We start from the raw sequence: 55,807 nt of genomic DNA, 5'->3' as shown, positions 1-55,807 counted from the left end.
CGGCGGGTTGTTCGACGATATGGGCGGACCGATAGACGAGATCGACGGTCCCGGTTCCGAGGAGACCGCGTCGACCGGCGATTCGATGGCCTCTCATCGACCGGACACCTCCGGATTCGACTCGATGTTCCCGGAAGACGATCTCGATTCGATCTTCGATCCGGAATCGGGCGGGGAGTCGGATGGGAACGGGTTCAGTGAGCAACTCGCTGACGAGGACGAGTCAGCATCGGAGACGACCGACGAGGCATCGACGACAGAGACGCCGACCGATTCGACGATGGACTCGAACGCCAAGAACGAATCCGACGGGTCGGAGCCGGCCACCGTTGAGTCGACGACTCCCGATGACACGAATACGGAGGACTCGAGCGACGAGCGGGAACCGCCGACGATCGAAATCGACGACGGGACCGCGGACGCGGACCCGCCGGACGGGTCCGACGACGATGACGAACCGATAGCCAAGGCCGAACCGGAATCGGAACCGGACTCGAACCCGGGTTCGGCCGAGTCAGTCGACGACGAGCCGACAGCCGACGAATCGCAATCGCGCGACGCCGGCGACGATGGCAAGGGCGACTCGATATTCGGCGGCGGCTCGGAGTCCATTTTCACCGACGACGCGGACGAGGCCGACGATGACGGCTCGCTGTTCGACGACGGAGACGGTGACTCGAGCGATGACGAGTCGATTTTCAAAGGTGACGCCGACGATGAGTCGACGGAGAACAACGGCGGTATCTTCGGCGCTGCGGACAGCGACGAGGACGACTCATGAGCCTCCAGACCGACGACAGCGGCGGTTCGGGCATGTCGGCCAGCTCCGACGGGCTCGGTGATTGGTTCTACCCCCTCTACGATCGGCTGTTCGATGAGGACAGCGAGTTCGTCAGCGACGTCGAGACGAAACTGGCACAGGCCCGGATGACGGATACGGTCGAACTCTACCTCTCTCGGGCGCTCGGAATCGGTTTCATCAGCGGGCTCAGCCTCTGGCTGATCGGCCTGCTTCTCGGTTACGGCATCTTTGCCATCGGTCTCCTCTCGAACGAGGCGCTCATCGGTATCCCGGTCGGCCACGGACTGCTCCTCGATATCATCGAGATGATTCGCGTTCCGGCCGTCGTCTTCGTTACCGGACTGCTATTCGGATCGATCGGCTTCGCGGTCGGCTTCGGATCGATGGTCGCGATCCCCTACTCGCGCGCCTCGGCCCGCAAGCGCGAGATTAACATGCTCCTGACCGACTCGGTCTCGTTCATGTATGCCCTGTCGGTCGGCGGGCTGAACCAACTCGAGATCATCGAGGCGATGGCCCAGGCCGACGACACCTACGGCGAGGTGGCAAACGAGTTCCAGAGCATCGTCAAGGAGACCGAATACTTCGATATCGACTACCGAACGGCGATCCGAAAACAAGCGCTCGAGACGCCGAGCGACGACCTCTCGCAGTTCCTGACCGACATGCTCTCAATCGTCAACAGCGGTGGCGACATGGAGAGCTTCCTGCAGGATAAGAAAGAAAAGCACATGCGCACCGCAAAGCAGGAACAAGAACTCACCCTCGAGACCCTCGAGTTGTTCGGCGAGATGTACATGACGCTGTCCCTGTTCCCGCTGCTTCTGATCATCATCATGGTCGTCATGAAGATGATCCCGGACGCGACCGTGACGGACAACATGCTCTATATGGTCGTCTACGGACTTATCCCGATGATCGGCGTCGGCTTCATCGTCCTCGTCTCGACGGTTAAACACGACGACCCCGGCGACGGCTACCTCTCGATGGGGAACACCGATCAGCGGACCGAAACGGGACAGGGCGACGGATTGCTGAGCCTCGGACTCGTCGAGCAGTTCACCGGCGAACACAGCGTCTTCGACCGGATCAAGAACCGCGAGGGGACCTACGAGACGATGGAGGTCCTGCGAAACCCCCACTTCTTCTTCCGCGACCATCCGCTGGTCACTCTCGCGATAACCGTTCCCCTGACACTGGTCATCGTCGTCACGGCCGTTGTCAACGGCGCAGCGCCGCTGTCGTGGGCGGAACTCCTCGACAGACCGATCTGGGGGACGTTCCTCTACATCTACCTGCCGCTGTATATCACCGCGATCCCCCTCGCGATCTTCCGCGAGTGGAACGTTCGGCACAGAAACTCTGTCGTCAACAAACTCTCCGAGGACCTCCGCAAACTCTCGAGTTCGAACGACACCGGACTGACGCTACTCGAGTCGCTCAAGGCCGTCTCCGACACCACGAACGGCAAGCTGGCCCGCGAGTTCGAGATGATGCACACGAAGGTCAACTACGGGATGAGCCTCAAGGAGGCGTTCATCGAGTTCAACAACAAGTACCACATCCCGCGACTCGCCCGGACGACGCGGCTGATCACCGAAGCCCAAGAGGCGTCGAACCAGATTTCGGACGTCCTTCGGACGGCCGCGACCGCGAGCGAGAACCACGACGACATCGAACGCGAGCGAAAGTCCCGAACGCGGATGCAGATCGTGATCATCATCATGACGTTCATGACGGTGCTCGCGGTGATCGCGATCCTCAAAACCCAGTTTATCGATACGATGGCCGGCCTCAACGCCGGCGGGAGCGGTGCCGAGACAGGCGGATCCGGTGCCGGAGGCGGGGGCGCGACGAGCGGCGCGAACCTCAGCGAGAACATCGACGTCGATATGCTCTCGGTGTTGTTCTTCCACGCGGTGACCCTCCAAGCGATCATTTCCGGGTTCATCTGTGGCTACATCCGGGACGCCGACCTGCTGAGCGGGTTGAAATACGCGATCGGACTCTCCTCGATCGCACTTATCGGCTGGGTGCTGGTGGCCTAATATGAGACGCAACCAAACACATCAACGGCGAGGGAACTCCCAGCGACCACGGACGATCTCGATCTCGCTGAATCGGCGGGGCCAGACGACGCAGGATTTCGCCATCGGTATCGGCGTCTTCCTGCTAGCGATCGCCTTCGTCTTCTCGTTTCTCCCGTCGGTCGTGACGCCCTTCGACTCGACGGTCGGCGGCGCGGAGACGGCACAGGCTGACCGAATTGCGGACCGAATCGTCCACAACACGTCGACGGGATCGGGCAACGAAATTAATTCGACGGCATTCAACGATAGATATGTCGACGGAGATTCTGAGGATCTGACCGAGGAACTCGGTCTTCGGGCGACCAATGATACTCGAATTGATCGGGTAAACGTCAGTATCGAGAATCTCAGTAACGATTCCACGATCGGAGATTCTGGGAATTGGACAACCGGTGACGTGTACGATGAACAGGCAGCGGCTAGTTCGGCTCGGATCGTTACGGTCGTAAACGAGAATGGTAACGGGAACAATAGTAGTGCTCGCTGTAACCCAGCATGTAGACTTGTCGTGAGGGTGTGGTGAAATGATGTTCGACACAGAGCAAAGTGATGTTGATCGCGGACAAGCGTATACCCTCGAGGGATTCATCAGCGCGATGGTCGTGTTGATGGCCGTGCTGTTCGCGCTGCAGTCGGCTGTGATCACACCGACGACGGGCGGCTTATCCGACCGGACGGTACAGGCCCAGATCCAACAGGAAGCACAAGATGCGCTGCTGGTTTCCGCTGTTGACGAGGACAAAAACCTCTCATATATGGTCCGCTACTGGGGAGAAGACGGTTTCGAAGGTACAGAACCCCCGACTGCACCAAATGGTGATAAGACGTACAATACGAGTGATTTCAAGAGCAAATTCACGCTCGGAAAGATTATGGAAAGACGGTTCGCTGAAAACGGCTGGAGTTACAATGTCCACCTTTATCCACAAGGGACAAACAACGCATCTACCCTCGTCTATCAAGGGAGCCCTCCGTCCAGTGCGTTGACTGCAAGCTACACTGTCACGCTATACGATAATCAGACTGTGACCGCTTCGAGCGACGAAAATCTTCAGGAGGTTGAAAATCCACCATTTGAGAGCCCATATAGCAACGAAACACCGCTCTACGATGTCGTAGAGGTACGGGTGGTCATATGGTGAGCAACGATCACAACCGTGCACAGGTGATCCTCATCGGAGCGGTCTCGCTTGCGTTCATTATTCTGGGAATCGTCGTCGTCTTCAACGGTGTCCTCTATACGGAGACGCTGTCCTCCGGTGGAACCAGTCAAAGTGCGGGCAATGCTGACGTGATTGAGCAGGAGGTCAATCAGAGTGTCGGTTGTCTGCTTGTACAGGTGAAAAACCAATCAGATACAAATAACAACGATAATTTAAAGCATCTAGCAGAGGACAACATTTCGGCGTTCAATACTGCCTATCAAAACACGACGGCACATTCGACACCGACGGCCGTAAATCTCAGCAACGTCAACGCCACCGCTGACGGGGGATCCTTGCAGAATGTTACTATGACCGTGGCGTACGACTCGAATTCACTCAGTTACAGACAGAAACTGAATATCACACCGGAGTGTCCCTAAAATGCCCACAACCGGCCGATACGATGAGCGGGATCGCGCCGTCTCGATCACGATCACACACGTCCTCACGATCGGTATCACGACGATTCTCATCGCCATGCTGTTGACAGCGTCCGGAACCATGCTCGAGTCGGAGACAGAGCGCAGCGCTGATTCCTCGCTCGAGACGGTCGGCGAACGGATCGCCGACGAAATCGGCAACGTCGATCAGATCGCGAACGAAACCGATGACACCGTGACTCTCACGACTGAGCATCCACGGACAGTCGCGAGTTCTCGGTACACCGTCGAGCTGCAGGCGGACTGCAATAACGCCCCGCTGCTTGAAGAGAACACTGCCTGCGTGAAACTGACTGCACAGGACACTGACGCCGTTGCTCACGTACCGATCAAGACTGACAACGATATCAACGAAACGTCGTCAGCAACTGGCGGAACGATCGAAATCATCTATGAAAGTGATAAGATACGAATTAGGAGCTGGAATCAATGAGACGAAGGCAATCTGTGTCAGGACAACGGGATTCCCGTGCGGTATCCGACGTGCTCGCGTTCATCCTCGTGTTCGCGATCATCCTCAGTTCCGTCACGCTGTTGTCGATGACTGGGTTTCAGGCTATGCAGGACTATCAGGAGGCCGAACAACTGCAAAACGCCGACCGGGCGATGGAGGCACTTGCCGTGAACTTCAACGACGTCATCCGATACGATGGAATCGAGCAACGCTATGGCGAACTCGCGCTGCGGGAAGGGACGGTTAGCACCGGCGATAGCGGAACGACACTGAACATCTCGATCGACGGGGACCGAATAAACGAAACTGACCCCGATCTGTTCGCCGATTACGGAGGTGATGCCAATGCCACCGTCAACCTCGGTGAATTCATGTATACCTCTGAGGGTGATCGAATCGCGTACGAGGGTGGTGGTCTTATGCGGGGACACGAGTCGGAGTCGTGGAGCCTCGTCAGCAAACGACCCCAATTGCGATGCGGCGACGAGACGGCAGTTATCTCGCTCGTCAGGGTCTCAGCGGATGACCGGTCGATCCAGAGCAGCGAGGGACTCGGCTTTACGATGTCCGTCGAAAACCGCAGTAGCAAGGTCTACAACAACACAGACAAGGTGAATATCTCCGTCGAAGAGAGCGCTTACGACGACGCGTGGAAGTCGACGCTCGAGAGCGGAGACTGGGGCGAATCCGATACGGGTGTGTGCGCTGTCGGTGATGGCAGTGGGTCTGGACGGGTCGTCGTGACGCTGGTTGAGGTCGACGTCGAGTACTAATAGCCGACTTCCGATTACGTTTCTTCCCAATCGCCAGTCAACATTACCCGAAAGCCGGCTCGAGCGGCCAACGCCTCGACTCGAGCAGCCCGATCGTCGATGTCGCCCGCAGTCGCGAGATAGAGACCGTTCGAGAGCTGTGCCGATTCGGCCATCGGTGAGCCATCAGCGTGAGTGGGCTGGGCATTCAGGACGGTGCCGTCGGCGTCGTCGGGGCTCCACGGGACGTGGACCCCGGAGAGGCCACGTTCGAAGAGGTATTCGGCGGTTTCGACGAGCGCTCCGTCCGCAGTGGAGTGACCGATCGCCCCGATCGAACCGCGGTCGTTGAAGAATCGGACGACGTATTCGCCGTCAGTCTCCGCAGTGGTTCCGTCGTCACCGTTTCTGCTGTCGCCACCTCGGTTGGCGTCGGGCTCAGCGTCGGCAGCAGACGATTGCTCCAGTCCGTCATCTCGAGCGGCAGACGGTGCTTCGCCATTTCCTTCGGGCCCGGCCAGGTCGTCCGCGTCCGCATCGGATCCGGACCCAGCGTCCGTGCTCGAGCCCGCAGCGTGCTCTCGGTCAGTCGGTGCGGCGTCTCTGTCAGGTACGGTGGTACCGCCGGTACTGGGCGGGGACCCGTTCGATCCGGACCGTGGGACGGCATCGTTTCCGGCGGCCGTCGGTGGTCCGTCGTCGGTGAGCGCCGACTCGCTGAACCGAACCGAGACGTCCGACGCGGGCTCCTGTCGTTCCGGGTCGTCTTCGGCGAACGCGACGACCAGCCGATCGAGGAAGCGATCGGCCGCGGACTCGAACTCGTCGGCGTAGACGTCGCCCTGAACGGTGGCCGCTGCGAGCCGATCCGCGATCGCATCGACGAGTTGCGGTCGCTCGACGGCGAGTTGTCGGGCGACGTGGGTCCGCGAGTGCTGTTCGAGTCCGCGGCCGAGGGTCTCCCTCGAGTAGTCAGCGAGCGTCACTTCGCTGTCGGTGAGTTCGGACAGTCTGAGCGCGCGGTACTCGATGTCGGTCGTGCCCGCAAGCAGCAGGTACTGGCGACCGTTGGTGTAGATCGCGCGGTCGACGCCGGTCCACGCCATCGCTTTTCGAAGCGCGTTCGCTCGAGCTTCTTCGAGTGAGTCGTCGTAGGCCTCGACGGCGACGAACAGCGCCGGAACGGAATCGATCGACGGCACGTACTCGAGTCGGGTGCCATCGACGGACCGGTCCGTGATACACGAGTCGGCACGGCAGTCCCAGCCGAGCGTCTCGAGGAAGGGTTCGACGAGCAAGGTCCGGGTCTCCCGGCGGGTGGTTGGCGGTGAGGCGTCGACCAGTGCCCCGACACGGGTGACGAACGGGTGGAGGTCGGGCGAAGGCATCCACCGGGGATATTCGGCGGACCGTCATGTAACGAGTGGTTGTCTTCCAGTGTGCGAACAGGACAGCACGCCGGTTCAGGAACTGAGACCCATGTCGGAACGGCTCGCCGCCCTCACCGCTCGCGCTGGTAGATCCGCAAGCGAGCCTCGCGGACGGCAAAGGACGACTGGAGGGTCGGCGGGATCGTCTCGGCTTTGCCGATAACGAGATAGCCGTCGGTTCGAAGCGACCGGGCGATCGTCTCGAGCATCGGCCGTTTATACTCGTTGTCGATGTAGATGAACAAATTGCGACAGATGACGAGGTCGAAGCCCGATTTCGGCTCGTCGTTGATCAGGTCGTGGCGTCGAAAGCGGACGTTCCGCTTTACGTCGTCGGTGATCCGATAGGTTCGACCGTCGACATCGACGTACTGCCGGTACTCGCCCAGAAAGGAGAGTTGCTCGTCCAGATCGACGGTCCGTGATTCCTCGTAGACGCCCGCTTGCGCCGTCTCGAGTGCGGGCGTGCTAATGTCGGTCCCGAGGACGTAGACGTTGGAGCCGTCGATCTCCGGGTCGTCCCGAGCGAGCATCGCGATCGAGTACGGCTCTCGACCGTCCGCACACGCGGCGCTCCAGATTCGAACGGGAGGCCCGTTTTTCGACAGTGTCCGGAGGACCGAGCGAATCCCCGACCAGACATCGGGGTTCCGAAAGAAGCCGGTGACGTTGATGCTCAACGCCTCGAGCAACGCCTCCTGCTCGGCCGGCTCGGTTCGCAGTTTCTCGAAGTACGCGCCGTAGGTCTCACACTGCGTGCGGCGCATTCGCGAGGAGACGCGTCGGTCGAGGTAGCTGTTGTTGTAGTGGCTCGTCGCGAACGCCAGTTCGTCCTCGACGAACGCGAGGAGGTCGGCGAAGACCTCGTCGTCGCCGCCGACTGTCTCGGTCTCGTCAGCGACGATGTGGCCGTCGGGATCAATGCCGGTGTCACCGGCACCGTCGCCGATCACAGTTCCGTCACTCCGTTGTCCCCGTCGGACGTCTTGACGGTGAGGACCCCCGTTCCGGGCGTGAACTCGACGGTTCGCCCGTATTCGCCGCCGACGTCTTCCGCCTCGAGGGGCACACCGAGTTTCTCGAGTTCCGCTTTCGCGGCGACGATGTTTCGCTGCCCGACGCCGTCGCCGAAGCTCTCGAACTCGAACATGTCGCTGCCGCCGGCGATTTTCGCTTCGACGGCGGTGTAGTTTGCTCCCTGCTCGACCATCCGTCGGAGCAGCGCGCGGATCGCCGTGTCGGCGTACTTGCCGGGCTTGCGGTCGCTGTTGTCCGCGGTGTCTCCGTCGGGTAACATGACGTGTGCGAGGCCGCCGATCCCGGTGTTCGGATCGTACAGTGCGATGGCGAGACACGAGCCGAGCCCGTAGGATTTGAGCGTGTCGTCGCCATCGCTGACGACCAGTTCCGAGATGCCGACTTGGACCGGCGTCGGTGCGCCCGGTTCGGTGCCGTAGGTTTTCATGCGTTATCGACTTCCTGGAACTCCGCCGTCGTCTTGGCGTCTTCGATCCGATCGACGTCTAAGTTGTTCAGCGCCCGCTCGAGGTCGGATTCGTCGGGGATCGCGTACACTTCACAGTCGAACTCGCGGCCGTCGGCCATGACGACCGTGTCGAAGACGAAGGCAAAGTCCTGGTTTTCGCCGAGCTGGATGATCACCGGGTCGACGGCGGCCGCGCCGATGTCGTGGATGAACTCCGGCGTCGAGTGGTCGATCGTCGTATCGAGGACGTTCGCCCAGCCGTCGAGGAACCCGCTGGCCATGATGTTGCCGAGTTCTTTGATCGCGCTGGTCCCCATCTCGCCGAAGCCGTCCTCGTCGACCTCCATGGGAACCATCGCGTCGACGATCTCGTGGGCGGACTCCTCGTCGAACAGGAAGAGGAGATAGCCACTCGGCATCCCGTCGAATTCGAAGGCGACGCCGACGAGTTTCTCGTCTGCGACCTGCTCCGGAATCGCCTCGAGCGAGACGAAATTCAGCCGGCGGATGTCGATGCTGGTGTCGATGCCGGTCAGCGTCGTCGCCGTCTTGGCGACCTCCTCGGCACCGCGTTCGGCCATCCGGTCGAAGCCGTCGAGTTTGTCGTACTCGATGCCCTCGCTCGTGCGCAGTCGCTCCAGGAGCTTCGACATCGACTCGCGTTTCGGGAAGAGGTAGTGGCTGAAGCCGACTTCGGTACCGACGGTTTCGATCCGGCTCTGGAAGAGCAAGGCGAGGTCGTCGTCGGCCGGGGCCTCGTCGATATCACCGAAGAAGGGCTCGGCGGTCTGGCCCTCGACGAACTCCGGCGTCGAGACGTCGATGACGGTCTCTAAGACGTCGGCCCAGCCGTCGATGAACCCGCTGTTCATGATGTGGCCGACTTCGGTCGCGGCGCTCTCGGTCATCTCGTCGAAGGCGTCGACCTCGCCCAGCTCGGTATCGCCCTCCGAGTCCGAGTCCGCTTCGGCGAGTAAGGTTTGGACGATCCGGAGTGCGTTCTCGCGGTCGAACACGACGACCGAGTAGCCCTCGATCCCGCCGGTTAACTTGACGCGAACGCCGACTTTCTCCGTCGAATCCTCGAAATCACGCTCGATCTCCTGGCCGCGCATGAAGTTAAGTTTCGTCACGCCGACCTGTGTCTCGACGCCCAGCATATGGGTGAGTCGGCCCGCCGCCAAGCCGGCACCCTCTCGAGCCATCCGGTAGAACGTGCCGAGTGCGTTGACGTCGAGTTTCATGCGGGTTGGACGTCGATGCCGTTGACCATTTCCACGAACTCTTCCAAGTCGGGGAATGCGTATATTTCGGCTTCGATCTGGTAGCTGGGGACGGATAGGTCCGAATCGAAGAACAGGGCGAGGTCGTCGCCGCCGAGGCTGGCCGTCCGGGTGACGATGTCCTCCGTCGGCGCGTAGACGAGTTGCGGTGCGGCGATGTCGATCGCGCGACCGAGCACGTCGGCCCAGCCGTCGATGAAGCCGCTGGCCATCATGTTGCCCATCTCCTCGACGGCGCTGCGGGCCATCTTTCCGGAGACGTCGCCCATGTCGTCGACGACGTCGCGCAGCATGATCGCGGTGATCTTCTTCGCGCTGGCCTCGGGGAAGAGAATGAGGATGTGTCCGTGCGGCGGGTCGAGCAGCCGGACGCGGACGCCGACCCGTTTCCCGCTGTCGAGTTGGGACTCGATGTCCTCGACGTCGATGAAGTTGGTCTTTGTCACCTCCATCTGGGCGTCCTCGCCGGTCAGTTTGCTCATGTTGTCGGCGACGCCGTTCGTCCCGACCTTCGCCATCTCGTTTATGAAGCTCAGCTTTCGAATATCGACCATCATCGTCATAGGTTTCTCCGTGGGTGTCGGTGTTTGCGTTCGTTCATAGTGTCGTCACATCCAGTATGTTGACTACTTCCCCTCGTCCCCGCACCGTCGCACCGCTGATCCCCGGAATGCCGCTCATAACGCCCTCGAAGGGCTTGACGACGACTTCCTGCTGTCCGTGGACGTGATCGCAGTGCAGCGCCACTTCCCGGACCTCGTCGCGAATGCGGACGACCATGCCGTCGCCGTTGCCACCGGGCATCGGCGTCTCGAGGACATCGGCCAGCGAGAGAACGGGATAGTCGCCGTCCTCTCCGGGGAGGATGGAATCGCCATCGATCGTCTCGATCGCGGTCGCCGTTTCGATATCCTTCACGGCCTTGGTCGGGACGCCGAACTCCTCGCCGCCACTCTCGACGAAGAGGATCTCGTCGATCGCGACTGTCACCGGGAGCCGCATCGTGACGGTCGTTCCGTCGCCCTCATCGCTGTCGATCGAGACCGTGCCGTCGAACTCCTCGACCGTCCGCTTGACGACGTCCATCCCGACGCCGCGGCCGCTGACGTCGGTCACCTCGTCGGCCGTCGAGAGCCCGGGATGGAAGATCAGATCGTAGGCCTCCTCGTCGGGGAGAGAGTCCGCCTCGGACGCCTCGAGGATACCGGCCTCGACGGCCTCGGAGCGGAGCCGATCGGGGTCGAGCCCGCTCCCGTCGTCCTCGACAGTGATGGTAACGCGGTCGCGCGAGCGGTCGGCGTGGACCTCGACGGTCCCGTCGCGTGGTTTGCCGACTTCCTCGCGGCGCTCGGGGGGCTCGATCCCGTGGTCGACGGCGTTGCGAACCAGGTGGATCAGCGGGTCGCCGATCCGATCGAGAATACTCCGGTCGAGTTCGACGTCTTCGCCGGTCATCTCGAAGGCGACCTCCTTGTCCTGATCGCGGGCGATGTCGCGGACGACCCGCGGCAAGCGGTTCGTCACCGACTCGAGCGGCACCAGCCGGATGTCCATCACCGTCTCTTGGAGGTCCGTCGTCAGGTCCGACAGCGCGTCGAGTTCCGTCTCGAGCGCCGAGTTGCCGTCGTTTTCCTCGGCCGCGTGCCGGAGTCGAACGCGACTCGTCACCAGTCCCTCGACGAGGGTCAGCAGCGAGTCGATCTGCTCGACATCGACCCGGACCGACTGAATCTCGTCGGTCTCGGCGTCGGCGTCCGGCCGGTCGGTCGTCTCGGGCAGGGAGATATCCGGAATCTCCAGCTCCGGCTCGTCGACGATCCGCACCACGTCATCGTCGTCGCCGTCGTCGTCCGAGGCGGTCGAATCGTCGCCGAACGAGGCGGCCGAGGGCAGACTCGAGTCGTCGGCCTCGGCGTCTGACTCCGGCGAGTCGAAGCCGGCATCAGCCGTGTCGAATTCGGCGGTGTCGGCGAACGCCTCGTCGGATCCCTCGTCGAACTCGACCTCGAAGTCGTCGTCGGACGCCGGTTCGGATTCGATCAGGTCGGCCGAGAGGTCGTCGAACGAGTCGTCATCGACCCCGAAGTCCTCGTCGCCGAAGGGATCCGTGTCGTCGCTTGCGGCTTCGAAATCGTCGTCGAAGGCCGCCGTCGGCTCGAAGTCGTCCGCGGCGGACTCGCCGAACGAGTCGGTCGCCGGTTCGTCGTCCGCTCCGTCCTCCGCGGCCGTCACAACGTCGTCCGATTCCGCGGCCGTTGCAGTATCGTCGGCTGCCTCGGCTGTCGCGATATCGGCGCCCTCGAGGCCAGCCGTCCCGCCAGCGTCTGGGGATTCGGTACCGGTCTCGACCGCTTCGGGGGCGGCATCGTCGATCGAATCGACGGCGTCGTCGTCATCGGCTCGAGAAGTGGCCTCGGCCGACTCGACCGCATCGGCAGCGCGCGCGCCCGCTGGCTCGTCGGTCGCCGTGTCGGCTCCGTCCCCATCGTCGATTTCGCCCGTCGGCGACGCCTCGAGCGGGTCGTCGTCGGACGCTGCGTCGTCGACGTCCGTCGCTGCCGTCATATCGTCTTCGTCAACCGCTGCCGACGCGTCGTCCGAGTCGAACTCGAGGGCGTCAACGGCGTCGTCGAGGTCGTCATCGGTCGATCCGACCGCCTCGGTCGTGTCGCCGTCAGCGGTCGCCTCGTCAGCGACCGATTCGTCGTCGCCGTCACCATCGGACGGGTCCGCGTCGACGAGCATTTCGTCGATCGCATCCTCGGATGGCTCCGTTCCTTCGTCCGGTTCCGCGCCGACCAGGATGTCGTCGACCTCGCTCTCGGACGGCTCGGCATCGTCGAGGAACGAGTCGTCGTCGGCGTCCTCGCCGAGGAGTTCGTCCATGTCGACTTCCTCCTCGTCGTCGAACTCGTCGAACTCGAGCTCCTCGAGTTCGTCCTGTAACTCGTCGAAGCCGACCATCTCGACCTCGTCTTTGAGTTCGTCGAAGACTGCACCGGCGTCGTCGACCTCGTCGTCCGTGTCGGCGTCCGTCGCCGCCTCGGCTTCGGCGGTGTCGGAGGCAGTCGCGTCGTCTTCCTCAAGGGAGTCGGCCGGCGGTTCGCCGGGTTCGGCCTCGAGTTCGGCGACGTCATCCTCGTCGAGTAAGTCGTCGAACGAGCCGGCTTCGCCCATGTCCTCGAAGGCGTCGAGTTCCTCGTCCTCGACGTCTTCGACCATCTCGTCTAAGTTGTCGAACTCGTTGAACTCGTCGAGCAGGTCGTCGACCTCGAGGTCTTGGGCTTCGTCGGACGAAATGTCGTCGCCGGGTTCCGCATCGGCGGCGGGCTGGTCTGTATCGGCGGCCTCGTCGCCGTCGAACTGATCGCTGACGTCGACGATTTCGAAGTCGTCGACCTCTTCGACCGGCTCGAGGCCGGAGGAAATCGCGGCTTCGCCGACCGCGGTCCCGAAGACCGCGTCGAAGGCGGTGCCGTAGTCCGCGGCCTCGATCGCCTCGCGGGGCGGGTCGGTGCCGATCAGATCGAACGCGTCGATTAGGGCGTCGACGACCAGTTCGCCGTTGTTGACACCCTCGCGCTGTGTGATCGCGAGCCGCGCGAGGTAAACGTTGTGCGCGTCGTCGGCCGGCGGCTCAAACCGGGAACAGACGTCGTCGATCTCGCTTGCCGTGGGCGTCCGGATTCGAGCCCCCGCGACATCCGTGTCCGCGAGGTGGTCGCGAAGCGCCTCGATCGTCGCCGACGGATCGGTCTCGATCTCGCCGGTCTCGGCGACCTCGTCGACCATCGTCTCGAGTTCGTCGACGGCGTCGAAGACGACGTCCATCAGGTCCGCCGTCACTTCGAGGTCGTCGCGGCGGACGGCATCGAGCAGATCCTCGATCGCGTGGGCGAGGTCGCTGGCCGATTCCAGCCCCATCGCCCCGCAGTTCCCCTTGAGGGTGTGTGCGATCCGGAAGATGTTCTCCATCGCCGCCTCGTCGTCGGGCTCGCGCTCGAGCGTGAGCAAGGCGTTGTTCAGTTCCGTAATCCGTTCTTCGCTCTCCTGAACGAAGTCCGTCAGATAGTCACTCATCATTCTCACCGTCCGTCGTGAACGCGTCGACGATCGCGCCGACGATATCGCCGGCTGGCGCGACCCGTTCGACGCAACCCGTTTCGATTGCCTGACAGGGGATACCAAAGACCGGGCTCGTCGCCTCGTCCTGTGCGATCGTGTGACCGCCGGCGGCCGCGATCGCTTCGATCCCGGCCGCGCCGTCGCGGCCCATTCCGGTCAGGACGACGCCGCAGAGCCCGTCAGAGACCCGTTCGGCGGCGCTTTCCATCGTCACGTCGATCGCCGGCCGCACGCCGTGGACCCGGTCGCCATCGCGGTCGAGTCGCAGCCTGAGCGCGTCGCCGACGTTGCTCGCCACCTCGAGGTGGGCGTTTCCCGGCGCAACCGCAGCCTCGCCGGGACGGAGTCGATCGCCGTCCGCGGCTTCGCTGACGTCGTACGCGCTGTGGGAGTCGAGTCGATCCGCGAACCGTTCGGTAAAGCCCGGCGGCATATGCTGGACGACCAGCACCGTCGCCTCGAGATCGGCCGGGAGTTGCTCGAACAGTCGTTCGACGATCTTCGGGCCGCCGGTCGACGCGCCGATGACGATCGTCGGCGCGGTCGTGCGCTCACCGTCGACGGCGACCGGGGTCGTCTCCTCGTCGGGTTCGGAGCCGGTCCCGATGCCGGGCGTGGCGTTCGGCCCGTTCGTGCCGTGGTCGGACAAGAGCCGGGTATCCGAGCCGCCCCCCACGACGGCGTTTCCGGTCGCGGTTCCCCGCGCCGGGCTGTCGGTCCCTCTCGTTCGGGTCGCGTGGGCCGTCGCGGCCGCTCGCGCGAGGGCGATCGACGACACGTCGGCCTCGGCGAGTTCGTCGACTTTCGCGACGACCTCGTCCGTGAGGTGGGCGACGTTGCGCGAATCCGACCCGTCGGGTTTGTGGAGGAAATCCACGGCCCCGCGTTCTAGGGCGTCGAGTGTCGCCTCCGTGCCGCGTTCGGTGTGAACGCTGAGCATGAGGATCGCGGTCGGATTCGACGTCATGATTTGCTCGACGGCGTCGATACCGCCCATCTCGGGCATCTCGACGTCCATCGTGACGACGTCCGGATCGAACGCGTCGACGCTCTCGACCGCCTGTGAGCCGTTCGCTGCCGTTTCGACGTCGTAATCCGCCGCCTCGAGCGCGTTGCCGATGACTGTCCGCATAAACTTCGAGTCGTCGACAACGAGTACTCGCGTCATGCAGCGACGACGTCCGAAAGGGCCTTTCTGACGCTGGGTTCTTCGAACGGTTTCGTGACGTAGCCGTCCGCGCCAGCCTTCACGGCGAGTTTCATTTTCTCACGCTGTCCGACGCTCGTACACATGATGACGCGGGCGTCCGGGTCGATCTTCTTGATCGCCGCGGTCGCCTTGATGCCGTTGCATTTGGGCATCACGATGTCCATCATGACGATGTCGGGGTCGTGTTCTTTGTACAATTTGACGGCTTCAGCGCCGTTGGACGCCTCTCCGAGAATGCGGTAATCTTGTTCCAAGATCTGACGCAAGAGGTTCCGCATAAAATGAGAGTCGTCCACGATGAGCACCCCTGTCGACATTCAGTAGTACACCAAATTCTCGTAGAGATACAACTACCATAAATGCTGTCTCCCGATTATCAGTCGTGATAAGGTCCGAATACGACCCGGAGACACCGCTGAAACGCTAGATCGAGAACGGCCCGTCGACGGCGATTACTCGGACTGGCTCGACGCCTGTAGCAGCCGATCGATATCGATCAGTGCGGTTGCCTCGACGACGACTTCCCGCGTCGATTCGCCGTCTTCGTCCCCGTCGTCCGACGCCGCGGCGTCGTCCTCCGTCGGTTCGATTTCGAACGCCTCGCCGACCGACTCGCCGATCTCGGCGCTCGCCGCTCGAGCCGACGAGAGCGCCGTGGAACTACCCGCACCGTCGAGTCCATCGATCCCGAGCTCGGTCGTCGTCCCGGCGTCGTCGGCCGGCGTATCGGTCACCGCACTCCCGGTATCGGCACGCGACTCCCGTTCCTGCGTGATGAGCGCGACAATCAGGGGATGTTCGAGCGCGTCCCCGGAGAGATCGCTGTCCGCGATCGCGTCGGCGTCGATGACGTTGCTTTCGGGGACCGTCTCCACGCCGATGACGTCGTCGACCCGGATCGCGATCGACTGCTGGTCGCTCGCGCGCTCGAGGACGAGCAGTCGCTCGCGGTCCGACCGGGAATCGGTGGCGGGAAAGTGAACGCGGGGATCGATGACCGCGGTGATCTCGCCGCGGAGGTCCATCAGTCCCTCGATCGCTGGCGACGACCGCGGGACACGTGTCAGCTCCGTCGGCGGTTCCGTCAGCGTCCTGACGGCGTCGACCGGGAGTGCGAGTCGGTGTTCGCCGATGCCGACGAAAACGAACTGGACGAGTTGCTCCTGTTCGCCGTCGTCGCCGTCGGTGTCGCCGGTCCGGTCGGCGTCGTCGCTATCGATTCCGAGCCGCGTGTCCGAGAGATCCGGGGCCATGGTCTTGTTCGTGTATCAGAGCCCACCAATAAAACGTTGACTCCGCCGTGACAGTATCGCGAGGCGAACCGTACCGCGGGTTCCGGTTCGCTCGAGTGGGGTTCGAACGGGAGTTCCGACGCCTGTACCGCCGACTATCGCCGCGCCGTACAGTGCATCGGAACGCTTATTTTTCGAACGGTCATCGGTCAGGAAGAATGGGATCGGCATCGAACGACGGCGGGACCGACGAACCCATCACAGTACTGACGTTCGACCTCGAGGAGACGCGGTATTGCGTTCGGGCCGAATCGGTCGCGTCCGTCCTCAGCGTCACGGACGACGACCCGCTCGCGGCCGCCGACGATCCGTGGGACGCGGGGACGCTTTCCGCCGCCGGCGAACGGGTCAGAGTCGTCGACCTGCCGCGGGTGTTCGGATCGTCGTTCCGCACGGCGGCCCGGGTCGACGATCCGAAGCTCCTCGTCTTTTCGGTCACCGACGACGACGGCCGCTACTACGGCTGGCTCGTCGACGACGTCGACGTGACCCGACGCGTCCGCGCCGCGTCGCTCGAGGTACCGGCCATGACCACGACACACGTCAAGGGACGACTCGAGATCGACGGCGACGACGTGGTCTGGCTCGACGAGCGGACGATCCACTCCTGACTGTCGTTCCGGCTTCGACGGCGACGGCACGGTAGGAACGGACGGCCAAAAGCCGGCGACTGACTACTCGTCGTCAGTACCGACGTCGAGGCCGAACTCCTCTCGCTGTTCTTGGAGCTGTTTGACCTGTCGGTAGTAGTAGCCGATACCGAGACCGCCGAGCAGGACGGCCGCGCCGACGAGACCGAGGAACAGCGGGATATCGCGCGTGAGATAGTAGCGCAGCGAAATCGTGCTGTCGAGTTCGTCCCAGGAGAGTTGTTCCCGGTCGTCGACGGTCTCGCGCTCGTACCCGTTGGGCGAAACGTCTCCGAACAGGAAGTTCGTCGTCCGGTGGCCCTCGGGAAGCGTCACCTCGTAGGAGCCCTCGACGTAGGCCGGCAGCTGGAACGTCTTTCGTCCGGCATCGCCCGAGAACGCGAGCGTGCCGTTTTCGTCGGGCACCTGCACGGTGGTCTCCGAGCGGCTCTGCTCTATCTCGAGTTCCGAGCCGGTCAGTTCGGTCCCGTTGGGAGCCCAATAGCGGACGCTATTGATCTCCAGTGGCTCGTCGCTGAAGAGGGCCGACCGATACAGCGACAGTTCATCGGTTCCGTTGAGGTCGTAGACCGCCCGGAACTCGCCGCTCTCGATGACGCTCCCGTCTTCGACATCGATGGCGACGTCGGCGTCGCTGTCGCGCAGATCGCTGTAGTCTTGCTCCTGATCGAGTTGCTCGTCCGAGATGCCGCCGAAAATCGCCGAACAGCCGGCTACCGTCATGAGCAACGCGACCGCAATCGTCGCGAAAACGAGCCGTCGATTCATACTAGGGGACGACACAGCGGAGTTCCGCCGGGAGGTATTCGCCGACGCTTGCGAGCAGCCCCGGCGGATCGGTGGTTTCCGTACAGATGACGCTCTGCTCGAGCAGGCCGAGTCGTTCGACGGTCACGTAGTCCTGTGCGTGGCCGGCGCGGTTGAGCGTCGCTCGGACCTCGGCTCGGGTCGCGCTGTTGACGTTGAGCCGGCCGTCGCCGCGGGTCCACTCGTAGAGTCGATCCTGCTCCGCCTCGGCGAGTCGCGACGGCTCCTCGCCGTCGTCGCCGCCGTAGACGAACCGCAGGGGCAGGTGTTGGACCAGCCCGTAGCGCTCGCGGATCTGTGTCGCCGACCCCGGACCGAGCCCGAGTTCGTCGGCCGGGATCCGCACGCCGTCACCCTGTCCCGCGTCGAGGACGAATCCGTCCTCGTCCCACGACTCGAGCGTGCCGACGTAGGTCTCGCCGGGCTCGAGGTCGGGGACGATCTCGCCGAACTCCTCGCCGAGGACGTTTCGCGCGACGGTCGCATCGTCGCCCTCGATCGTCACCGACGGGAAGTCGTCGTGGCGGATGCCGATCTCGAACTCGACGTCGAGTTCGCCGATTTCGTTTGCCACCAGCGAGCGCAGCGAATCCAGCGAGCGCTCTCGAGCGTCGCCCTCGACGTACAGCTTGGTTGCGAGTACGACCATCAGGCGTCCGCGTCGATGTTGAGTTCGTCCTCGAGGGCGTCGAGGCGGTCGTCCATCGCAGTGACCAGTCGGTTGTTATCCATCGATTCCAGCGGCGAGCCGCACTCGGGACACTCGAAGTTGAAGTCCATCGCCTCGCCGAACTCGAAGCGAATCGAGCAGATCTCACAGAGGTAGAACTCGTGGTTGCGCTCGTACTCCCGGCGCTCGTCGAGCGCCTCGTGGAGCCGGTACATCTCCTCCTCGAGGTTTTCCGGGATGTTGTCGTACTCGAAGGTCCAGAGGTAGGTCAGCCACCCCGAGTCCTCGTCGCGCAGTCGCCGGTACGTGGCGAGATCGTTCTCGTAGAGAATGAACAGCGCGCGCCGCACGTCGTTCAACTCGAGGTCGAGCTCCTCGGCGAGCTCCTCGTCGGTCACTTCCCCGTCCGGGGGTGCCGCCGCGACGGGCATCCCCTTGGGACCGACCAGCTCGTGCAAATATTTCTGGATCACCGGGTCCTCGAGCAGGTCCTCAAAAGCCATTACCTACGTGTAACGGCATGAGGCCATTAAGTCTTATCAAGTACCCCGCCCGCGGTAACACGGGGCTGCGTACGCCGCGCGAACGGAGACGTGACTGATTGCGACGCCGACGGTGGGACGGACGCGACGCTTATGGTGCTGGCTGGCACGTTTGGAGACAATGACTACCGATGCGTCGTGCGGTGCCGTTCGGGCCGACTCCGATCTCTCGTGCATTCGTCGCCTCGAGTTCGACGTTCCGTGGCCGCCGAAACACGTCGCCGCCTACCTGCTCGAGGGACCCGAACCGATCCTGATCGACGCGGGCGCGCCCGGCGAGGACGGCGAGTCGGAACTGCGGGACGGACTCGCCGAGTTCGGCTACGAACCGGCCGATATCGACCACGTCCTCGTGACTCACGTCCACAGCGATCATATCGGTCAACTCCCGGCGCTCCGGGACGCTGGCGCGACGGTACACGTCTCGCAGGCGGCGATCTCGCGACTCGAGCGCGATCTCGAGACGGTCCGCGCCGTACTCCGTGAGACGGCGAAATCGGCGGGGTATCGCGGTGAAGACCGCGACGACATCCTCGAGGAGGAACTCGAGTCGCGCCGGCGGGACCGGCGATTAATCGATGCCGAAACCGTCCAGCCGTTCGATCCGACGGAGCCGGTTTCCGTCGATGGCCGCGAGTTCGAAGTCTTCGAGACGCCCGGCCACGAGATCGATCACTGTTGCTACGAGACGACTGTGAACGGAACGACGGTCCTGTTCGCGGGCGATACGCTCATCGAACCGTTCCGCGCCGGGGCCTTTCAGGTCGGGTTCGACCGCGGGGCCTACGAGGGGATCGAGGCCTACTACGAGGCCATGGACCGGCTGGCCGAGACGACCGCGACCCACGTCTTCCCCGGCCACGGCCCCGCGTTCGAGGACCCTCAGCGAGTCATTCAGACGACGCGTGAACGGCTGGATACGCTCCTCGAGGAGACGCGGGCGGCGCTCGAGGAAATCGAACCCGCGACGCCGCTTTCGATCGCCGAAGAGCGGGTCGGGAACGTCCGCTATCACGCACCGGTTCTGGACACGCTCGGCGCGGTAGGAACGCTCGAGCGCCGGGGCTCGGTCTCGTACGAGACAGAAGACGGCATCCGCTACTACGAAACGCAGTGAAAACGCCGGTCCCGACCGGCCCCGAGAGAATCGCGGTTACTCCTCGCCCTCCTCGAGTTTGTACTTCTGAATCTTCCCGCTGGTCGTCCGCGGGAGTTCCTCGATGAACTCGATCTCGCGCGGGTGTTTGTAGCTGGCTACTTTCTCGAGACAGAACTCCGTGAGTTCCTCGGCCGTCACGTCGCTGCCGGGGGCGACGCCCTCGGCGGGGACGAGGAACGCCTTCGGGACCTCGTTGCGTCGGTCGTCCGGAATCCCGACGACCGCGACGTCTGCGACGGCCTCGTGCTCCAAGAGGAGGTTCTCGAGTTCGCTGGGATAGACGTTGTAGCCGGCGGTGTTGATCATGTGCTTCTTGCGGTCGACGATCTCGTAGTAGTTGTTCCCGTCCCGGCGGGCGATGTCGCCGGTCCGGAAGTAGCCGTTCTCGGTGAACGCTGCGTCGGTCGCCTCGGGCATGTTGAGATACCCCGACATGACCTGCGGCCCGCGGACGACGAGTTCCCCCTCCTCGCCGGGCGGGACTTCGTCGCCCGATTCGTCGACGATCTTGCAGTCGGTCATCCGGAGCGGTTGTCCGATCGTGCCGTGTTTCAGGCCGAAGGTCGAGCCGCTCTGCGTGTGGGTCGCGCCGTGGGTCTCGGTGAGGCCGTACCCCTCCGAAATGTCGACGCCTGCGGTCTCTTCGAACCGCTCTTGGACTGCCGTCGAGAGCTTCGCGCCGCCCTCGGAGGCCGACTCGAGGCTGGTGAGATCGTACTCGCCGAAATCCTCGGCCTCGACCATGTCCGCGTACATGGTCGTCACGCCGACGTAGTGCGTGATGCCCTCCTCTTCGATGAGTTGCAGACACTCCTGGGCGTCCCACTCGAGCGCGCTGCGGAAGTAGAGCCGCCCGCCGCCGACCAGCGGCTGAAGGGCGGTGTGGGTGAAGCCGGTGATGTGATACAGCGGGAGCCAGGTCAGACTGCGAACCTCTTCGGGGTCGACGTCAACGTTCGAGGCGGTCAGCGGCCACAGGAGCTGTGCCCGCGTGTTGCCGTGGGTGAGCTTGACCCCCTTCGGATCGCCGGTCGTCCCGGACGTGTAGGGGAGCAGCGCGACGTCGTCGTCGGCGCGGTCGACCAGCGTCGGCTCGCCGCGCAGGTCCTCGAACGCGTGGTCGTCGGGGTTCCGTGGCCAGTCCTCGCTCCGAATTGTGATGATCTCGGGCTCCATCCCGACATCCGCGATCGCCTCGTCGACCACCTCGCGCAGCGCCGGGTGGGTGACGATCGCCGACGCCGCCGTGTCCTCGAGCTGGTAGGCCACCTCGCGACGCTTGTACTGGGGATTGACCGGCGAAATCTCGACGCCGGCCTTGAACGCGCCGAGGGAGGCGACGAGGTACTGCGGGCAGTTCGGCAGGAAGACCAGCATCCGGTCGCCGGGCTCGAGGCCGAGGTCGTGGAGGCCGCCGGCGAGTTCGGCAGTCCAGTCTCGGACCTCGTCGTGGGTCCAACGGCGGCCGTGGTGCTCCATCGCTTGGCTCTCCCCGTGGTGTGCTGCGGTCTGGTCGAACAGCTTCGCGACGTTCCCCGTTCGCGCGGACTGATCGACCGTGTCAAGATCCATGATTTGTGGTACCGAGGGCCGTGCTTAAAATTGTATCCCTCATATTACCCAGCTGGAGCGGTCGATCGGCCCGATAGACCGCTCAAGGGAGCGAAACGCTTACCACTGTTATTGTGTTCAGTCCAACAAATGGTCTCCGAGTCCGGGACGCAACTCCGCGATCGGGTCGACATCTCCGCCATCGTCACGATAGGCGGTTTCAGCGGCATCCTCTTCGTTCTCGGCGTCGACGCATCCATCATCGGGATGGTCCTCGCGGCCGCCGTCGTCGCGCCGCTCGGCGAAGCCGCGATCGACAGGTTCGGTATCGATCCGGCGCTCTCCTGGATCGGCTTCGGTTCGGTCGCCGTCATTGCCGGTGTCGTCCAGCTTCGGGAAGGAGGGCTCTGGTTCGGCGGCGTCCTCCTCGCGGCGGGCTGTTGGATCTGTCTCGATGGCCTCTCTGCACGTCACAGCGGCGGAGCGACCACCGATAGTGAACCAGACACGACTGCAGAGGAAATCACGAAAGACGAGGTCGCACTCGTGGGCCAGCACAACCGATGGCTGCTCGAGGCGCTTCGCGAGGCCGACCGCCCGCTCACCGGCGACGAAATCCGTGACCGAACCGGCCTACTGGACGCGGACCTCGAGCGTCTACTGGAGATGCACGGCGAACCGGGGCCGATCGAACGGGTCGGAAACGGGTATACGATCGACGAGAACGAGATGGGTGCCGGCCCGTTCGTCCGAAATCTCGTGGGGTCGATCAGTAGCCGGCTCGCCCGGCCGTTCCGGCTGTTTCGACCGGGCAACTGATCTGACAGCTGACCCTCGAGACCACGGGACCGGTCGCTTTGTGCGTCGCTAATCCCGCTCCGCGTCGGCGTCCGGCTCTGCCGACTCGACGCGCTTGCCCGTCTCCATCGGGATCACTTCCCGATCGGCACCGCTCCACTCCTGCTCGAGTTCCTGCCCCTCGAACAATCTATCGAGGAAAACCGCGAGGCCGGCCACTTCGGAGTGGGGCTGGTTGGTGACGCCGACGTTCCAGTCGGCTTCCTCGTAGACGTCGAACGGCACCTTTTCGGAGCCGACGACCAGCAGGAGTGGCTCGCCCTCGCCCGCGTGGGCCGCTCGGATGTCGGCTTCGACGTCTTGGACGCGCTCGCCGTACATCGTGAGGTGGACGACCCGCCCCTCCCAGTTCCGGATGACGGCTTGGGGCGACTCCGTGAGTTCGGCCTCGAAGGGGCCGCCGAACCGATCGGTGATGTCCGCGACGGTCTCGAGTGACTGACCGGCGTTGTCGGGAAAGAGCACGCGGTCGGCACCCAGCGCCCGCGCGGTCAGTCCGACGTGAGTCGTCATCCGGTCGTCCCGGCCGGGGCGGTGGCCGAGTCGGAGGACGACGACCTCGCTATCATCGTGCATGTGCGAACTCACTCTCGGACGGGGTTAGGGGGTTTCGTTTTCCCACCGAACTTTTTGTGCCTCGGGTTCGCTCGTGGTTCGAGAGACCGGAGGTCTCTCGTCATCACGAAAGACGCGAAGCGTCTTTCGAACGACTCTGCTCGCTCACCGCTCGGCACAAAAACTTCGATGAAAAAGGCCGAGCGCGCCCTCGGCGCGCTCGGTGAACCGCTCGCGAAGCGAGCGGATGCTGCGCTGCACCCACCGATCGGTTCGTTCCCCTCTCGTGCCCCGATCAGTCGTGACCTGACACGATTCGGGTCTCGAGAACGCTTATACTGTTGTGCCTGTCAATAACAGGCTATGGAGAAGGTTAACGAATCGACGCTTGACTGGAAGGAGTACGACCATGGGGAGACCGCGTTCCGCCGAAAGGAACTCTCGAACGCCGTCGACGCCGATGACCTGGGCTGTAGTCTCTACGAACTCCCGCCGGGCGAGCGGTCCTGGCCCTACCACTACCACACCGCGAACGAGGAGGCGATTTACGTGCTGGCGGGCGACGGGAAACTTCAGACGCCCGCGGGCCTCGAGCCCCTCGAAGCCGGCGACTACGCGACGTTCCCGGCCGACGAGTCTGGCGGGCACAGGGTCGTCAACGACGGATCGGAACCGCTGCGATATCTGGCTCTCTCGACGATGAACGAGCCCGATATCACCGTCTATCCCGAGATGGAGAAATTCGGGATCTACGTCGGCTCGCCGCCCGGCGGCCGCGACGAACGGTCGCTCGAGGGCTACTATGACCTCGCGGACGAGGTCGAGTACTGGGAGGAGTGACCGGACGTCGATAGGCTTTTTCCGCGACCCTGCGAACTGGCCACACGATGAACGGATCCGACCGTCGGGTGAGCGGCCGATGACGGGGGCCGGCGAGTGGCTGCGGACCGCCCGCGAGGAACGGTGGGGCATCCTGACCGACCTCGCGTTCGCGGTCGTCTGGGTGACGCTGGTCGAGATCGTCGCCTACTTCCTCGAGCCGCCGACCTGGGTGTACTACATGCTCATGCTCGCGGGGATCGTCGCCTACTTCGGGTTCATATGGAACGCCGAACTGGCGGTCAGCCAGCAGGACCGGTAGCCCCGCGAGCGATAGCGGAGACGGCCCTCCGGGGTCGCTCGCCCCCTTTTCTCGCAGCGACGGAAGCGGTATCGCCGCCGCTGGTCGACGGAGCGTCGAAAAAACGAGCCACGAGCCGCGTTAGTCGTTGTCGCTGTCGATGACGAGGACGGGCGCGCGGGTCGACCGCAGCGTCCGCTCGGTCACGCTGCCGAGCAGCGCCCGGCGGACGCCGGTGCGCCCGTGCGAGCCCATGACGACGAGGTCGATGTCGTTGTCGGCGACGTAGTTGCCGATCATGTCGTGGGGTCGGCCCGCCGAGACGTGTTCGACGGTCTCGAGTCCCAGTTCGCGGGCACGGTCGGCCACGTAGCCCGTGGCGCTCTCGGCACGCTCGCGTACCTCGCCCATCTCGCCGTAGTTGCCCTGCTCGATGCGATCGAGCTGTTCGGCACCCAGGCTGAGACTCATCGCGTTGGTATCGACCACGTACAGGGCGTGTACCGCGGCCCCGTACTGTTCGGCGAGATCGAGCGCGTGCTCGACCGCCTTCTCGGCCGTGTCGCTACCGTCGGTCGGAACGAGTATTCGATCGTACATGGGTTCAGTCATCCGCGGGGGTCTCGCCCCCGTCGGTCACGACGTCTTCGGCGCTCTGCTGCTGGCCCATCGGTTCGGGACTGTGACACTGCCGGACGATCCGCTTGGTCTCCATGTCCGGCTCCTCGGTCGCCAGCGAGACGGCGATAGTGACGATGAAGACCACCGGCAGGGTGATCAGCGCCGAGCCGATCGCCGGGTACCACTGTGCCAGTCCAGCCGATAGCGGGGCCTCGAGACCACCGAGGTACGTCGGGACGATCTGGTTGATCATCGGAATGGACCAGCCGACCAGCCCGGTGATCATGCCGGCGAGAGCGCCCTGACGGTTGGCGTTCTCCCACCACATGCCGAGGAAGAACATCGGGAACAGCACGGAGCCGGCAAGCGAGAACGCGTAGCCGACGAGTGCGGCGATCGACGACGCGGGGTCGAGCGCGGCCAGCGTGGTCAGCGCACCGAGCGCGACGATCGACAGTCTGCCGACGAGGACCTGCTGGCGCTGGGTGGCGTCCTCGTTGATGAGGTTCGTGTAAATGTCGTGGCTGATCGCCGACGAACCGGCGATGAACAGGCCAGCGATCGTCGCGATCGCCGCGGCGATACCGCCGGCGGCGACGATGCCGACGAACCAGTCCGGCAGCGCGGACAGCTGCACTGCCAGCACGACGATGACCTCACTGGCTGCGCTCGTCATGCCGGGATCGCCGTACGTCGGGGCGACGTTCTGCGTGTAGAGGTCCGTCCCGAACGCCGCGAACGCGGGGGCGCTCCAGTACAGGATGCAGATGAAGAACAGCCCCCAGACGGTCGACCAGCGGGCCGTTCGTTCGCTCTCGACCGTGTAGAACCGCACCAGCACGTGGGGCAGTCCGCAGGTCCCGACGATCAGCGAGAACGTCGTCGCGACCCAGAGGTAGTAACTCGAGGTCGCGAAGGGTTCACTGAACTCGCTCCCGAGGTCGTCGATCAGCATGCCGTACTCGAGCTGGGGCAACACGGTCGAGTAGCCGTTCGTGTAGCCGACGACGAACAGGCCGACCACGAACGCCAGAATGAGGATGACGTACTGGACCGCCTGCCCCTTCGTCGCGCCCATCATGCCGGACAGCGTCAGGTACGCGACGGTAATGATCATCATGGCGACGACCATCACCTGATAGCCGTCGAGGCCGGGGATGAGGCCGCCGTAGTCGCCGAAGATGTACAGACCGACGAGCGCCATCCCCTTCGCCTGCCCGATGGCGTAGACGAACCCGATGAGGAACGTCGTGATGGCTGCGATGGCGCGTGCGCTGTCGGAGTTAAAGCGGTCACCGACGAAGTCGGGTGCCGTGTACTTCCCGAACCGGCGCAGTTGCGCCGCCATGAAGATCAGGAGGATGAAGTACCCCGTCGTCCAGCCAACGACGTACACCAGCCCGTAGAAGCCGGCCAGTGCGATCGAGGCTGCCATCCCGAGATAGGACGCCGCCGACATCCAGTTGGCACCGATCGCCATCCCGTTCTCCAAGTTCCCGATGGAACGGCCGGCGACCCACATGTTCTCGGTGTCGGCCACGCGGAAGACGAACCCGATAGCGAGGAACAGACCCAGCATCCCGAGCACGAGGAGGGCCGGGAGAATCTTGAACGAGATGTCCATCGCCTCCGGGAGGAGACTCTCCTGCAACGGAACGACCGGAACGCCGGTCATTCGTCGACACCTCCATCAGCAGCAGCGGCCTCGCCGCCGCGGCTGGTTCCGTCGGCGGTCGCGTGATCGATACCGTACTTCTCGTCTAACGCGTCGCGCTTGCGCGAGTACCAGAACGACAGGATCAACGCGCTGGTCGGTGCGCCGAAGGCGACGAGGAAGTAGTGCAGCGGGAAGCCGAGCACCGGCATCTCGACCGTCATCGCATCGGTCGCGAGGTACGTCGCCGTCACCGGGCCCCAGACCGCGAGGACCCAAATGACGAAGCCGGTCCAGACGATGCGCAGGTGATCGCGCATGAACGGCGTACTCGGATTCAGCAGGTTCACCTCCGAGCCGAGGTAGTCGGTGTTTCGGTGGGCTTGGCCGGCCTGTCCGGCCACGCCACCGTCCGTCGCGGTTCGGTTGTCGGTCGAGTCGTGAGTGTTATTATCTGGCATATGTATACGAACCGTGTGAGTGTGTCGGTGTTGAATCTCGAAAATCGAACGGCGGTCGGTTAGTCGGTTGCTACCTGGTCTGCGATGTCGTCGACGACGTCGGGGTTACGCAGCGTCGAGGTGTTCCCGAGTTCGTTGCCGCTCGCGATGTCCTCGAGCAGGCGACGCATGATCTTGCCCGAGCGCGTCTTGGGCAGTTCGTGCGTGAAGACGACCTCCTCGGGCTTGGCGATCGGCCCGATGGAGTCGAGGACGGCCTCGACGGCCCGCTCCTCGAGTTCCGCGTTGCCCTCGTAGCCGTCTTCGGGGATGGCGTAGACGTAGACCGCCTCGCCTTTGACCTCGTGGTCGCCGCCGACGACAGCGGCCTCGGCGATCCCTTCGACGCCGACGACGGCCGACTCGATCTCCATCGTGCCCAGACGGTGGCCGGAGACGTTGATCACGTCGTCGACCCGGCCGAGGATGGTGATGTAGCCGTCGTCGTCGATCTTCGCGCCGTCCTCGGGGAAGTAGACCCACTCGTCCGTGTCTTCGTCGGAGTACTCCTGCCAGTACTCCTCGATGAACCGCTCGTCGTTGTTATACAGGGTCCGGAGCATGCCGGGCCACGGGTTGTCGACCGTGACGTAGCCGGCCTGTCCGGCGTCTACTTCCTCGCCTTCGGCGTCGACGACGCGGGCGTCGATCCCCGGCAGCGGCGGCCCGGCGGAGCCGGGTTTCATGGTGTTGACTCCCGGCAACGTCGTGATCATCATGCCCCCGGTTTCGGTCTGCCACCAGGTGTCGACGATCGGGCACTCCTCGTTGCCGATGTGCTTGTAGTACCACTTCCACGCCCGCGGGTTGATCGGCTCGCCGACGGTGCCGAGCAGCCGCAGCGAGGAGAGGTCGTGGTTCTGCGTGTACTCCTCGCCCCACTTCATGAACGCCCGAATCGCCGTCGGTGCGGTGTAGAAGATGTCGACGCCGTTCTTCTCGACGATCTCCCACAGCCGGTCCTTGTCGGGGTAGTCCGGCGTGCCCTCGTACATCACGCTCGTCGTCCCCAGCGCGAGGGGGCCGTAGACGATGTACGAATGACCGGTGATCCAGCCGATGTCGGCCGAGCACCAGTAGGTGTCGTCGGCCTCGATGTCGAGTACTGCGTGGCTGGTCCACGCGGAGTACGCCAAGTACCCGCCGGTGGTGTGCTTGACTCCCTTCGGCTGGCCGGTGGTCCCCGAGGTATACATCAGGAACAGCATGTCCTCGGCGTCCCGCTGGACCGGCTCGACCGTCGACCCCTCGTGTTCGGCGACGAGTTCGTCGTAGTCGTGCTGGTTGTCCGCGAGCTCGTGGTCTAAGTCGTCGCCCAGTCGGTCGACGACCACGACATCGGACACCTCGTGGTCGACGCCCTCAAGGCCCTCGTTGGTCTTCGAGATGTGATCGAGCGCGTCGCCGCGGCGGTAGTAGCCGTCGCAGGTGACCAAATACTCGCTGTCGGCCGAGTTCATCCGGGTCGCCAGCGCGTCGGCCGAGAAGCCGGCGAAGACCACGCTGTGGGGTGCGCCGATGCGGGCACACGCCAGCATGGCGATGGGTAGCTCCGGTACCATCGGCATGTACAGCGTGACGATGTCGTCTTCCTCGACGCCGAGGTCTCGCAGCGTCGCCGCGAAGTCCTCGACCTCGTCCAACAGTTCGTCGTAGGTGAAGGTGCGCGTTTCGCCGAGTTCGCCTTCCCACTCGATCGCGACGCTGTCGCCGCGACCCTCCGCTACGTGCCGATCGAGACAGTTGTACGACGCGTTGAGTTTCCCGTCGGTGAACCACTCGTAGAACGGCGCGTTGTCGTCCTCGAGAACCGAATCATACTCCTCGTCCCACGAGAGGAGGTCGGCCGCACGCTCCCAACACTCCGGCCAGTTCTCCTCGAACTCCTCGTAGATCCCCGGATCAGAGACGTTTGCCTGCTCGACGAACGACTCGGGGGGCTCGAACGCCTCCTGCTCCGCGAGTCGTGCCTCGAGGTTGGCATTGTCCTGTGACATGGTACACCCACTCAATCGAGTACAGACATAGTAAAGGCGGCCTCTAGTTGTGCAAAATCGACCCGATACTCGGAGGGGAACCTAGCATATATTGACTATATTAGGTCCTGATAGCCGTCCGTCGCCCCCAAAAATTCGCGTTTTCGCCGGCGCGACGAGATTTTTGGGCGAGATTTCGTGACAACAACCGTGATTGTCGAGCCGAATTCGTTCGGATCGACGCGGCTCTCTAGAGACTTAGTCTCACCGGCCAGCGGAGACTTCGCCCTAGCCGTCCGGGTCCTCGAGGAACGTGCGAAGCAACTCGTGTTGGCCCTTCCGGAGGTGGTTGTGCAGCGTCGGGGAGGAGACCCCCATCGCGTCGGCGACTTCTTCGGCCGTGCTCTCCCGAGGCCAGTCGTAGTAGCCGCCGAAGTAGGCCGCCCGGAGCGCGGCTTCCTGTCGATCGGTCAGCCGGTCCTCGAGGCCCTCCCTGAACTCGCGGGCGGTCTGGACGGTCCGTTCGGCCTCGCGTTTCCCGAGCAGTTCGGAGTCGGGAAACGCCGAGCGGAGGCCGTCGAGGATCGTCCGGAGGTCGGCGTCGGCCGCACAATCGCCGGTCAACGTCGCTGCACCGGCCTCGAAAATCGCCTCGTGGACGGTGACGCCGTACTCGGTCAGCGTGACGATCGGACAGGAGCCCTCGATGACGAATTCGACGCGCCAGCCGTCCTCGTCGGTCTCGACCAGCCGGCAGTCCTCGATCCCGGGCGCGGAATCGGCGAGGTCGAAGACATCGGCGGGCGAGGCCCCCTCGAGTCGGACGTAGTAGAGTTGGGTCGACTCGTCGATCGGGACCAGCGAGTCGAGTTCGAACCGGCAGTCGAGTCGGCGCGAGGCGTCGACGAAAAAGGAGCGGTCGTCCCGGCAGGCGATCTCGAGTTCGATCACCCGATCGGACAGCAGGAGGTTCCGCCGGCGGATGGCGGCGATCGCGTAGCCGACCTGCCGGCCGATCGTCGCGAGCCACGTGCGCTCGTCCTCGCCGAACGCCGCCGGGCGCTCGGTCGCGACCGAGAGCGTCCCGTAGACCGTATCGCCGTACGAAAGCGGGACCTTCGCGACGGCCCCCTCGAACGACTCGCCGTCCTCGAGCGTCGCCGTGACGTCTTCCGCGACCGTGACCGCCTCGTCTCGCGATCGGGCGGCGTCTACCTGCTCCGCGTCCGGAAGGGACTCGTTCGGTTCGTCTGCCCCCCACTCGTCGGGAACGAGTCGCTCGACTGCGTCGGGATCGATCCCGCCGGAGGCGCGCCACTGGCGGCGGCGATCCGAAATCGTCGCGCGGTCGATCCACGCGGCGTCGTAGGCCCGCCCGTCCGTGAGCGCGGTACACGTCGTCGTCTCGATCTCTTCGTGGTCGGTCGACTCGAGCAGCGCGTCGGTCACGTCCCGGTGTCGCCGGGCGACCGCGTACAGTCCCTCAAGTTCGTCGCGGCGCTCACGGACGGTCTCGAGTTCCTCGTGGGCGGCTGTCCCGTCGCGGACGAAGACGGCGAAGCCGCGGTGGCGGCCCTGATCGTCCCGTAGCGGCGAGACGACCTCGGTCGCGCGAAAGCGCGAGCCGTCCTTGTGGACCCGCCAGCCGTCGGTTTCGCAGCCGGACTCCTCGATAGCCCGCGAGAGCGTGCGGTCGGGTGCGCCGTCCTCGACGGCGTCGTCGGTGTAGAACGCGGAGACGTGTGTGCCGACGATTTCGCCGGCACGGTAGCCGAACAGCGCGGCTGCGCTGCGGTTCCAGCGCTCGACGTAGCCGTCCGCGTCGAGGCGAACGAGCGCGTATCGGTCGCTTGCAGCCAGCAGAAGTCGGACGACGCTGTCGTCGCTCACCGCGGGCCCGGTCTGGGGATCGCCGGACCGGGGACCCGACGGCTCCTCGACGCCGTCGAAGGCGTCGACGATCTGGGAGTCGGTCGGCTCGGGCAGGTACGACTCGAGGGCTTCGAAGCTGCGCCAGCCGCCCGCGCTCTTGACGACCCGGGGATTCACGTCGTGGTCGACCAGCGCGGTGTGGGCGAAGTACTGCCGGAGGTCGCTCGTAGAGACGTCGGCGAGGCCGGGGTCATCAGCCAGCTCGCTCGCTCGATCGGCGACGTCCGAGACCAGCATCTGCAGCCGGCGGGGCGTCACGGTGAAGATCCGGTCGTCCGTCGAGAGGTCGTTACTACGGGCGTAGCGACGGAGTTCCCGTTCGACGCGAGTCGGCAGGTACGCGGTTCGGGACCCTCGCTCGTCGTCGGTCGGCACCCGGATCAGGTACCGCGGCGGATCGATCCGGACCTGATCGATGTCGTCGATCGTGAGCCGCGTCAGCTCCGCCGGTCGAAGCCCAACGTCCCCGCAGAGCCGGATTACCAGCGCCTCTCGGTAGGTTTCGGCCGCGTCGAGCAGCGATTCGTACTCCCGCCGTGCGAGTACGGTCCCCACACTCCCCTCGAGACTCATCGATTCTGTTCGCCTATTCTGGCGGTGCGAACATAATTGTATCGCCGCGGAACGATGTTTCTAGCGGATCTTCGATTTCAATGGTCGCTCCCCGAGAAAGGGGCGTTTCGCGATTATAGAAATCGCGAAACGCTATCGGATCGACTCGTCGGAATCGCTCTCCTCGCCGATTTCGGCCTGGATCTCGCCGACGATCTCCGGGTTCCGGAGCGCCGAGGTGTCGCCGAGTTCCTCGCCGTTGGCGACGTCCTCGAGCAGGCGGCGCATGATCTTGCCCGAGCGGGTCTTGGGCAGTTCCGGCGTGAAGATCACCGCTTCGGGCCGGGCCATCGGGCCGATCGCGGACTCGATGTTGTCGAAGATCGCGCGCCGGACCGCCGCGTCGGCGTCGTGGCCGCTCTCGGTGCTGACGTACGCGTAGACCTCGGTATCGCCGGTCTGACTCGAGCGCCCGACTACAGCGGCCTCGGCGACACCGCCGACGTCGGCGATCGCGCTCTCGATCTCCATGGTACCCAGCCGGTGGCCGGAGACGTTGATCACGTCGTCGACCCGCCCGAGGACGGTGATGTAGCCGTCCTCGTCGATGCGGGCCGTATCGCCGCTGAAGTAGCGCCACGTGTCCGTGTCGGCGTCGGAGAACCGCTGCCAGTACTCCGTGACGAACCGCTCGTCGTTGTCGTACAGCGTGCGGGCCATTCCTGGCCACGGGCGAGCGATCGTGAGGTAGCCGGTCTCGCCGGGGTCGACCTCGTCGCCGGCCTCGTCGACGATTCGGGCGTCGATCCCCGGCAGCGGCGGGCCGGCCGACCCGGGCTTCATCTCGTCAATCCCCGGCAGCGTCGAGATCGTGACCGCGCCGGTCTCGGTCTGCCACCAGGTGTCGACGACCGGGCAGTCCCCGCCGCCGATGTGTTCCCGATACCAGTTCCACGGGCGCGGGCTGATCGGTTCGCCGACGGTCCCGAGCAGTCGCAGCGAGGAAAGGTCGTGTTCGCCGGGATACTCCGAACCCCACTTCATGAACGCGCGGATGGCCGTCGGCGCGGTGTAGAAGACGTCGACGGCGTTCCGGTCGACGATCTCCCAGAGCCGATCGCGGTCGGGATAGTCCGGCGTGCCCTCGTACATCACGGTCGTCGTCCCCAGCGCGAGGGGGCCGTAGACGATGTAGGAGTGACCGGTAATCCAGCCGATGTCGGCCGCACACCAGTAAGTGTCCTCGGGTTTCACGTCGAGGACGGCGTGGCTCGTCCACGCGACGTGGGCGAGATAGCCCCCCGTCGAGTGGACGACGCCCTTCGGCTCGCCGGTGGTTCCCGAGGTGTACATGAGAAACAGCATGTCCTCGGCGTCCCGCGAGACCGGATCGACGGTTTCGCCGGCGAACTCGTCGCGGAGGTCGTGGTAGTCCCACTCGTCGTCGCCGAGGACGTGGGGCAAGTCGTCGCCGAGCCGGTCGACCACGACCGTCTGCACGTCCTGCTCGAGGCCGATACGGGCGTTGTCGGCCTTGCTCTTCTGGTTGAAGGCGTCCCCTCGGCGGTAGTAGCCGTCGCAGGTGACCAGATACTCGCTGTCGGCGGCGTCCATCCGCGTCGCGAGCGCGTCCGCCGAGAGCCCGGCGAAGACCACGCTGTGGGGCGCGCCGATGCGGGCACACGCCAGCATCGCGATCGGCAACTCGGGGATCATCGGCAGGTAGATCGTCACGACGTCGTCTTCCTCGACCCCCAGATCGCGCAGGGCCGCCGCGAACTCGTTGACCTCGACGTAGAGGTCCCGATAGGTGTAGGTCCGGCGCTCGCCCTGTTTGCCCTCCCAGCGGATCGCGGCGTGGTTCTTGCGCCCCGACTCGAGGTGTCTGTCCAGACAGTTGTACGAGGCGTTGAGCCGGCCGTCCGCGAACCAGCGGTAGAAGGGGGCATCGTCCTCCTCGAGGACGGTGTCATATGACTCGTCCCACGAAAGGAGGTCAGCCGCGCGGTTCCAACACTCCGGCCAGTTCGTCTCGAACGCCTCGTGGATCCCCGGATCGGAGACGTTCGCCTGCTCGACGAACGACTCGGGCGGGGTGTGGGTGGGTCCAATGGGTGCGGACGCGTCTCGGTCCCACCCGTTCCAATCGACCATCTCTCGTCCGAACCGTCGGTAGTCAGCGGAATAAACGTTCCTCCAAACCGCAAGCCGGTGGGCAGAGATCGACGGGCCCCACCGCCCCGCGCCAGCGGCGTCAGCTCCCCCAACAGCCTCTTCCCCGCGACAACGCGGCCGACCCGTTTCCGGTTCCGGCTACAGCTCGTCCGTCGAGTCGATATCGACGATCTCCTCGGCGTCGTCGGTATCGTGCCGGCGAACGACATAGACGTCGTAGCGCTGGTCGTTCGCGACCGGACTGCCGACGCTCGACTGCGGTGCGATCACCGAGCCGGCGTTCTCCGAGCCGATGAAGACGACCGACGCCTCGACCTCGCCGGCGACGCGGCGGATCTCGCGGACGACGTTCGTCGTCGAGGTCGCCGTCGGCTCGTCGGAGTCGACTCGCTCGATCCGGACCGTTGCCTCGGACGCGACATCCGCGGCCCGGTTGCCGATCCCCGTAGCGATCGCGTCGGGGTCGAACGGCTCGCCCTCCGTGATCCAGCCCCGATCGCGCGCGTACTCGGGGTCGTCCGGAATCACCGTCAGGACGACGACCTCCTCGTCGAGCAGATCGCCGAACGTCGACGCCCGCTCGAGTGCGTGCGCCGCCAGTTCCGAGCCGTCGAATGGGACGAGCAGTGACATACGATTACGTCACACGACAGCGGTGGTAAATGTTCGGCCTCCGACAGCCGTCGTTCGCGGCCGACACTGCCGTCCGCGGTTCGCGAACGGACACGGCCGGTTCGGCGTTAGCCGATGACCAACACCGGGCGATCGGCCGTTCTGACGACCCTGTCGACGGTGCTCCCGAGCAGCGCCCCTTTGAACGACGACCGGCCGCGGGAGCCGAGAACGACCGCATCTGCGTCCACTTCGGCTGCGTACTCGAGGATCTCCTCGTGGGGAACGCCGAACCGAACCGCCGTCTCGACGGCCACGTCGCCCTCGGTCGCCGTCGCTTCGAGGGCCGCGAGCCAGTCGTCCGCGCGCTCCTCGAGGCGTTGCCGAGCCTCTTCGGGATCGACGATGCCGCTATCGTAGTCGGTCCGCTCGTCGACGACGGCGATCCCGTACAGGGGCGCGTCGAACCGCTGGGCGAGCGCGACCGCGTGGTCGACCGCGGTCGCCGCGGCGTCGCTCCCGTCGGTCGCGACCAGAATAGCGTCGTACATGGGCGGCGATACGGCCCGCCTCGAGAAAGGCGTGTGGTTCGCTCGGAAGCCTCAGGTACCGCCGTCCCCGTCTCCGTCCCGGTCGCCGCTCGAGACGCCACGCGCCGCCGTCGCTTTCACCGAGGCGACGACCGATCGGCCGGGCTCGAGGTCCAGCGCCTCGACGCTCCGACGAGTGACCAGCGCCACGAGTTCGGTGTCGTCCGCGGTCCGCCGCTCGTTGCCCTCGACGGTCTCGAGGTCGATCCCGATCCTGGCGACCGCGTCGCCGGACTCGAGCCACGAGACGAGCCCCGGAAACCGGTTTCTGACGCTCGTCCCCTCGGCTCGGGGGACGTCGCTGGGCGCGTGCAGGCTGACAGCGTCGGATCGGATCGTCACGGACGCGGTCGCGGCCTCGGACGGGACGACCGCCAGCACGTCCCCGACGCCGGTCGCCACGGTCGCGAGTTCGCCATCGCGGTCGACGACCGGCCCCGAGAGCACCGTCTCGTCGACGCGAGCGACTCCCTCGTAGGCCGCGACCAGCCGATCGAACCGCGCCAGCAGGTCCCGTGCCGTCCCCGTCAGGGAACTCCCGCCGCCGTCGGCCCCGCCGCGGGTCCGCTCGACCAGCGAGCCGATCGCCTCCTCGAGTTCGACCACGCGCTGTTGCAGCCGCGGATAGGAGCGCTCGAGGGCCTCGGCCGCGCCCGACAGCGAGCCGCGGTCGTCGATCGCGCGCAACATGGCGACGTCGCTGCGATCGACTGCGACGTCGTCGATCCGCAGGTAGGGGTCGAACTCCTTTTCCATTCGACTCGCCCTTCGCGGTCAGGCTGGAAGTTCGTTTTCATCGTACAACAGATCGCCGCGGACGAAGCGGGCGGTCCGCTCGTCACGCGGGGCGTTGAAGATCCGCTCCGGCGGACCGACCTCGACGAGTTCCCCCTCGAGCAGGAAGGCGACGCGGTCCGAGATCCGCTCGGCCTGATGCATGTCGTGGGTCGCGAGCAAGACGCCGTGGCCCCGCTCGCGCGCCCGGTCGATCGCCCGCTCGAGGATGGCCGTGTTCCGCGGGTCGAGATCGGAGGTCGGTTCGTCGAGGACGAGCAACTCCGGGCGCGGTGCGAGCGCGCGGGCGAACGACACCCGCTGGGCCTCCCCGCCCGACAGCGACCCCGCGTCGCGGTCCCACTCGTCCCGGAGTCCGACGAGTTCGAGCGCCTCGAGGGTGCGGTCGTCGACCGTCGGCGAGCCCCGAATCCAGCGAGTACCGACTCGCTGTACGAAGTCCCGGAGCCGCTGGGACCACGGCCGGCGGATCCGGCCGCCGATATCCACGTTGCGCGCCACCGTCGTCTCGAACAGGCTCGCCCGCTGGAAGACCATGCCGATCCGCCGGCGGATCTCGAGTCGCTCGTCTCGAGAGCGAGCCCACGGGTCCGTCCCGTCACAGCGGACGACGCCGTCAGTCGGTCGCTCGAACAGGGCGGCCAGCCGCAACAGCGTGGTCTTGCCGGCTCCCGAGGGACCGATGATCGTCACGATCTCGCCGGACTCGACCTCGAGTGAAACGTCCGTCACGATTTCCGTGCCGTCGACGCCGTAGGTAACGTCCTCGAGCGCGAGGTTCATGGCCGTCTCATCGGGATCGAACGTGGGATTCTCGTGGACGTCGTCTTTCTCGTGCATCATCGACCTCCGAGTCGCAAGACGATTCCGTTGACGAGCAAGACGAGGACGAGCAACACCGCGCCGAGTATCAGCGCCGTTTCGAACTCGCCCTTCCGGACCTCGAACTGAATCGCGGTAGTCAGGGTTCGGGTCTTCGAGGTGCCGTCGGCGTAAGCGATGTTACCGCCCACGATGAGGACGGAGCCGACCTCGCTGATCGCGCGACCGAACCCGGCGAGAATGCCCGTGATGACGCCGTATCGAGCCTCTTTGAGGGTAATCAGGGCGACATCGGCTCGCGTCCCACCGACCCCGTAGGCGGCCCCCTGCACGGCGTCGTCGACGCTTTCGATCGCCGAGAGCGCGACGCCGGTGATCACGGGCGCGGCGAGGACGAGTTGGGAGATGATCATCGCCTCGGGCGTGTAGATGAGGTTCAGGGTCCCCAGCGGCCCCTGATTCGAGAGGACGTACCAGACGAGGAGTCCGACGACGACGCTCGGAAACCCCATCCCGGTGTTGATGACGGCGGTGACGAACCGCTTCCCTCTGAAATCCCCGAAGCCGACGGCGAAGGCGATCGGCAGGCTCAGGGCAGTACTCAGCAGGACCGCGAGTAGACTGACCGTAAGCGAGAGCCGGATGATACTCCGGAGATAGGTCGGATCGGAGAGTACCTCGAGTGCCATCAGTGGTGGAGAGAGAAGCCGCTCACGATCAGTCGTCCGACGAGTCCGGTTGCCACCCTTCGGGGACGTACTGCTGGAAGTCCGGATCCTCCGACAGCGCCTCGGGATAGAACAGCTGTTCGCCGTTCGCGGTGAACTCCTCGATAATCTTCTGGCCCTCGGGGCTCGTGAAAAACCCGATGTACGACATCGCCAGCTGATAGTTGACGTTCGGGTGGATCTCGGGGTTGACCGCCATGATCCCGTACGGGTTCGCGAGCAGCTCCGGGCCGTCCTCGATCGGCCCTTCCACCAGGATCTCGAGGTCGAGGTCGTCCCGCGAGAGGTAGGTACCCCGATCGGCGAGCGTGTAGGCCCCAGACTCGTTCGCATTGGTCAACGTCTCCCCCATCCCCGAGCCGAGGCTCTGGTACCACTCCCCGCCGGGTTCGACGCCGGCCTCGTTCCAGATCACGAGTTCCTTCGTATGTGTTCCGGACTCGTCCCCGCGGGAGACGAACGTCGCCTCGTCGCTCGCGATCGCGTCGAAGGCGGCCGCCGCGCCCTCGACATCGCTGATGCCGGCCGGGTCGTCGCTCGGGCCGACGACGACGAAATCGTTGAACATCAGGTCGCGCCGGTTGACCCCGTACCCCTCCTGCATGAACTCGTCTTCGCGCGAGCGCGCATGGACCAGAATCACATCCGCGTTACCGTCGCGAGCGGAGCGGATCGAGGCACCCGTACCCTCCGCGTTGGCGGCGACGCGCACGCCGTATCGCTCCCTGAACGCCTCGTTGATCTCGGTGAGCAACCCCGTGGCTTCCGTACTCGTCGTCGTCGCGAGTGCGAGTTCCTCGCCGGCGATCGAGCCCTCACCGTCGTCCTCTCCCGATCCAATGCAGCCGGCAACGGCCGTCGCGATCCCCGCCGCGCTCGCCCCGAGGACCTCCCGACGTCGATATTCCATATAGGAAACAACGACGGAAGACAATCCCATAAACGTACCGCTCCGAATAGCCGTCAACGGTTACGACTCCCGCTCGAGGCGGTGCTAGCGAGGAAATAGTAACTGTTTCCGATTACGCAATGCCGACCGGAACGGCTCCGACCGTCGACGAATCACTCGGACTGTGCGACCGCCGCGACGACGTTCTGGACGTACCGCATGCTCGTCGCGATCGACATGATCCCGTCCATTAGCGTCTGCTGGGATGCGCCGTCCGGATAGACGCGGTACTCGACCTGCACCGTCTCCGCTTCGCGCAACTGACAGGAGATCCCCTCCTCGTCGAGGAACGTGTAGAACCCTGGCGTCGCCGCCAGCATCGGTCCGACGTACCGGAGCAACTCGGCGCGTTGCTGATCGTCGCGGAGCAGATTCCTGGTTTTCTCGGTATCGAACCCGCTGCGGCCGACGATTCGAACCGGGCCGAACTCGGCTTCCTTGATCACGTGGACCGGCAGGTGCGAGAGTTCGACCTGAAAATTGAATTCGGTGTCCTCGTCGGTATGGGTGGTCACGTTCCGGATCGCCGTGTCGTCGAGCCAGTGCTGGACCTGCGTCTCGCTGATGTGGGTTGTCACACCCGCTCGTCGACGGCGAGGCGAATAAGGCTTCAGCGCGAGCACGCATGGCCCGTCTCGTTCCGCCTCGAGTGGGCCGATCCGGTCTCCTACGTGTGTTTGTCCGGTATCGTCGAGTGCCGCGTCGTCCCGCGCATGTCCGCTCGCTTCGACGGCGGCGGTGCCATCGTCGAGTGCCGGCTCGGGCCGCCGGACGCCGACCCGCGGTTTCCGTCGCTTCCGAGTCCGGATCCGAGGAGGCCATCATCGTCCTCCGCGTCCGTCTCCGCCTCCTCGGCCGCGGCGTCGTCCGCGTCCTCGGCATCGGCGGCCGGTTCGTCGGCATCGTCCGCATCGACAGTGGATTCGTCGGCGGCCCCCGCACTCGCCGACTCGAGTCGCTCTTTGAGTTCGGAGACTTCGTCGCCGAAGTCGGCGAACGAATCGCTCATTGCCGACCGGAGACGGTCCCCGGTGTCACCGGTGGTCTCCGACTCGTCCGATTCGTCGCTCTCAGCCGTGTCCGCGTCGTCGCCCACCGATTCGTCCGCCTCGCCCTCGCTACTCGCCGGTTCGTTGATGCTGGCGTCTCCCTCCTCGTCGTCACCGGCGGCCTCGGCCCGCTCGCCGATCGTCGCCCGGAGGTCGTCGACGGCCGTCTCGAGGCCCCCGTCGTCCGCCCGATCGGCGAGTTTCGAGAGGTGGAGCAACCGCTGGAGATCCTTGAGGTTCTCCTGTTCGCCGCGGGCGATCGCCTCCGGGATCGAGTCCGGTTCGGTCCCGTCCGCGAGGGTGTCCAGCCCGACCGCCGCGAGCAGGTCGTCGGGCGCTGCCGACTCGAGGAGGTCGCTTGCGTCCGCGGCGGCCTCGAACAGGTCCGTCTCGGCCGACTCGTCGTCGCCGTCCGCGTCGCCCCCGGAAACGATCGACCCGCTGGACGCGTCGGCCTCGGTCAGTATCTCGTGCACCCGGTCGTGTAGTTGCGATTCGCTCATTGGTTTCTCCGAGAGTGCCGCGTGGTGTCCGCTCGCGTGTCTTTCCGGCTCCGAAGCGAGATCGAATCCGTGTCAGTCGACTACTCGGCTTCGGCCTCCGCTTCGGACTCCGAGTTCGAGTCCGACTCCTCGTCGGTCACCGTCCCGATGATCTCGTCGGTCATCTCCTCCCGGCTCAGGTTCGCCTTTACGCCGACGTCCTTCGCGACCGACTGCAGATCGCTGTAGGACATGACCCCGAGGAAGTCCTCGAGTGTGTCCTTCCGGAGGTCCTCAAGGTCTTCCACGGACGGCTCATCCTCGCCTTCATCGGCCGCCTCGGCATCCTCGTCAGCGTCTTCGGACGCTTCGCTGTCCGGTTCATCGCTTTCATCGCTTTCGTCCTCCGCCTCTTCGGCGACCTGATCGTCACCGCCGTCCTCGTCGTCCGCCTCGTCCGCGGATTCCTCGTCCTCGGACTCAGCCGGCTCCTCGGCTTCGTCCGCCGGTTCCGAGTCCGCTTCGTCAGCCGATTCGTCCTCGGCGTCGTCGCTCTCGCCGCTGCCGATCCCCTCGAGCAGTCCGTCGACGCTGCTGCCGTCGGTGACGCCCTTGGCCATCGACTCGAGGGACTCGCGGCCCTCCATCTCCGAGATCGAGTCGCGAATCGCGTCTCGAATCGCCGTCGGGAGCTCGGACCGCAGATCGCCGATATCCTTCCCTTCCTCGATGCCCTCATCGATCGTCTCGTGGATCTCGCGGCCGATCGCGGTCCCCAGTTCGCGGCCGAGTTGCTCGCCGAACTGGCGGCCGACCGCGGCCCCGATCTCGCTTCCGTCGATACTGTCCTCGATGCTGCCCTCGCCGAGCATATCGGCCACGTCGACCTGATTGCTGACCTCCTCGGCGACCATGCTCTTCAGTCCCGAGCCGTCACTCACGGCGATCACCTCGCGTGTGATCCGATTCGGTGGTGTCGCGATTCCGTATCACAGGCTTACTCCTCCTCGGCTTCCGCTTCCATCTCTTCCTCGTCTTCCGTCTCCTCGGTGGCGTCGTCCTGATCGGACGCCTCTTCCTCGCCCGATTCGGCGTCGCTCTGCTCGCCGCTCTCGTCTTCGGCCTCCGCTTCCGCGTCGCCGTCCTCGGTTTCGTCGTCTTCGGATTCATCGGGTTCGGGGCTTTCCTCGTCCGCCGATTCCTCGTCCTCGTCTTCGTCCTCGGACTCCGCCGGTTCTTCCTCCGCCGTCTCTTCGCCTTCGTCTTCGGCTCCCTCTTCGCTTTCTTCGTCCTCGCCCTCCGACTCGGTTTCGTCGCTACTGAGCAGTTCCTCGACGACCATATCGCCGATCGTCCGACCGAGTGACGCGCCGACCTTCCGCCCGACGAGCGCGCCGATCTGGCCGCCCAGCGCCGCACCGAGGGGCATGTCCTCGTCGATCTCCTCTTCCCACTGGGTCCCCTCGACCAGTTGATCGACGTCGATGTTTTCCGTGATCTTCTCCGTGTCAATCCGCTGTGTCAGTGATTCGTCGCTCATGATGAGGCCTCCGCCTGTGACGCCGCGTCGGACTGTCCGCCGGACGATTCCTCGTCGCTATCGGGCTCGAGTTGTTCGACCACCTGTTCGATCACTTCGCTGACGACCATCGCAACGAACTCCTCGACCGGAAGGCTCGGGACGAGTCCGGACAGCTTCTCTTTCACCCAGTCGCTCGCTCTGGCGAGGGGACCCGGGGATTCCTCTTCCGCTTCTTCTTCGCCTTCCTCCGCGGGTTCCTCGTCCGCCGGCTCCGCGGAGTCCGCCTCGTCTGCTGCCTCCTCGCCTTCGTCTTCCGCGCCGTCCTCGGCACCCCCACCGAAGAGTCCGCGGAGCCACTCCACGGGCTTGGTGAGAATTCCCTTCAGCCAGCCGGCAGCGGACGAGAGCATCCCGCCCGACTCGCCTTCCTCGCCCTCCTCGCTTTCCGTCTCCTCGTCTCCTGCCTCGCCGCCGATGCCGAGGAGTTTACTGAGCAGTTCCTTCGGCTTGCTCAGCAGCCCGCTGAGGAACTCCTTCGGCCGCTCGAGCAGGCCTCTGAGAGCCTCTTTGGCCTTCCCAGGGAGTTGCTTGAGCAGTTCCACCGGCTTGCTCAGGAGCGACTTTACCTTGTCCAGCATGGCACCGGGGCCGTCGAGCAGCCCCGTCACCGCGGACAGCAGATTTCCGAGCAGATTGTTCTCGCCCGGCCGCGCCGAGACATCGAGCTGGACCGGGTTCAGATTCACCTCGAGGCCGAGCACGTCGAGAAAGAGGCCGTCGAGATCGAGGTGGAGGACGCCGGAGGCGTCTTCGCCTTCGTAGACGGCTTCGGCATCCTCGGCGTGGCCTTCCTCGCGGTCGTCGTCGACGAGGTCCCCGGTGTCCTCGCGTTCGTCCTCGTCTTCGCCGACCTCCGATTCTTCGACTCCCGCGTCGGGTTCTGGCGATTCGTTTTCGGCTTCCTCCTCGGCCTCTTCCTCGACTTCTTGGGGCTCTTCCTCAGCTTCTTCTTCAGCCACCTCTTCGGCCTCCTGATCTTCTTCCTCCGCCTCTTCTTCAGCCCCCTCTTCGGCCTCTTGACCCTCTTCCTCCGCTTCTTCTTCAGCCTCCTCTTCGGCCTCTTGGTCCTCTTCCTCGACTTCCGCTTCGGCTTCTTCCTCGGCTTCCTGCGATTCGTCCGCGGCCTCTTCTTCAGCCGCGTCCGCCTCGCCACCCTCGGGCGTGTCTTCGACCTCAGTATCCTCGTCCGCCTCTTCCATCTCCGCTTGCCCGCCATCAGTCATCACCCGGGACGGCGGTCCCGCCTCCCGATCGGTCTCGTCGGGACGGCTCGAGGAGCGCTCGGCCCTCGCGGGATCCGAACGGTCCGCACGGCCGTCATGTGCGAAATCCTTGGTCATTATACGGACGAAGAGACGGCAGTGGGCGTTGTGGTGGTTGGCCTTGCGTATGCGACTCTCCGGCAGGTATGGGCGAAGAGAGTTGCCGCGAAAAACCGGTCGAACCGATGGCCGTCGCTACTCGAGCGAGCCGACCCGGAGCGCGTACTCGCCGCGGGTCTCGCCCTCGTCGTGGTACTCGACGGGCTCCTCGACGGCCGCGACAGTCCCGTTCGCGACGGCGGCCGCCGTCGCGATGCCGTCGACGCGCTCGCAGCCGCCGTCGCCGGACTCGAGGTCGAACCAGCGGACGGCGTGCGTGTCGGGGTCGCGAACGCGGAAGTTCTGGGCGCAAGGTGCGACCAACTGCTTGCCGTCTGCGGCGAGACCGTGGACGAAGCCGCGGACCTCGTCGTCCCAGAGGAGATCGCCGTCGGCGTCGAAGGCGGCCACTCGGTGTTCGTTCGGGTGCCGGGAGTCGGTCTCCCGGCTCTCGACCGCGTAGGTGTTGCCGGTCACGAACGCCACGCGGCCATCGCTCGCGTACGCGTGGTTCGGGTAGGCGTACAACGTCTCGCCGTCGATTTCGGTCTCCGTCGCGAGGTCGACGCGCCAGTGCTCGGCACCGCCGGGCCCGAGCAGGTAGCCGCGCTTGTCGCCGTGGCTCGAGACCGCGATCGAATCGCCGTCGAATGAGACATCGCCGACGCGGCGGTCGCCCTCGGTGCCGGGGTCCCACGTCCACTCGAGGTCGCCCGTCGCCGTGTCGAGAACGACGAGCCCGGTGTCGTGGTCGCCCATACAGCGGTTGTAGCCGACCGCGAGGCGCTCGCCGTCGGCGTCGAGGTCGAGCGCGATCGGCGAGGCGTCGGTCTCGTAGGTCCAGCGGACCGAACCGTCGGCGTCGAAGGCGTAGACCGTGCTGTACCACTGCCGCCGTTCGCCGTCACGTTCGTAGCGCCGGGCGGCGGCGTAGAGGCGCTCGTCGCCGTCGGCGTCGGTCCCCGACTCGAGCGCCACGATGTAGGGCAGGTAGAAGACGGTGTCTTTGACCGCCTCGCCGAGGTCGTCGACGGTGTCGTACCGCCAGCGCTGTGCTCCCGTCTCGGGGTCGTAGGCCGCGATCGTCCCCGTTTCGCCGCGGCCAGCGACGACGATCGTCTCGCCGTCCTCGGCTCCATCGCCCGCGAGCGATGCGATCCCGACCGCGTGGTCCGGATGATCGACCGTCCACCGGGTCTCGAGCGAATCGCTCTCGCGGGCGGTGACGGTCCCGTCCCACTCACCGGTGACGACGAGGTCGCCGGAGTCGGCGAACCCGACCGCGGATCGGGTCCACATGTGCCGGCTGCGGGCCGTCTCGATCTCGCCGAGCGGGACCGAGCGGAACTCGCGGGGCCGGTCGCGTTCAGTATCGGCAGTTCCGGCCATCGTCACTCCTCGACGGGGAAGGTCTCGTGGAGCGTGTCGTGGGCGTCGCCGAGTCCGCCGACGATGTGCTCGCCCTGCGCGCTCAGTCGTTGCACGGCTCGCTCGGCGTCACGGACCGCCAGCAGCCGTCCCCGCGTGTAGTCGTACTCGGGGTCGTCGCTGTCCATCGACGCCACCTCCTCCTCCAAATCGACCAGCGCCGCGTCGAGATGGCGCTCGACTTCGGCGAGGCTATTGGCCTCCGCGAGCCCCTGAATGGGCCCCTCGAGGTGGCCCTCGAGTTCCTTCTCCGCGTGATCGCGGGCGCTGTCGTCCCCGACGCCGAGGACGTTCATCAGTCCGAGTCGTAGTGCTTCGATTTCGTAGCAGCTCATAGGTGTGTCTTCCGTGTGCTTCGTTTTTCGTCGATCGATACTGGTGTGGCGCTGTCGTGGACGGACGCCGACACCGTCGAGGCCGTGTCCGCTATCGGTTTCGGGATGTGAAAGTGACTCCGCGGACGTTCTCGCGGCCTCGAGCGATCAGATAGGGACCGAGTAGAGCGGCGATGGAGAGGGTCGCAACGGCCAAGACGGCGGCCCCGTACAGTCCGGACTCCGCGAGTCGGCTCCGGACGGCCCAGATACCGATCGATGCGGCGATTCCGAACGCGTACAGCGCAGCGATTCCCCACCCTAACTCCGGCAGCGATCCGTCGATCCGAGCGTAGCCGACGGCGACGAGGCCGATACCCGAAACCGGGATAGAGAGTGCCATCGTCGGGTCCGGGACCACGACTAACCCACCGAACACGACGAAAATCGCATACGCCACTGTCGGAGGCATTTCGAGCTTCATTCCTCCTATATCTGGTCATTTATTTACCATACTGGAAGAAGTTTGTTTCGATCATAACGTTTGATCGACGAGGTCACTGACGATGCGGTCCCGGTCGAGGTGGTCGCCCACGATCCGTTCGGCGTCGTCGTCCTCGACGCCGCCGTACCAGACCCCGTCGGGGTAGACCGCGACCATCGGCCCGTCGCCGCAGCGACCCAGACACGAAGAGCGGGTGATGCGGGCGTCGCAGTGGTCGGAGTCCCGAACTTCCTGCCGGAGTCGCTCGAGGACCGCCGGCGAGCCCATCTTCGCGCATGTCTGGTTGGTACAGACCGCGACGTGCTTTTCGGGCGCGTCGTGGCTGTGGGGTTCGTCATCGATATCGTCGCGGTCGGCGTGGGCCTCCTGATGGGCCAGCGCCCGCAGCATGGCTCGTGCCCCGCCGACGTCCTCCTCGTAGCCCTCGAGGTCGACCTTGTACTTACAGGTGTCACAGGACATCTCCACGCTGTCGGTGCGGGCTTCCTGCCAGCGGTCGGCAAAGACATCCAGCAACCGGGAGTCCGTGCCGAGCGGGTCGCCGGCCAGCGCGTCGACGTAGGGGTAGTCCTCGTCGAACTCGGCGGTCCAGTCTCGGACCCGCTGGGTCAACACGCCGTCGCCGAGCATGTACGGCAGGACGACGACCGCGTCGGGCCGGTGCTTCGAGAGCCCGTGCAGGCTCTCTTCGAGCGTCGGCTCCGTCACACCGATAAAGGAGGCCTCGACGCGATCGAATTCGCGGCCCTCGTAGAGCAGCCGGGCCAGCTTGTGGACGTCGCCATTGGCGTCCGGATCGCTCGAGCCGCGGCCGCAGACGACGACGGCCACGTCGTCTTCCGTCCGATCGACGCCGAGTTCCGCTTCGACGGCAGCGGCGCGGTCGTCCAGTAGATCCAAGATTGCGGGATGAACCCCGAGATGCGACCCGTTGTTGATCTCGAGGTCGTGTTCGGCGCGGGCCTGCTCGATCGCCAGCGGCACGTCGTTTTTGACGTGGCTCGCAGCAAAGAGCGAGCAGTGAACGACGGTTACCTGCGACGTGACCGGCGCGAGTTGCGCGAAGGCCTCGTCGATCGCCGGCTCCGCGAGTTCGAGGAACGCGGCGTCGACCGGAATCCCCAGTTGGGACTCGAGGGACGCGGCCAGTTCGCGGACCTGTTCGTTGGACTTCTCGCGCCGGGAGCCGTGGCCGATCAGGAGGACGGCCTCGTCGTCGAACCCGGCTGTCGATGCGGGCGTGGTCTGGTCAGGTGTACTCATCGGTGTCGTGAGTGGTGGTCGGGTAGTTACTCGTCGTCGTACGCCGTCGCCTGCTCGAGGCTCCGCTCGAGTTTGCGCCGGCGACTTGGGGCGAACAGCCCGGTTTCCTCGCAGTTCTCGTAGAGCCACGTGCCGAAATCGGGCGCGGCGTCGTCGTCGACGCCGAACCAGTAGCCGCCCGACGAGGTTTCGGAGAGGTCGTCATAGGGGGCCTCGACCGGACACTCGTCGATCAGCTCCTGTGCGAACGCGAGCAGGTCTTCGTCGTCGTGGACGAACGAGATGCCGACGGTGCCACTCGAGGACTTGAAACAGACGGTGCCACAGCCCTCGAGCAGGCCCCGAAGCAGTTCGCGGTCGTACTCCGAGAACGCGCCGAAGCGGTAGTTCCCGCGGCCGTCGACGGGGAGGCCGAGCGCGCCGCTGCGGCCCAGAAGGCCCGACTCGTCGCCGTCGATCGTCAGCGTGTACTCGTCTTCCGTGCGCGTGATCGAGGTGTCGTGGGCGTAGTCTCGAGTCGTCGTCTCGTGCTCGAGGTCGCCGCCTGCGACCGCTGCGAGCACCTGCGCGGAGGCCTCGTCGTTGGCGACGACCTCGATGCCGTCGTCGGAAACGTCGCCGCTCCCGGCGACGTGGCCCCAGAAGTACGCCGTGGCGGCGTGGCCCGCGAGCGGATCAGCCGGTACTTCGATTTCGGTCGCCGAGTCCGCATCGCTCATTCGCCCACCTCTTCGACGATGATCGCGTCCGTGGGACAGGCCGCCGCGGCCTGCTGGGCCTCATCGATGCGGTCGTCGTCGAACGTCGCGACGACGCGCTCGGCGTTGTCGGTGACCTCGCCCTCGCAGTCGTAGACCGGGTCCGCACCGGGGTCGACGGTCGCGAGGCCGTCCTCGCCCTCGACAAAGCGCGGGTCGCGGGTCAGACAGGCGAAGATGCCGTCGCAGGCGTCTTTCTCGATGGTAACTTCGTATCGTGGCATTGTGGATGTTGTTCGAATTCCGCTCAGTAGTCGTACTTCGTCTCGTAGCCCCGCGGGGTGACCATCCGGTCGTCCCAGACGTAGGTGTCCTCGTTCCCGACGACGATCGTCGTCGTCATGTCGATGATCTCTCTCTCGCCGAGATCCTCGAGTTCGCCGAGTTCGGTGATCATCACCTGCTCGTCCTCGCGGCCGGCACCGTGGACGATGCCGACCGGCGTGTCCGCGTCGCGGTGGGCCAGCAGAATCTCGCAGGCCTTCTCGAAGTTCTCCCGGCGCTTGCGGCTCCACGGGTTGTAGATCGTGATCGTGAAGCTCTCCTTGGCGGCGGAGTGAAGCCGGGACTCGATCTCGGGCATCGGGACGAGGTGGTCCGACAGCGAGATCGAGACGGTGTCATTGACCAGCGGCGCGCCGAGCCGGGCCGCACAGGACTGGGCCGCCGGCACGCCCGGCACGGCCTCGAAATCGACCATCGACGCCGTCGCACCCTTGGACTCGAGGATCTCGAGCGCGAGCCCGCCGAGCGCGTAGACGTTGGGGTCGCCGCTGCCGACGATGGCGACGTCGTTGCCGGCAAGCGCGCGGTCGATGGCCTCCTCCGTACGCGACACTTCGCCGCACATCGGCGTGTCGTACAGCTCGTCGGCCTCCTCCGTAATCTCGTCCGGAATGAGGTCGATGTAGGTCGTGTAGCCGACGATATGGTCGGCCTCGAGCAGCGCGGTCTTCGCGCGGTCGGTCATCCCCTCCGGATGACCGGGACCGAGGCCGACGGCGCTCAGCTGGCCCGGCTCGGCGTCGAAGTCGTCGACCGTCGAGCCGACCTCCTTCTCGTTCGAGCCGCCGTCGTCCGAACTCGAGGCCCCACAGCTACTCGAGGACGAAGACGAGGAACTGGAACTCGAGGAGGCCCCGCACGTCGAACCGCTCGAGTCGTCCGTGCTCGACGCGCCGCATTTCGAACTCGAGCTATCGGTGCTGGCCTCGCTGTTGCTCTCCGTGCTCGAGGCTCCGCATTTGGAAGTCGATTCGTCGTCGGCGTCCGCGTTAGTGTCCGTGCTCATGGGTATGGTAGTGTTTCAGAAGTCGTCGACGTCACGCCCGCCGCGCGGGGTGACGAGGTACGTTCGGTCGTCGTTGCGCCAGGTCTCGGTCTCGTGGTTGCCGATGATCAGCGAGGTGCCCATCCCGGAGACCTTGTCGTCGTGGTCGGCGGCCTCGCCAAGAGTGGTGATAAACTTGCTCTCGCCGTTTCGGCCGGCATCTTCGCGGCCGGCGTCGTTGACGATCGCTACGTAGGCGTCGTCGGTCCGCTCCTCGCGGACGATCTCGACGGCCTTCTCGTAGTTGCGCCAGCAGTTGTAGAGGACAATCACGAAGTCCGATATCGCCGCGGCGCGCAGTTTCTCCTCGATCTCGTCCCAGCCGCGCCACTTGTCCGACAGCGAGACCGTACAGAAGTCGTTGCACAGCGGCGCGCCGACGTTGGCCGACCCGCCGAGCGCCGCAGTGAGGCCAGGGACGATCTCGATCGGCACGTCCGTCGCGTCCTCCTCCTCGGCCATCTTGAAGATGAGGTCGGACTTGCCGTAGACCGAGGGATCGCCGCCGGAGACGTGGGCGACGTCTTTCCCCTCGCGGACGTAGTCGAACGCCGCGCGGGCGAGTTCGATCTGGCGACCCATCGTCGAGCGGACGATCTCCTGCTCGAAGCCGTCCTCTCGAGTCGCGACCCCGTCCTCGTCCGTCCGCTCTTCGGCGGGGATCGTGCCGTCGTCGCGCAGGAACTCCTGATAGAGGCTCGAGGCGATGACGACGTCGGCGGACTCGATGACCTCCTTGGCCCGCTTGGTCATGTGGTCGGGCAGGCCGGGGCCGATGCCGACAACGTAGAGGGTACCGTGCTCGTCGGGGGTCCCGCCGGCCGCGGCGTCGGTCGATTCGGCGTCAGAACTCATCGTCCGATCGCCACCGTGACCTCGTTCTCGTAGCTGATCTTCTCTAAGATCAGTTCCTGTTCGGCCCCGCCGGCGATCGCGCTCGCCTCGGAGACGCCGGGCCAGCCGATCAGTTCCTTCGACTTCGAGGGCGTGGGCCCCTCGTGCTCGAGCAGCGTCTCCTTGTCGAAGGCGACGACGCCCAGATCGAGTTCCCGCGCGGCCTCGAGCAGCCCCTCCTCGTCTTCCTTCCGCGTCGCGGTGCCGACGAACTCCACATCGTCGAAGTCGTAGTCGGTCTGCTCGAGGGCTTCCTCCCACGCTGCGAGGAAGGCCTCCTTGCTCGCGCCGGAGACGCTGCCGGTGCCCAGCACGATCCCGTCGTTTTTGTTGCGCTTGAGTACCGTCACGTCATCGCCGACGAGGACGGCTTTCGGGCCCTCGAGTCGCTCGACTGGACCGAGGTTGTCGTCCAGTACGGCGAGGTTCGTCTTCACCGTCGAGTCGCCGTTGACGACGTGAGTGTCCATCGCCTTCGCGCGGGACTCGACGCCCTGCTTGCCGGCGGCCTCGCTTGCGGTAGTCATCGCCGGGACGGCACCCATCGTCGCCAGGTCCTGGGCGACCTGATTCGCGCCGTGGTGGCCGCCAGTGATCGGGATGGCCCAGGTGAGTTCCTCGTCGACCACACAGATCGCGGGGTCGTCCCACTTGTCGTCTAACAGGTGGGCCGTCTTCCGCATCGCGATCCCCGAGGCCATGAGGCCGATGAAGCAGTCGTACTCGCCCCAATGTTCCTCGAAGACGTCGCCGTGGTACTCGATGATGTCGATCGCCTCGTAGCGATCGCCGATCTCGGCTTTGATCTCCTCGGCGGTGTCCATCTTCCGGCCGAAGGAGATGATCGCGATTTCCTCGGCGACTTCGCCGTCCGAGTCCGCCGTCGAACAGTGGCCGCCGCCGGAGTCCGATCCAGAATCGTCGTTCGCGTTGTCAGCGTTGTCTGTACTCATGATTAATCGTCTCCTGCTTGCGTTTCCGATTCGTTCGCGTCGCTCGAGTCGGGGCCCCGATTGGCCCAATCACCGTAGAGGAAGGAACGCTCGTAGCCCGCGCCGGTCACCGCGTCGCCGATGACGACCAGCGCCGAGGCCCGGTACCCTGCTTCCTCCACTTTATCAGCAATATCGCCGATCGAACCGATGATCACGTCCTCGTCCGGCCACGAGGCGTGGTAGATTACCGCGACCGGGGTCTCGGGGTCGTGGTCGTCCTCGAGCAGCCGGTCCATCGTATCCCGGACGGCGTGGGTCCCGAGATAGATGCAGGTCGTCACGTCGCCCATCTCGACGAAGTCGGAGATGTGGTCCTCCTCCGGCGTGAGCGTCTTGCCCTGCGGCCGGGTGAACGCGACGTGATTCGAGACCTCGTTGAGCGTCAGTTGGGTCCGCAACGTCGCGCTGGCCGCGAAGGCCGACGTGACGCCCGGCACGAAGTGGGTCGGCACGCCCTCGTGTTCCAGCGCGTCCATCTGCTCGAGTGCTGCGCCGTAGATGGCGGGATCGCCGCTGTGGAGTCGCACGACGTTGTCGCCGTCCTCGTAGGCGTCCCGCATCAGCGGAATCAGTTCCTCGAGGTCCTTGCCCACCGAATTCACGAGCTTGGCGTGGCCGCAGTACTCGTCCAACAGTTCGCTGTTGACCAGCGAGCCCGCGTGGACCACGAGGTCGGCCGCCTCGAGCAGTTCCTTCCCGGCGACGGTCAGCAGTCGCGGGTTGCCGGGGCCGGCACCGACGAAGGGAATCCCTTCCTGTTCGTCGCCGGCGCTGTGCTCGAAGATCCGGTCGTCGAGTTCCTCGCGGCGGCGCTCGCCCTGAGAGTCGATCGCGTCCTGTGGGTCGTTGGGTGTCTCGTCAGTCATCGATGGCCTCCGCCGTGTCCGCAGTCGTCGCCTCCTCCGATCCGGACTCGTCGGTCCCGAAGGCGGCCGTTGCCTGCTCGACCTCGAGGTCCGCCTTCTCGGCGTAGGCGAGCGTGTAGTAGTCCCGTTCGTCGATCTCGCGGGGGTCGTCGGTGACGAGGGTCTCGCCCTGTTCCATGAACAGCCGGCGGCCGTAGGTCACGTCGTAGCCGGCCGCGACGAGCCCCTCGTGGGTCGCCGGCGCGTCGGTGACCTTGAACAGGATCATTCGATCCGGACCCGTGGGGCTGTGGCCCGAGGCGGCCTCCCGCAGGGAGAGCCCGGCACCGGCCTCGATCTCGACCCCCATTGCGGTCGCGAACGCGGTCACGGCGCTCACACCGGGGACTATCTCGAGGTCGACATCGGAATGGAAGGCGTCGATCGTCCGGCGCAAGTGTCCAAAGGTCGAGTAGACGTTCGGATCGCCCAGCGTCACGAAGGCGACGTCGCCGTCGCGGGCGTTCGGGGCGATCTCCGCGGCGGCCTCCTTCCAGGCCGCTCGCAGCTTTGCCTCGTCTTTGGTCATCGGGAAGTCAAGGTCCCCGATCTTCGACTCGTCCACGTGGTTCAACGCGACGGTTCTGGACAGGCGGCCCGGCGAGTAGACCACGTCCGCGTTCTCGAGGACTTCCTGCCCGCGAACCGTCACGAGGTCTGCCTCGCCGGGGCCGAGTCCGACGCCGTAGAGCGTCATTGTCGACTGTCCCCGCTACCGTCGGCTGCAACCGTCTTCCCGCCGTTTCCGTCCTCGTCGTCCGGCGTCGCGCTCCCGACCAGCATGTAGACCGGGTTGTCCGAGTTAAAGCTCGTCGCCCCGGCGAGTTCGTAGCCGTGGCTCACCTGGAACTGGACGACCTCCTCGAGCAGGTCCCGCTCGCGGAAGGCCTCCGTCGCTTCGCCCGCGACCTCGAGTCGCGAGACGTTCATCACCACGCGGTCGATCTCGGTCTCGACGGCGTGGTCGAGTACTGCTTCGAAGTTCCGGCTCCCGCCCAGAAACAGCGCGTCGGCGTCGTCGGGCAGCCCCTCGGGCGCTTCCGCGTTGCGGAGTTCGACGTCCGCTCGCACGGCGTCTTCGTTCGCGTCGAGGTTCTTCTCGGTCGTCTCGAGTCGCTCGGATTTCCGCTCGAGAGCGGTCACCCGCCCGGCTCGCTGTGCGGCTTCGATAGTGATGGCCCCCGTACAGGAGCCGACCTCCGCGAAGTGGTCGTCGGGCTCGAGTGCGAGCTTCGAGCCGACGACAGCGCGGACCTCCGATTTCGTCGGTCCGGCCTTCGCGTCGTGTGGAAGCGCGATGGGTGGCATCATCCGTTGGGACAGAGCCCGTCCCTAAAACAATTTTGTTTGGGGTAGAACAACTGCGATTGCCCAGGTGGAGTTGGAGTAGGACAACGGGAGTTGTTGAACGAGAGCGGACTGGTCGCTCAGACTGAAAACGCTGTCGCAGATCGTCGGCTGCGGGCCGTCACCACTCCATGCCGCCGTTGATACCCAGCACCTGCCCGGTCATGTACTCGGCCTGATCGCCGGCGAGGAATCGGACCATGCCGACGATGTCTTCGGGTTCGGCGAACCGATCCAGCGGGATGTCCTCGCGGATTTTGTCCTGCACGCGCTCGGGGACCTTCTCGAGCATGTCCGTCTCGGTAAAGCCCGGCGCGACGCAGTTGGCCGTCGAGCCGTGGCTGGCGAGTTCGAGCGCCAGCGTCCGCGTAAAGGCGAAGAGCCCGCCCTTCGAGGTCGCGTAGTTGGCCTGCCCGTAGTTGCCCTGTTGGCCGACCACGCTCGAGATGTTGATCAGCCGGCCGTGCTCGGATGTTTTGATGTCCTCGTAGAACGCCTTCGTGCAGTTGAACGTCCCGTTCAGGTTGACGTCGATGACCGTCCGCCAGTCCTCGTAGGTCATGTCCTCGAAGGTACGGTCGACGGTGATCCCCGCGTTATTGACGAGGACGTCGATTTCGCCGAGTTCCTCGCGGACTGCCGCGGCCATCCGCTCGACGGCCGCCGGGTCCGACACGTCGGCCTGGACGGGAACCGCCGTCTCGCCGTTTTCCTCGATGGTCTCGGTCACCTCGTGTGCCAGGTCTTCGGACGAGCGGTAGTTGACCGCCACGTCGGCACCGCAGCGAGCGAGTTCGAACGCGATCTCGCGACCGATCCCGCGAGACGATCCCGTTACGAGACAGGTTCGGTCGGTCAGTGGGCGACGCGACAGGGGCTCAAGGCGCTGGACGGTTTCGGCCATACTCGCCCTACGCGCCCATTCGTGTTAATTATTTGACTGTGTTTCAGATTTCGTGAAAGACGCGAAGACTGTTATATCTCGCTCGTCCCGACGGCCTCGAGGAACCGATCGAACGCCCCGCTCTCGGGATGAACGTGGACGTACGTGCCGAGCGACTCGTACTCTGTCAGACCATCGTGATCACCGTCGATCCCGTCGCCCCGCACCGTCTCGAAAGCAAAGCGGGCATCGCCGTCGACATCGGCGCTCGAGTAGTGGAACTCGTGGCCTCGGATCGTCCCGCCGGCGTCGGCGGTCAGCGTCCCCTCGACGGCCTCGAGTTCGACGTGGTCGAGCGCCTGATAGCGGTCGTGCATGGTCACGTCCGCGGGGAGGACCCCGGCCATCTCGTGGCGCTCCCCCTCCGCAGTGGTCAGCGACTGACTCATGGCCATCAGCCCGCCGCACTCGCCGAGCACTGGCAGTCCATCGCTGGCCAGATCGCCGAGTTCGGCAAGGGTGCCGGCCGACTCGAGTTCGGGAGCATGGAGTTCGGGATAGCCACCAGGGAGATAGACCGCGTCAGCGTCCGGGACGGGGTCGCCCGCGACGGGCGAGAACGTGACGACCGCGGCGCGCTCCCGAAATCGCTCGATGGTCGCGGGATACCGGAAGCAGAACGCGGCGTCGCTGGCGACGGCGATCGTCGCGTCGACTGGCTCCGAGTTTGCGGCGCTCGGTGCTGGCGACTCGGCGGCCGGCGGCTCGCTCGCGACGGCGGCCAGTTGCTCGGCCTCGAGCGACTCGGCGGCCTCCCGCAACGCTGTGGTCGGCAGCGCGGCCTCCTCGCCCATTTCGAGTCCCAGATGTCGGTCCGGAATCTCGAGGTCGTCGTTCGGCGGAATCCGACCGAAGTACGCGAGGTCGTCGGGTAGGGCGTCGCGGATGCCCTGCTCGTGACGGCCGCCGTGGGCGCGCTGGGCGACGACGCCGGCGACCTCGATATCCCGACCAATGGTGTCGGCGTACTCCCGGAAGCCGAGCGCGGTCGCCGCGACGCTCTCCATGCCGGCCTTGGCGTCGACCACGAGGACGACCGGCAGGTCGAGCGCTTCGGCGACCATGGCGGTGCTCGAGCCGTCGCCGTCGTACAGTCCCATGACGCCCTCGACGACGCAGATATCGCCCTCGCCGCGGCGGTAGTTCCGCCGGAGGCCGTCCTCGCCGCAGAGCCAGAGATCGAGCGTGCGGGAGGGGCGGCCCGCGATCGCCTCGTGGTGGCTCGGGTCGATGAAGTCCGGTCCCGCTTTGGCGGGCTGGACCGCGTGGCCGGCGTCCTCGAGCGCCCGAATGATCGACAGCGTCGCGACCGTTTTCCCAACGCCGGAGCTGACGCCGCCGAGGACGAACCCCTTCATTGGTGCCCCTCTGGAACGCGATCTCCCGTCTTCCCGACTCGTTTGGCTGCGATATCCACAGATCGCACGACGTTCATTATAGTTGGGTTAGTACAACTCGACTTGAATCCGTCGGTGGCCTCGGTACCGCTCGCGACGGTGACTCCCGAATCGGATTGACCCGGCTCGAGCCGAAGTCGGAGTCGGCGACCGAGCAGTCGAAATACAATTCAAACCGCTCCGCATTGGCTCGGGATATGAGCGACCACGAATCCGCGACGACTGCGATCCCGGCGCTGAAAGAACGCGCCGGCGTCGTCAACGCTCTCATCGACGGTGCACAGACGGTGCTCGTTCGCCACCCGACCCTCGATCCGGGGACGATCGACGAGCAGTTCGCGCTCTATCCGGCCTACACCCATCAGGAGCCGGCTCGCTATCAGTCGAAATACGAGGGCTATTATCATCGAGCGAGCGCCAAACCGGATGCGGGCGTGCCGATCCGCGCCGTCGCCGAGGTCCGCGCGGAGTACGCCGTCTCGAGCGACGATCTCGCTCCCCTCGCCCGCCACTACGTCTACACGCCCGACGGCCTGCGCGACAAATACGATCTCGAGGACGACCTGCGGGTGCTGTTGCTCCGAGTGAGCGAACTCGAGTCGCCGCGACTCATCGAGGAGCGCGGGAGCTACCGGGGCTGCCGTGCGTGGATCGAACTGACCGACGAGGTGGCTGTCGACCCCGATGCAGCCGCGCCCGTGCTGGACGACGCGACCTTCGCCGAACGGCGGGCGGCGGTTCGAGACGCGCTCGAGTGATGTCCGTTCGCGGGTCGGACCACCGACGAACTTACCCGCTGGAGTCGTGTACGATTCGCCGCTCGAACGATGACTGAAGACACAGGCTCCGACACCGAACGGCACCTCC

59 protein-coding genes (2 of these 59 only partly in view) are annotated in these 55,807 nt (G+C 65.1%); 14 read left to right on the top strand and 45 right to left on the bottom strand.

Annotation, left to right across the window (positions count from 1 at the left end; genetic code table 11):
• The 7 genes in view from C489_RS03690 to C489_RS03660 are tightly spaced (at most 1 nt apart) and all read left to right on the top strand, a layout consistent with a single transcriptional unit that may run on beyond the window.
• Positions 1-781, top strand: partial view of an ATPase, T2SS/T4P/T4SS family gene (locus C489_RS03690; protein WP_006429797.1) — the end only. It extends 3,137 nt beyond the left edge of the window; only the last 781 of its 3,918 coding nucleotides appear in the window; its start codon lies beyond the left edge, outside the window; it ends in the stop codon at positions 779-781.
• The gene (locus C489_RS03685) at positions 778-2,850 is read left to right on the top strand and encodes a type II secretion system F family protein (RefSeq protein WP_006429796.1); all 2,073 of its coding nucleotides are present in this window, start codon (positions 778-780) and stop codon (positions 2,848-2,850) included. Before C489_RS03690 ends, C489_RS03685 begins: the two co-directional genes overlap by 4 nt.
• 1 nt (position 2,851) lies before the next feature.
• Complete coding sequence (locus C489_RS22520; RefSeq protein ID WP_049890556.1) at positions 2,852-3,415, top strand: DUF7287 family protein; 564 nt, start codon at positions 2,852-2,854, stop codon at positions 3,413-3,415.
• Between the two features lies 1 nt (position 3,416).
• Positions 3,417-4,034, top strand: a complete 618-nt coding sequence (locus C489_RS03675) for a DUF7288 family protein (RefSeq protein WP_006429794.1) — start codon at positions 3,417-3,419, stop codon at positions 4,032-4,034.
• Entirely contained in the window at positions 4,028-4,477 is a 450-nt protein-coding gene (locus tag C489_RS03670) for a hypothetical protein (RefSeq protein ID WP_006429793.1), read from the top strand. Before C489_RS03675 ends, C489_RS03670 begins: the two co-directional genes overlap by 7 nt.
• A 1-nt stretch (position 4,478) precedes the next feature.
• Positions 4,479-4,970, top strand: a complete 492-nt coding sequence (locus C489_RS03665; RefSeq protein WP_006429792.1) for a DUF7266 family protein — start codon at positions 4,479-4,481, stop codon at positions 4,968-4,970.
• A complete protein-coding gene (locus tag C489_RS03660; protein WP_049890554.1) occupies positions 4,967-5,764 on the top strand; it encodes a DUF7289 family protein in 798 nt (265 codons plus the stop codon). Before C489_RS03665 ends, C489_RS03660 begins: the two co-directional genes overlap by 4 nt.
• A gap of 14 nt (positions 5,765-5,778) precedes the next feature.
• Here the strand turns inward: C489_RS03660 and C489_RS03655 are convergent, their stop codons facing one another.
• The 9 genes from C489_RS03655 to C489_RS03615 form a co-directional block, all read right to left on the bottom strand.
• Complete coding sequence (locus C489_RS03655) at positions 5,779-7,131, bottom strand: hypothetical protein (RefSeq protein WP_006429790.1); 1,353 nt, start codon at positions 7,129-7,131, stop codon at positions 5,779-5,781.
• Positions 7,132-7,244: 113 nt separating this feature from the next.
• Positions 7,245-8,126, bottom strand: a complete 882-nt coding sequence (locus C489_RS03650) for a CheR family methyltransferase (protein ID WP_006429789.1) — start codon at positions 8,124-8,126, stop codon at positions 7,245-7,247.
• A complete protein-coding gene (locus C489_RS03645; protein WP_006429788.1) occupies positions 8,123-8,638 on the bottom strand; it encodes a chemotaxis protein CheD in 516 nt (171 codons plus the stop codon). The genes C489_RS03650 and C489_RS03645 overlap by 4 nt, the downstream gene beginning before the upstream one ends.
• Entirely contained in the window at positions 8,635-9,903 is a 1,269-nt protein-coding gene (locus tag C489_RS03640) for a chemotaxis protein CheC (protein ID WP_006429787.1), read from the bottom strand. The genes C489_RS03645 and C489_RS03640 overlap by 4 nt, the downstream gene beginning before the upstream one ends.
• Positions 9,900-10,505 (bottom strand): chemotaxis protein CheC, encoded by a 606-nt coding sequence (locus C489_RS03635; RefSeq protein WP_006429786.1) that lies wholly within the window; start codon positions 10,503-10,505, stop codon positions 9,900-9,902. Before C489_RS03635 ends, C489_RS03640 begins: the two co-directional genes overlap by 4 nt.
• Before the next feature lie 34 nt (positions 10,506-10,539).
• Complete coding sequence (locus C489_RS03630) at positions 10,540-14,022, bottom strand: chemotaxis protein CheA (RefSeq protein WP_049890576.1); 3,483 nt, start codon at positions 14,020-14,022, stop codon at positions 10,540-10,542.
• Positions 14,015-15,235, bottom strand: a complete 1,221-nt coding sequence (gene cheB, locus C489_RS03625) for a chemotaxis-specific protein-glutamate methyltransferase CheB (RefSeq protein WP_006429784.1) — start codon at positions 15,233-15,235, stop codon at positions 14,015-14,017. Before cheB ends, C489_RS03630 begins: the two co-directional genes overlap by 8 nt.
• Positions 15,232-15,594, bottom strand: coding sequence for a chemotaxis protein CheY (gene cheY, locus C489_RS03620; protein WP_006181855.1), 363 nt, complete (start codon positions 15,592-15,594; stop codon positions 15,232-15,234). The genes cheB and cheY overlap by 4 nt, the downstream gene beginning before the upstream one ends.
• A gap of 135 nt (positions 15,595-15,729) precedes the next feature.
• Positions 15,730-16,530 (bottom strand): chemotaxis protein CheW, encoded by an 801-nt coding sequence (locus C489_RS03615; RefSeq protein ID WP_006429783.1) that lies wholly within the window; start codon positions 16,528-16,530, stop codon positions 15,730-15,732.
• Between the two features lie 197 nt (positions 16,531-16,727).
• Here C489_RS03615 and C489_RS03610 point away from each other — a divergent pair, with 197 nt between their 5' ends.
• On the top strand, positions 16,728-17,180 hold the full coding sequence (locus C489_RS03610) for a chemotaxis protein CheW (RefSeq protein ID WP_006429782.1): 453 nt from the start codon (positions 16,728-16,730) through the stop codon (positions 17,178-17,180).
• Positions 17,181-17,243: 63 nt separating this feature from the next.
• Here C489_RS03610 and C489_RS03605 read toward each other — a convergent pair whose 3' ends face one another.
• Genes C489_RS03605 through tfe form a run of 3 tightly spaced genes read right to left on the bottom strand, consistent with a single transcriptional unit; the run spans position 17,244 to position 19,199 of the window.
• Positions 17,244-17,987: a DUF5803 family protein gene (locus tag C489_RS03605; protein WP_006429781.1), complete on the bottom strand. Its 744-nt coding sequence runs from the start codon at positions 17,985-17,987 to the stop codon at positions 17,244-17,246.
• 1 nt (position 17,988) lies between these two features.
• Positions 17,989-18,675, bottom strand: a complete 687-nt coding sequence (locus C489_RS03600) for a DUF2110 family protein (RefSeq protein ID WP_006429780.1) — start codon at positions 18,673-18,675, stop codon at positions 17,989-17,991.
• Positions 18,675-19,199, bottom strand: a complete 525-nt coding sequence (gene tfe, locus C489_RS03595; RefSeq protein ID WP_006429779.1) for a transcription factor E — start codon at positions 19,197-19,199, stop codon at positions 18,675-18,677. The genes C489_RS03600 and tfe overlap by 1 nt, the downstream gene beginning before the upstream one ends.
• Before the next feature lie 160 nt (positions 19,200-19,359).
• Between tfe and C489_RS03590 the strand changes: the two genes are divergently transcribed.
• Positions 19,360-20,355 carry an MBL fold metallo-hydrolase gene (locus C489_RS03590; RefSeq protein WP_006429778.1) on the top strand — a complete coding sequence of 332 codons (996 nt, stop codon included), beginning with the start codon at positions 19,360-19,362 and terminating at the stop codon, positions 20,353-20,355.
• Between the two features lie 36 nt (positions 20,356-20,391).
• Here C489_RS03590 and C489_RS03585 read toward each other — a convergent pair whose 3' ends face one another.
• Positions 20,392-21,969 carry a class I adenylate-forming enzyme family protein gene (locus tag C489_RS03585; RefSeq protein WP_006429777.1) on the bottom strand — a complete coding sequence of 526 codons (1,578 nt, stop codon included), beginning with the start codon at positions 21,967-21,969 and terminating at the stop codon, positions 20,392-20,394.
• A gap of 129 nt (positions 21,970-22,098) precedes the next feature.
• Here C489_RS03585 and C489_RS03580 point away from each other — a divergent pair, with 129 nt between their 5' ends.
• Entirely contained in the window at positions 22,099-22,767 is a 669-nt protein-coding gene (locus tag C489_RS03580) for a hypothetical protein (RefSeq protein WP_006429776.1), read from the top strand.
• 48 nt (positions 22,768-22,815) lie between these two features.
• Here C489_RS03580 and C489_RS03575 read toward each other — a convergent pair whose 3' ends face one another.
• Positions 22,816-23,382, bottom strand: a complete 567-nt coding sequence (locus C489_RS03575; protein ID WP_006429775.1) for a tRNA (cytidine(56)-2'-O)-methyltransferase — start codon at positions 23,380-23,382, stop codon at positions 22,816-22,818.
• 342 nt (positions 23,383-23,724) lie between these two features.
• Here C489_RS03575 and C489_RS03570 point away from each other — a divergent pair, with 342 nt between their 5' ends.
• Both C489_RS03570 and C489_RS03565 read left to right on the top strand, forming a co-directional pair.
• Positions 23,725-24,201: a cupin domain-containing protein gene (locus C489_RS03570; RefSeq protein ID WP_006429774.1), complete on the top strand. Its 477-nt coding sequence runs from the start codon at positions 23,725-23,727 to the stop codon at positions 24,199-24,201.
• Between the two features lie 79 nt (positions 24,202-24,280).
• Positions 24,281-24,502, top strand: a complete 222-nt coding sequence (locus C489_RS03565) for a hypothetical protein (RefSeq protein WP_006429773.1) — start codon at positions 24,281-24,283, stop codon at positions 24,500-24,502.
• Positions 24,503-24,622: 120 nt separating this feature from the next.
• On the opposite strand, the gene C489_RS03560 is transcribed toward C489_RS03565, so the two are convergent.
• The 31 genes from C489_RS03560 to C489_RS03410 all read right to left on the bottom strand — a co-directional run bounded on the left by C489_RS03560 (position 24,623) and on the right by C489_RS03410 (position 54,901).
• Positions 24,623-25,081: a universal stress protein gene (locus tag C489_RS03560; protein WP_049890552.1), complete on the bottom strand. Its 459-nt coding sequence runs from the start codon at positions 25,079-25,081 to the stop codon at positions 24,623-24,625.
• Between the two features lie 4 nt (positions 25,082-25,085).
• Positions 25,086-26,777, bottom strand: coding sequence for a VC_2705 family sodium/solute symporter (locus C489_RS03555; RefSeq protein WP_006429771.1), 1,692 nt, complete (start codon positions 26,775-26,777; stop codon positions 25,086-25,088).
• On the bottom strand, positions 26,774-27,217 hold the full coding sequence (locus C489_RS03550; RefSeq protein WP_006429770.1) for a DUF4212 domain-containing protein: 444 nt from the start codon (positions 27,215-27,217) through the stop codon (positions 26,774-26,776). Before C489_RS03550 ends, C489_RS03555 begins: the two co-directional genes overlap by 4 nt.
• A gap of 59 nt (positions 27,218-27,276) precedes the next feature.
• Positions 27,277-29,253 (bottom strand): acetate--CoA ligase, encoded by a 1,977-nt coding sequence (acs, locus tag C489_RS03545; RefSeq protein WP_006429769.1) that lies wholly within the window; start codon positions 29,251-29,253, stop codon positions 27,277-27,279.
• 267 nt (positions 29,254-29,520) lie between these two features.
• On the bottom strand, positions 29,521-31,737 hold the full coding sequence (locus tag C489_RS03540; protein ID WP_049890550.1) for a bacterio-opsin activator domain-containing protein: 2,217 nt from the start codon (positions 31,735-31,737) through the stop codon (positions 29,521-29,523).
• Between the two features lie 132 nt (positions 31,738-31,869).
• On the bottom strand, positions 31,870-33,870 hold the full coding sequence (acs, locus tag C489_RS03535) for an acetate--CoA ligase (protein WP_006429767.1): 2,001 nt from the start codon (positions 33,868-33,870) through the stop codon (positions 31,870-31,872).
• A 159-nt stretch (positions 33,871-34,029) separates the two neighbouring features.
• Positions 34,030-34,524, bottom strand: coding sequence for a universal stress protein (locus C489_RS03530; protein WP_006429766.1), 495 nt, complete (start codon positions 34,522-34,524; stop codon positions 34,030-34,032).
• A gap of 107 nt (positions 34,525-34,631) precedes the next feature.
• Complete coding sequence (locus C489_RS03525; protein WP_006429765.1) at positions 34,632-35,054, bottom strand: universal stress protein; 423 nt, start codon at positions 35,052-35,054, stop codon at positions 34,632-34,634.
• A 51-nt stretch (positions 35,055-35,105) separates the two neighbouring features.
• Entirely contained in the window at positions 35,106-35,849 is a 744-nt protein-coding gene (locus tag C489_RS03520) for a TOBE domain-containing protein (protein WP_006429764.1), read from the bottom strand.
• Positions 35,850-35,867: 18 nt separating this feature from the next.
• Positions 35,868-36,671 (bottom strand): ABC transporter ATP-binding protein, encoded by an 804-nt coding sequence (locus C489_RS03515; RefSeq protein ID WP_049890572.1) that lies wholly within the window; start codon positions 36,669-36,671, stop codon positions 35,868-35,870.
• Between the two features lie 56 nt (positions 36,672-36,727).
• Positions 36,728-37,399: an ABC transporter permease gene (locus tag C489_RS03510; RefSeq protein ID WP_006429762.1), complete on the bottom strand. Its 672-nt coding sequence runs from the start codon at positions 37,397-37,399 to the stop codon at positions 36,728-36,730.
• Between the two features lie 28 nt (positions 37,400-37,427).
• Positions 37,428-38,348, bottom strand: a complete 921-nt coding sequence (locus C489_RS03505) for a substrate-binding domain-containing protein (RefSeq protein WP_006429761.1) — start codon at positions 38,346-38,348, stop codon at positions 37,428-37,430.
• A gap of 152 nt (positions 38,349-38,500) precedes the next feature.
• Positions 38,501-38,965: a hypothetical protein gene (locus C489_RS03500; RefSeq protein WP_006429760.1), complete on the bottom strand. Its 465-nt coding sequence runs from the start codon at positions 38,963-38,965 to the stop codon at positions 38,501-38,503.
• Positions 38,966-39,054: 89 nt separating this feature from the next.
• A complete protein-coding gene (locus C489_RS03495) occupies positions 39,055-39,939 on the bottom strand; it encodes a hypothetical protein (RefSeq protein ID WP_006429759.1) in 885 nt (294 codons plus the stop codon).
• Between the two features lie 80 nt (positions 39,940-40,019).
• The gene (locus C489_RS03490) at positions 40,020-40,868 is read right to left on the bottom strand and encodes a hypothetical protein (protein ID WP_006429758.1); all 849 of its coding nucleotides are present in this window, start codon (positions 40,866-40,868) and stop codon (positions 40,020-40,022) included.
• 47 nt (positions 40,869-40,915) lie between these two features.
• The gene (locus C489_RS03485) at positions 40,916-41,458 is read right to left on the bottom strand and encodes a hypothetical protein (protein WP_006429757.1); all 543 of its coding nucleotides are present in this window, start codon (positions 41,456-41,458) and stop codon (positions 40,916-40,918) included.
• Positions 41,455-42,840 (bottom strand): hypothetical protein, encoded by a 1,386-nt coding sequence (locus tag C489_RS03480; RefSeq protein ID WP_006429756.1) that lies wholly within the window; start codon positions 42,838-42,840, stop codon positions 41,455-41,457. Before C489_RS03480 ends, C489_RS03485 begins: the two co-directional genes overlap by 4 nt.
• A 117-nt stretch (positions 42,841-42,957) precedes the next feature.
• Positions 42,958-44,250, bottom strand: a complete 1,293-nt coding sequence (locus C489_RS03475) for an outer membrane protein assembly factor BamB family protein (protein ID WP_049890547.1) — start codon at positions 44,248-44,250, stop codon at positions 42,958-42,960.
• 2 nt (positions 44,251-44,252) lie between these two features.
• Positions 44,253-44,624, bottom strand: a complete 372-nt coding sequence (locus C489_RS03470; RefSeq protein ID WP_006429754.1) for a DUF3209 family protein — start codon at positions 44,622-44,624, stop codon at positions 44,253-44,255.
• A 91-nt stretch (positions 44,625-44,715) separates the two neighbouring features.
• On the bottom strand, positions 44,716-45,075 hold the full coding sequence (locus tag C489_RS03465) for a hypothetical protein (protein ID WP_152423093.1): 360 nt from the start codon (positions 45,073-45,075) through the stop codon (positions 44,716-44,718).
• Between the two features lie 63 nt (positions 45,076-45,138).
• The gene (locus tag C489_RS03460; RefSeq protein WP_006429752.1) at positions 45,139-46,371 is read right to left on the bottom strand and encodes a CbiX/SirB N-terminal domain-containing protein; all 1,233 of its coding nucleotides are present in this window, start codon (positions 46,369-46,371) and stop codon (positions 45,139-45,141) included.
• Between the two features lie 26 nt (positions 46,372-46,397).
• On the bottom strand, positions 46,398-47,090 hold the full coding sequence (locus C489_RS03455) for a hypothetical protein (protein WP_006429751.1): 693 nt from the start codon (positions 47,088-47,090) through the stop codon (positions 46,398-46,400).
• Positions 47,087-47,353 (bottom strand): ferredoxin, encoded by a 267-nt coding sequence (locus C489_RS03450; RefSeq protein WP_006429750.1) that lies wholly within the window; start codon positions 47,351-47,353, stop codon positions 47,087-47,089. The genes C489_RS03455 and C489_RS03450 overlap by 4 nt, the downstream gene beginning before the upstream one ends.
• 23 nt (positions 47,354-47,376) lie before the next feature.
• Positions 47,377-48,420: a precorrin-3B C(17)-methyltransferase gene (cobJ, locus tag C489_RS03445; RefSeq protein ID WP_006429749.1), complete on the bottom strand. Its 1,044-nt coding sequence runs from the start codon at positions 48,418-48,420 to the stop codon at positions 47,377-47,379.
• Between the two features lie 15 nt (positions 48,421-48,435).
• Positions 48,436-49,314: a precorrin-3B C(17)-methyltransferase gene (locus C489_RS03440; RefSeq protein ID WP_006429748.1), complete on the bottom strand. Its 879-nt coding sequence runs from the start codon at positions 49,312-49,314 to the stop codon at positions 48,436-48,438.
• A complete protein-coding gene (gene cbiG, locus C489_RS03435; protein ID WP_006429747.1) occupies positions 49,311-50,306 on the bottom strand; it encodes a cobalt-precorrin 5A hydrolase in 996 nt (331 codons plus the stop codon). Before cbiG ends, C489_RS03440 begins: the two co-directional genes overlap by 4 nt.
• Positions 50,307-50,308: 2 nt before the next feature.
• Positions 50,309-51,214, bottom strand: coding sequence for a cobalt-precorrin-4/precorrin-4 C(11)-methyltransferase (locus C489_RS03430; protein ID WP_006429746.1), 906 nt, complete (start codon positions 51,212-51,214; stop codon positions 50,309-50,311).
• The gene (locus C489_RS03425) at positions 51,207-51,950 is read right to left on the bottom strand and encodes a cobalt-factor II C(20)-methyltransferase (RefSeq protein ID WP_006429745.1); all 744 of its coding nucleotides are present in this window, start codon (positions 51,948-51,950) and stop codon (positions 51,207-51,209) included. The genes C489_RS03430 and C489_RS03425 overlap by 8 nt, the downstream gene beginning before the upstream one ends.
• Positions 51,947-52,561 carry a precorrin-6Y C5,15-methyltransferase (decarboxylating) subunit CbiT gene (gene cbiT / locus C489_RS03420; RefSeq protein WP_049890544.1) on the bottom strand — a complete coding sequence of 205 codons (615 nt, stop codon included), beginning with the start codon at positions 52,559-52,561 and terminating at the stop codon, positions 51,947-51,949. The genes C489_RS03425 and cbiT overlap by 4 nt, the downstream gene beginning before the upstream one ends.
• A gap of 160 nt (positions 52,562-52,721) precedes the next feature.
• A complete protein-coding gene (locus C489_RS03415) occupies positions 52,722-53,504 on the bottom strand; it encodes a 3-oxoacyl-ACP reductase family protein (RefSeq protein ID WP_006429743.1) in 783 nt (260 codons plus the stop codon).
• Between the two features lie 71 nt (positions 53,505-53,575).
• The gene (locus tag C489_RS03410; protein ID WP_006429742.1) at positions 53,576-54,901 is read right to left on the bottom strand and encodes a cobyrinic acid a,c-diamide synthase; all 1,326 of its coding nucleotides are present in this window, start codon (positions 54,899-54,901) and stop codon (positions 53,576-53,578) included.
• Positions 54,902-55,137: 236 nt separating this feature from the next.
• Here C489_RS03410 and C489_RS03405 point away from each other — a divergent pair, with 236 nt between their 5' ends.
• Together C489_RS03405 and C489_RS22065 are read left to right on the top strand one after the other, a co-directional pair.
• On the top strand, positions 55,138-55,698 hold the full coding sequence (locus C489_RS03405) for a DUF1802 family protein (RefSeq protein ID WP_006429741.1): 561 nt from the start codon (positions 55,138-55,140) through the stop codon (positions 55,696-55,698).
• Positions 55,699-55,767: 69 nt separating this feature from the next.
• Positions 55,768-55,807, top strand: partial view of a hypothetical protein gene (locus C489_RS22065; protein ID WP_006429740.1) — the 5' portion only. Its footprint extends 128 nt past the window's final position; 40 of the gene's 168 nt are visible here — the first part of the coding sequence; its start codon is at positions 55,768-55,770; its stop codon lies beyond the right edge, outside the window.

This window comes from Natrinema versiforme JCM 10478 (assembly GCF_000337195.1).
Classification (GTDB): domain Archaea; phylum Halobacteriota; class Halobacteria; order Halobacteriales; family Natrialbaceae; genus Natrinema; species Natrinema versiforme.
This window is presented reverse-complemented; position numbering and strand designations above follow the sequence as displayed.

Coding starts and splice junctions, on each gene's coding strand:
- C489_RS03685 (WP_006429796.1), top strand. CDS start 778: ATGAGCCTCCAGACCGACGACAGCGGCGGTTCGGGCATGTCGGCCAGC.
- C489_RS22520 (WP_049890556.1), top strand. CDS start 2,852: ATGAGACGCAACCAAACACATCAACGGCGAGGGAACTCCCAGCGACCA.
- C489_RS03675 (WP_006429794.1), top strand. CDS start 3,417: ATGATGTTCGACACAGAGCAAAGTGATGTTGATCGCGGACAAGCGTAT.
- C489_RS03670 (WP_006429793.1), top strand. CDS start 4,028: ATGGTGAGCAACGATCACAACCGTGCACAGGTGATCCTCATCGGAGCG.
- C489_RS03665 (WP_006429792.1), top strand. CDS start 4,479: ATGCCCACAACCGGCCGATACGATGAGCGGGATCGCGCCGTCTCGATC.
- C489_RS03660 (WP_049890554.1), top strand. CDS start 4,967: ATGAGACGAAGGCAATCTGTGTCAGGACAACGGGATTCCCGTGCGGTA.
- C489_RS03655 (WP_006429790.1), bottom strand. CDS start 7,131: ATGCCTTCGCCCGACCTCCACCCGTTCGTCACCCGTGTCGGGGCACTG.
- C489_RS03645 (WP_006429788.1), bottom strand. CDS start 8,638: ATGAAAACCTACGGCACCGAACCGGGCGCACCGACGCCGGTCCAAGTC.
- C489_RS03640 (WP_006429787.1), bottom strand. CDS start 9,903: ATGAAACTCGACGTCAACGCACTCGGCACGTTCTACCGGATGGCTCGA.
- C489_RS03635 (WP_006429786.1), bottom strand. CDS start 10,505: ATGACGATGATGGTCGATATTCGAAAGCTGAGCTTCATAAACGAGATG.
- C489_RS03630 (WP_049890576.1), bottom strand. CDS start 14,022: ATGAGTGACTATCTGACGGACTTCGTTCAGGAGAGCGAAGAACGGATT.
- cheB (WP_006429784.1), bottom strand. CDS start 15,235: ATGACGCGAGTACTCGTTGTCGACGACTCGAAGTTTATGCGGACAGTC.
- cheY (WP_006181855.1), bottom strand. CDS start 15,594: ATGTCGACAGGGGTGCTCATCGTGGACGACTCTCATTTTATGCGGAAC.
- C489_RS03615 (WP_006429783.1), bottom strand. CDS start 16,530: ATGGCCCCGGATCTCTCGGACACGCGGCTCGGAATCGATAGCGACGAC.
- C489_RS03610 (WP_006429782.1), top strand. CDS start 16,728: ATGGGATCGGCATCGAACGACGGCGGGACCGACGAACCCATCACAGTA.
- C489_RS03605 (WP_006429781.1), bottom strand. CDS start 17,987: ATGAATCGACGGCTCGTTTTCGCGACGATTGCGGTCGCGTTGCTCATG.
- C489_RS03600 (WP_006429780.1), bottom strand. CDS start 18,675: ATGGTCGTACTCGCAACCAAGCTGTACGTCGAGGGCGACGCTCGAGAG.
- tfe (WP_006429779.1), bottom strand. CDS start 19,199: ATGGCTTTTGAGGACCTGCTCGAGGACCCGGTGATCCAGAAATATTTG.
- C489_RS03590 (WP_006429778.1), top strand. CDS start 19,360: ATGACTACCGATGCGTCGTGCGGTGCCGTTCGGGCCGACTCCGATCTC.
- C489_RS03585 (WP_006429777.1), bottom strand. CDS start 21,969: ATGGATCTTGACACGGTCGATCAGTCCGCGCGAACGGGGAACGTCGCG.
- C489_RS03580 (WP_006429776.1), top strand. CDS start 22,099: ATGGTCTCCGAGTCCGGGACGCAACTCCGCGATCGGGTCGACATCTCC.
- C489_RS03575 (WP_006429775.1), bottom strand. CDS start 23,382: ATGCACGATGATAGCGAGGTCGTCGTCCTCCGACTCGGCCACCGCCCC.
- C489_RS03570 (WP_006429774.1), top strand. CDS start 23,725: ATGGAGAAGGTTAACGAATCGACGCTTGACTGGAAGGAGTACGACCAT.
- C489_RS03565 (WP_006429773.1), top strand. CDS start 24,281: ATGACGGGGGCCGGCGAGTGGCTGCGGACCGCCCGCGAGGAACGGTGG.
- C489_RS03560 (WP_049890552.1), bottom strand. CDS start 25,081: ATGTACGATCGAATACTCGTTCCGACCGACGGTAGCGACACGGCCGAG.
- C489_RS03555 (WP_006429771.1), bottom strand. CDS start 26,777: ATGACCGGCGTTCCGGTCGTTCCGTTGCAGGAGAGTCTCCTCCCGGAG.
- C489_RS03550 (WP_006429770.1), bottom strand. CDS start 27,217: ATGCCAGATAATAACACTCACGACTCGACCGACAACCGAACCGCGACG.
- acs (WP_006429769.1), bottom strand. CDS start 29,253: ATGTCACAGGACAATGCCAACCTCGAGGCACGACTCGCGGAGCAGGAG.
- C489_RS03540 (WP_049890550.1), bottom strand. CDS start 31,737: ATGAGTCTCGAGGGGAGTGTGGGGACCGTACTCGCACGGCGGGAGTAC.
- acs (WP_006429767.1), bottom strand. CDS start 33,870: ATGGTCGATTGGAACGGGTGGGACCGAGACGCGTCCGCACCCATTGGA.
- C489_RS03530 (WP_006429766.1), bottom strand. CDS start 34,524: ATGTCACTGCTCGTCCCATTCGACGGCTCGGAACTGGCGGCGCACGCA.
- C489_RS03525 (WP_006429765.1), bottom strand. CDS start 35,054: ATGTACGACGCTATTCTGGTCGCGACCGACGGGAGCGACGCCGCGGCG.
- C489_RS03520 (WP_006429764.1), bottom strand. CDS start 35,849: ATGGAAAAGGAGTTCGACCCCTACCTGCGGATCGACGACGTCGCAGTC.
- C489_RS03515 (WP_049890572.1), bottom strand. CDS start 36,671: ATGAACCTCGCGCTCGAGGACGTTACCTACGGCGTCGACGGCACGGAA.
- C489_RS03510 (WP_006429762.1), bottom strand. CDS start 37,399: ATGGCACTCGAGGTACTCTCCGATCCGACCTATCTCCGGAGTATCATC.
- C489_RS03505 (WP_006429761.1), bottom strand. CDS start 38,348: ATGGAATATCGACGTCGGGAGGTCCTCGGGGCGAGCGCGGCGGGGATC.
- C489_RS03495 (WP_006429759.1), bottom strand. CDS start 39,939: ATGAGCGAATCGCAACTACACGACCGGGTGCACGAGATACTGACCGAG.
- C489_RS03485 (WP_006429757.1), bottom strand. CDS start 41,458: ATGAGCGACGAATCACTGACACAGCGGATTGACACGGAGAAGATCACG.
- C489_RS03480 (WP_006429756.1), bottom strand. CDS start 42,840: ATGACCAAGGATTTCGCACATGACGGCCGTGCGGACCGTTCGGATCCC.
- C489_RS03475 (WP_049890547.1), bottom strand. CDS start 44,250: ATGGCCGGAACTGCCGATACTGAACGCGACCGGCCCCGCGAGTTCCGC.
- C489_RS03470 (WP_006429754.1), bottom strand. CDS start 44,624: ATGAGCTGCTACGAAATCGAAGCACTACGACTCGGACTGATGAACGTC.
- C489_RS03465 (WP_152423093.1), bottom strand. CDS start 45,075: ATGCCTCCGACAGTGGCGTATGCGATTTTCGTCGTGTTCGGTGGGTTA.
- C489_RS03460 (WP_006429752.1), bottom strand. CDS start 46,371: ATGAGTACACCTGACCAGACCACGCCCGCATCGACAGCCGGGTTCGAC.
- C489_RS03455 (WP_006429751.1), bottom strand. CDS start 47,090: ATGAGCGATGCGGACTCGGCGACCGAAATCGAAGTACCGGCTGATCCG.
- C489_RS03450 (WP_006429750.1), bottom strand. CDS start 47,353: ATGCCACGATACGAAGTTACCATCGAGAAAGACGCCTGCGACGGCATC.
- cobJ (WP_006429749.1), bottom strand. CDS start 48,420: ATGAGCACGGACACTAACGCGGACGCCGACGACGAATCGACTTCCAAA.
- C489_RS03440 (WP_006429748.1), bottom strand. CDS start 49,314: ATGAGTTCTGACGCCGAATCGACCGACGCCGCGGCCGGCGGGACCCCC.
- cbiG (WP_006429747.1), bottom strand. CDS start 50,306: ATGAGTACAGACAACGCTGACAACGCGAACGACGATTCTGGATCGGAC.
- C489_RS03430 (WP_006429746.1), bottom strand. CDS start 51,214: ATGACTGACGAGACACCCAACGACCCACAGGACGCGATCGACTCTCAG.
- C489_RS03425 (WP_006429745.1), bottom strand. CDS start 51,950: ATGACGCTCTACGGCGTCGGACTCGGCCCCGGCGAGGCAGACCTCGTG.
- cbiT (WP_049890544.1), bottom strand. CDS start 52,561: ATGCCACCCATCGCGCTTCCACACGACGCGAAGGCCGGACCGACGAAA.
- C489_RS03415 (WP_006429743.1), bottom strand. CDS start 53,504: ATGGCCGAAACCGTCCAGCGCCTTGAGCCCCTGTCGCGTCGCCCACTG.
- C489_RS03410 (WP_006429742.1), bottom strand. CDS start 54,901: ATGAAGGGGTTCGTCCTCGGCGGCGTCAGCTCCGGCGTTGGGAAAACG.
- C489_RS03405 (WP_006429741.1), top strand. CDS start 55,138: ATGAGCGACCACGAATCCGCGACGACTGCGATCCCGGCGCTGAAAGAA.